At 59.8% G+C, this 53,607-nt stretch carries 44 protein-coding genes and 1 riboswitch (1 of these 45 only partly in view); of the genes, 21 read left to right on the top strand and 23 right to left on the bottom strand.

The window, feature by feature from the left end; translation table 11 throughout:
* Window positions 1–3 precede the first annotated feature (3 nt).
* The 3 genes from arcA (I2G40_RS03460) to arcA (I2G40_RS03450) form a co-directional block, all read right to left on the bottom strand.
* On the bottom strand, window positions 4–1,245 hold the full coding sequence (gene arcA / locus I2G40_RS03460) for an arginine deiminase (protein ID WP_117848985.1): 1,242 nt from the start codon (window positions 1,243–1,245) through the stop codon (window positions 4–6).
* A 573-nt stretch (window positions 1,246–1,818) separates the two neighbouring features.
* Window positions 1,819–2,943, bottom strand: coding sequence for an aminotransferase (locus tag I2G40_RS03455; protein ID WP_195544181.1), 1,125 nt, complete (start codon window positions 2,941–2,943; stop codon window positions 1,819–1,821).
* 149 nt (window positions 2,944–3,092) lie between these two features.
* Window positions 3,093–4,334, bottom strand: a complete 1,242-nt coding sequence (gene arcA, locus I2G40_RS03450; protein WP_117848985.1) for an arginine deiminase — start codon at window positions 4,332–4,334, stop codon at window positions 3,093–3,095.
* 557 nt (window positions 4,335–4,891) lie between these two features.
* Between arcA (I2G40_RS03450) and ppk1 the strand changes: the two genes are divergently transcribed.
* From ppk1 to I2G40_RS03425, 5 genes are all read left to right on the top strand, one after another.
* A complete protein-coding gene (gene ppk1, locus I2G40_RS03445) occupies window positions 4,892–7,294 on the top strand; it encodes a polyphosphate kinase 1 (RefSeq protein WP_229090628.1) in 2,403 nt (800 codons plus the stop codon).
* Between the two features lie 98 nt (window positions 7,295–7,392).
* Entirely contained in the window at window positions 7,393–8,721 is a 1,329-nt protein-coding gene (rlmD, locus tag I2G40_RS03440) for a 23S rRNA (uracil(1939)-C(5))-methyltransferase RlmD (protein ID WP_117745918.1), read from the top strand.
* A gap of 105 nt (window positions 8,722–8,826) precedes the next feature.
* On the top strand, window positions 8,827–9,369 hold the full coding sequence (locus I2G40_RS03435; protein ID WP_055287259.1) for a DJ-1 family glyoxalase III: 543 nt from the start codon (window positions 8,827–8,829) through the stop codon (window positions 9,367–9,369).
* Entirely contained in the window at window positions 9,366–9,947 is a 582-nt protein-coding gene (locus I2G40_RS03430; protein WP_195544179.1) for a Maf family protein, read from the top strand. Before I2G40_RS03435 ends, I2G40_RS03430 begins: the two co-directional genes overlap by 4 nt.
* A 101-nt stretch (window positions 9,948–10,048) precedes the next feature.
* Window positions 10,049–11,050, top strand: coding sequence for a P1 family peptidase (locus I2G40_RS03425; protein ID WP_055309801.1), 1,002 nt, complete (start codon window positions 10,049–10,051; stop codon window positions 11,048–11,050).
* A gap of 376 nt (window positions 11,051–11,426) precedes the next feature.
* Here the strand turns inward: I2G40_RS03425 and I2G40_RS03420 are convergent, their stop codons facing one another.
* On the bottom strand, window positions 11,427–12,458 hold the full coding sequence (locus I2G40_RS03420; RefSeq protein WP_006234294.1) for a glycosyltransferase family 2 protein: 1,032 nt from the start codon (window positions 12,456–12,458) through the stop codon (window positions 11,427–11,429).
* A complete protein-coding gene (gene glf / locus I2G40_RS03415; RefSeq protein ID WP_195544178.1) occupies window positions 12,451–13,653 on the bottom strand; it encodes a UDP-galactopyranose mutase in 1,203 nt (400 codons plus the stop codon). Before glf ends, I2G40_RS03420 begins: the two co-directional genes overlap by 8 nt.
* 231 nt (window positions 13,654–13,884) lie before the next feature.
* Here glf and pta point away from each other — a divergent pair, with 231 nt between their 5' ends.
* The gene (gene pta, locus I2G40_RS03410; protein WP_006234296.1) at window positions 13,885–14,865 is read left to right on the top strand and encodes a phosphate acetyltransferase; all 981 of its coding nucleotides are present in this window, start codon (window positions 13,885–13,887) and stop codon (window positions 14,863–14,865) included.
* Between the two features lie 97 nt (window positions 14,866–14,962).
* Here pta and I2G40_RS03405 read toward each other — a convergent pair whose 3' ends face one another.
* The 7 genes from I2G40_RS03405 to rnd all read right to left on the bottom strand — a co-directional run bounded on the left by I2G40_RS03405 (window position 14,963) and on the right by rnd (window position 21,795).
* Window positions 14,963–16,141 carry an acetate/propionate family kinase gene (locus I2G40_RS03405; RefSeq protein WP_195544177.1) on the bottom strand — a complete coding sequence of 393 codons (1,179 nt, stop codon included), beginning with the start codon at window positions 16,139–16,141 and terminating at the stop codon, window positions 14,963–14,965.
* A 164-nt stretch (window positions 16,142–16,305) separates the two neighbouring features.
* Complete coding sequence (locus I2G40_RS03400) at window positions 16,306–17,484, bottom strand: acetate/propionate family kinase (protein ID WP_006234305.1); 1,179 nt, start codon at window positions 17,482–17,484, stop codon at window positions 16,306–16,308.
* A gap of 147 nt (window positions 17,485–17,631) precedes the next feature.
* Window positions 17,632–17,967 (bottom strand): histidine triad nucleotide-binding protein, encoded by a 336-nt coding sequence (locus I2G40_RS03395; RefSeq protein ID WP_195544176.1) that lies wholly within the window; start codon window positions 17,965–17,967, stop codon window positions 17,632–17,634.
* Window positions 17,968–18,016: 49 nt separating this feature from the next.
* Entirely contained in the window at window positions 18,017–18,283 is a 267-nt protein-coding gene (gene xseB, locus I2G40_RS03390; protein ID WP_006234311.1) for an exodeoxyribonuclease VII small subunit, read from the bottom strand.
* 42 nt (window positions 18,284–18,325) lie between these two features.
* Window positions 18,326–19,777, bottom strand: coding sequence for an exodeoxyribonuclease VII large subunit (gene xseA / locus I2G40_RS03385; RefSeq protein ID WP_324252563.1), 1,452 nt, complete (start codon window positions 19,775–19,777; stop codon window positions 18,326–18,328).
* Between the two features lie 115 nt (window positions 19,778–19,892).
* Window positions 19,893–20,597, bottom strand: coding sequence for a zinc metallopeptidase (locus I2G40_RS03380; protein WP_195544175.1), 705 nt, complete (start codon window positions 20,595–20,597; stop codon window positions 19,893–19,895).
* A 64-nt stretch (window positions 20,598–20,661) separates the two neighbouring features.
* On the bottom strand, window positions 20,662–21,795 hold the full coding sequence (rnd, locus tag I2G40_RS03375) for a ribonuclease D (RefSeq protein ID WP_195544174.1): 1,134 nt from the start codon (window positions 21,793–21,795) through the stop codon (window positions 20,662–20,664).
* Between the two features lie 98 nt (window positions 21,796–21,893).
* Here rnd and I2G40_RS03370 point away from each other — a divergent pair, with 98 nt between their 5' ends.
* The 5 genes from I2G40_RS03370 (at window position 21,894) to I2G40_RS03350 (ending at window position 28,863) form a co-directional block, all read left to right on the top strand.
* Window positions 21,894–22,808, top strand: coding sequence for a diacylglycerol/lipid kinase family protein (locus I2G40_RS03370; RefSeq protein ID WP_195544173.1), 915 nt, complete (start codon window positions 21,894–21,896; stop codon window positions 22,806–22,808).
* A gap of 411 nt (window positions 22,809–23,219) precedes the next feature.
* Window positions 23,220–25,187 (top strand): C69 family dipeptidase, encoded by a 1,968-nt coding sequence (locus I2G40_RS03365; RefSeq protein ID WP_195544172.1) that lies wholly within the window; start codon window positions 23,220–23,222, stop codon window positions 25,185–25,187.
* Window positions 25,188–25,587: 400 nt separating this feature from the next.
* Window positions 25,588–26,160 (top strand): hypothetical protein, encoded by a 573-nt coding sequence (locus I2G40_RS03360; protein WP_195544171.1) that lies wholly within the window; start codon window positions 25,588–25,590, stop codon window positions 26,158–26,160.
* A 212-nt stretch (window positions 26,161–26,372) separates the two neighbouring features.
* Window positions 26,373–28,124, top strand: coding sequence for an ABC transporter ATP-binding protein (locus tag I2G40_RS03355; protein ID WP_195544170.1), 1,752 nt, complete (start codon window positions 26,373–26,375; stop codon window positions 28,122–28,124).
* Window positions 28,117–28,863: an energy-coupling factor transporter transmembrane component T family protein gene (locus tag I2G40_RS03350; protein ID WP_195544169.1), complete on the top strand. Its 747-nt coding sequence runs from the start codon at window positions 28,117–28,119 to the stop codon at window positions 28,861–28,863. Before I2G40_RS03355 ends, I2G40_RS03350 begins: the two co-directional genes overlap by 8 nt.
* 125 nt (window positions 28,864–28,988) lie before the next feature.
* On the opposite strand, the gene I2G40_RS03345 is transcribed toward I2G40_RS03350, so the two are convergent.
* Both I2G40_RS03345 and I2G40_RS03340 read right to left on the bottom strand, forming a co-directional pair.
* Window positions 28,989–29,735 (bottom strand): aspartate/glutamate racemase family protein, encoded by a 747-nt coding sequence (locus I2G40_RS03345; protein WP_229090627.1) that lies wholly within the window; start codon window positions 29,733–29,735, stop codon window positions 28,989–28,991.
* Window positions 29,736–29,819: 84 nt separating this feature from the next.
* Complete coding sequence (locus I2G40_RS03340; protein ID WP_035137907.1) at window positions 29,820–31,076, bottom strand: carboxylate--amine ligase; 1,257 nt, start codon at window positions 31,074–31,076, stop codon at window positions 29,820–29,822.
* A 222-nt stretch (window positions 31,077–31,298) separates the two neighbouring features.
* On the opposite strand from I2G40_RS03340, the gene I2G40_RS03335 reads away from it, so the two are divergent.
* Entirely contained in the window at window positions 31,299–31,931 is a 633-nt protein-coding gene (locus I2G40_RS03335; protein WP_226812443.1) for an MOSC domain-containing protein, read from the top strand.
* A 234-nt stretch (window positions 31,932–32,165) separates the two neighbouring features.
* Window positions 32,166–33,299 (top strand): coiled-coil domain-containing protein, encoded by a 1,134-nt coding sequence (locus I2G40_RS03330; protein ID WP_195544167.1) that lies wholly within the window; start codon window positions 32,166–32,168, stop codon window positions 33,297–33,299.
* Between the two features lie 39 nt (window positions 33,300–33,338).
* On the opposite strand, the gene I2G40_RS03325 is transcribed toward I2G40_RS03330, so the two are convergent.
* From I2G40_RS03325 to I2G40_RS03315, 3 genes are all read right to left on the bottom strand, one after another.
* Entirely contained in the window at window positions 33,339–34,712 is a 1,374-nt protein-coding gene (locus I2G40_RS03325; RefSeq protein WP_229090626.1) for a serine/threonine protein kinase, read from the bottom strand.
* A gap of 95 nt (window positions 34,713–34,807) precedes the next feature.
* The gene (locus I2G40_RS03320; RefSeq protein ID WP_118081799.1) at window positions 34,808–35,230 is read right to left on the bottom strand and encodes an XRE family transcriptional regulator; all 423 of its coding nucleotides are present in this window, start codon (window positions 35,228–35,230) and stop codon (window positions 34,808–34,810) included.
* 47 nt (window positions 35,231–35,277) lie between these two features.
* Window positions 35,278–35,721 (bottom strand): FxLYD domain-containing protein, encoded by a 444-nt coding sequence (locus I2G40_RS03315; protein WP_195544165.1) that lies wholly within the window; start codon window positions 35,719–35,721, stop codon window positions 35,278–35,280.
* Window positions 35,722–35,943: 222 nt separating this feature from the next.
* On the opposite strand from I2G40_RS03315, the gene I2G40_RS03310 reads away from it, so the two are divergent.
* The 5 genes from I2G40_RS03310 to I2G40_RS03290 all read left to right on the top strand — a co-directional run bounded on the left by I2G40_RS03310 (window position 35,944) and on the right by I2G40_RS03290 (window position 42,925).
* A complete protein-coding gene (locus I2G40_RS03310) occupies window positions 35,944–38,265 on the top strand; it encodes an NAD(P)/FAD-dependent oxidoreductase (RefSeq protein WP_229090625.1) in 2,322 nt (773 codons plus the stop codon).
* A gap of 21 nt (window positions 38,266–38,286) precedes the next feature.
* The gene (locus I2G40_RS03305) at window positions 38,287–39,564 is read left to right on the top strand and encodes an aconitase X (protein WP_195544164.1); all 1,278 of its coding nucleotides are present in this window, start codon (window positions 38,287–38,289) and stop codon (window positions 39,562–39,564) included.
* 14 nt (window positions 39,565–39,578) lie between these two features.
* Window positions 39,579–40,022: an aconitase X swivel domain-containing protein gene (locus I2G40_RS03300; protein WP_195544163.1), complete on the top strand. Its 444-nt coding sequence runs from the start codon at window positions 39,579–39,581 to the stop codon at window positions 40,020–40,022.
* A 110-nt stretch (window positions 40,023–40,132) separates the two neighbouring features.
* The gene (locus tag I2G40_RS03295; RefSeq protein ID WP_195544162.1) at window positions 40,133–41,554 is read left to right on the top strand and encodes a M20/M25/M40 family metallo-hydrolase; all 1,422 of its coding nucleotides are present in this window, start codon (window positions 40,133–40,135) and stop codon (window positions 41,552–41,554) included.
* Window positions 41,555–41,605: 51 nt separating this feature from the next.
* Window positions 41,606–42,925 (top strand): MFS transporter, encoded by a 1,320-nt coding sequence (locus tag I2G40_RS03290; protein ID WP_195544161.1) that lies wholly within the window; start codon window positions 41,606–41,608, stop codon window positions 42,923–42,925.
* A gap of 93 nt (window positions 42,926–43,018) precedes the next feature.
* On the opposite strand, the gene I2G40_RS03285 is transcribed toward I2G40_RS03290, so the two are convergent.
* Window positions 43,019–43,342, bottom strand: a complete 324-nt coding sequence (locus tag I2G40_RS03285) for a hypothetical protein (protein ID WP_195544160.1) — start codon at window positions 43,340–43,342, stop codon at window positions 43,019–43,021.
* A 2-nt stretch (window positions 43,343–43,344) separates the two neighbouring features.
* Window positions 43,345–44,532 (bottom strand): N-acetyldiaminopimelate deacetylase, encoded by a 1,188-nt coding sequence (locus I2G40_RS03280; protein WP_229090624.1) that lies wholly within the window; start codon window positions 44,530–44,532, stop codon window positions 43,345–43,347.
* 144 nt (window positions 44,533–44,676) lie between these two features.
* Window positions 44,677–44,845, top strand: a riboswitch (Lysine riboswitch).
* 65 nt (window positions 44,846–44,910) lie between these two features.
* On the opposite strand from I2G40_RS03280, the gene dapA reads away from it, so the two are divergent.
* Genes dapA through dapD form a run of 3 tightly spaced genes read left to right on the top strand, consistent with a single transcriptional unit; the run spans window position 44,911 to window position 48,712 of the window.
* A complete protein-coding gene (dapA, locus tag I2G40_RS03275; RefSeq protein ID WP_195544159.1) occupies window positions 44,911–47,220 on the top strand; it encodes a 4-hydroxy-tetrahydrodipicolinate synthase in 2,310 nt (769 codons plus the stop codon).
* A complete protein-coding gene (dapB, locus tag I2G40_RS03270; protein ID WP_216595137.1) occupies window positions 47,213–47,953 on the top strand; it encodes a 4-hydroxy-tetrahydrodipicolinate reductase in 741 nt (246 codons plus the stop codon). Before dapA ends, dapB begins: the two co-directional genes overlap by 8 nt.
* Window positions 47,954–47,992: 39 nt before the next feature.
* Window positions 47,993–48,712: a 2,3,4,5-tetrahydropyridine-2,6-dicarboxylate N-acetyltransferase gene (dapD, locus tag I2G40_RS03265; RefSeq protein ID WP_117564410.1), complete on the top strand. Its 720-nt coding sequence runs from the start codon at window positions 47,993–47,995 to the stop codon at window positions 48,710–48,712.
* Window positions 48,713–49,001: 289 nt separating this feature from the next.
* On the opposite strand, the gene I2G40_RS03260 is transcribed toward dapD, so the two are convergent.
* The 4 genes from I2G40_RS03260 to I2G40_RS03245 form a co-directional block, all read right to left on the bottom strand.
* A complete protein-coding gene (locus I2G40_RS03260; RefSeq protein WP_022094136.1) occupies window positions 49,002–50,006 on the bottom strand; it encodes a nucleoid-associated protein in 1,005 nt (334 codons plus the stop codon).
* Between the two features lie 111 nt (window positions 50,007–50,117).
* The gene (locus I2G40_RS03255; RefSeq protein ID WP_195544158.1) at window positions 50,118–51,278 is read right to left on the bottom strand and encodes a DUF2974 domain-containing protein; all 1,161 of its coding nucleotides are present in this window, start codon (window positions 51,276–51,278) and stop codon (window positions 50,118–50,120) included.
* A gap of 114 nt (window positions 51,279–51,392) precedes the next feature.
* Complete coding sequence (locus tag I2G40_RS03250; RefSeq protein WP_195544157.1) at window positions 51,393–52,343, bottom strand: L-lactate dehydrogenase; 951 nt, start codon at window positions 52,341–52,343, stop codon at window positions 51,393–51,395.
* 201 nt (window positions 52,344–52,544) lie between these two features.
* Window positions 52,545–53,607: the 3' portion of a pyridoxal phosphate-dependent aminotransferase gene (locus I2G40_RS03245; RefSeq protein ID WP_195544156.1), read on the bottom strand. It continues 101 nt past the right edge of the window; 1,063 of the gene's 1,164 nt are visible here — the last part of the coding sequence; the start codon falls outside the window, past its right edge; its stop codon occupies window positions 52,545–52,547.

Below are 53,607 nucleotides of genomic sequence, written 5' to 3'. Positions count from 1 at the left end.
GACTTAGAGGTCCTCGCGCCAGAAGGGCATGCTCATGCAGCGCGGGCCGCCGCGGCCGCGGGAGAGCTCTGCGGAGGGCACGACGAGAAGGTCCAGGCCCTCCTTGTACAGCACGTCGTTGGTGACGGTGTTGCGGGCGTAGACGCAGATCTTGCCGGGCTCGACGCACAGGGTGTTGGAGCCGTCGTTCCACTGCTCGCGGGAGGCCGCGATCGGGTCGCCGCCGCCGCAGGGGATCAGCTTGACCTGGTCGACGCCGGTGGCGTCCTCCAGGACGTGCTCGAGGGTGTCCTCGATCAGGCGGATGTTCACGTCGCCCGGGTTCTTGCCGGCGGTCAGCTCGTAGACGCGCAGGGTGCCCATGATGGCGGGGTGGATCGTGAACTTATCGACGTCGATCTGGGTGAAGACCGTGTCGAGGTGCATGAAGGCGCGCGAGACCGGGATGTCGAAGGCCAGGATGCGCTCGACCTTGGAGTCGGAGTTCCAGAAGATGTTCTGGGCCATGACGTCGATCGCGGCGGCCTGGGTGCGCTGGGAGATGCCGACGGCGAGGGTCTTCTCGTTGATGTTCAGCACGTCGCCGCCCTCGGTGTGGAACTGGCAGTCGCGGCGGAAGTACAGCGAGACGTCCTTGTAGTCGGGGTGGTACTTGAAGATGTACTTGCCGTACAGGGTCTCGCGGTTGCGGGTGACCGAGTACATGCGGTTGAGGTTGACGCCCTCGCCGACGACCGCGAACGGGTCGCGGGTGAAGTAGAGGTTGGGCATCGGGTCGATGATCAGGTCGGACTCGGACTCGGAGTTGACCAGGGAGTCGAGGGTCGTGGACGCCGTGAGGGGCATGTCGATCTCGGACTTGGTCATGCCGGCCATGGTCTTCTTGACGAACTCGAGGTTGTCCTCGATGGAGTCCAGCTTCTCGCGGACGATCTGCGGCATGTGCTGGCCGCGGATGCCGGCCTCGGCGATGTACTGGTCGGTGAACTCGGCGCGGGCGCCGGGGACCTGGTCGAACACCTCGGCGACGAGGTTCTCGAGATAGAGGACCTCCACGCCCTGGTCCCTCAGGATCTGGGCGAAGGTGTCGTGCTCCTGCTGCGCGACCTCCAGGAACGGGACGTCGTCGAACAGGAGTCGCTCGAGCTCGTCGGGCGGCAGGTTGAGGAGCTCGTCGCCGGGACGGTGCAGGCAGACCTTCCTGAGCTTGCCGATCTCGGAAGGCACGTGCAGACCTTTCGTCATGGCCTCCTACCTTTCTTTCGGGCCTTACTGGCCGAATGTATCAGCGCCCCTCCGTATGGGACGCTGCTTGCTGACAGCTCTAGTTATATCCAAAATCAGCTCATACTTCCACCTTGCCCCCGAACGGTTTTTTATAGGGGGTGAACGGCATACACATATACTTCACGCATGGCACACTTCATCTTAATAAAGCGTATTTACGTGCTTAAACGCGTTTTAATCCTAAAATCAAATGGAACTAAACTTTGTTAAACCATCCTCAAATTGCATATTTCTAATAAAGCTATGAATAGAATTAGCGGTTCACACCGCGTCTCAACCATTTTCATTTTTATTCAGAAAAAAGTTTGTCCTATTCATTTCTGGTAAATAAATTACCGTTTACCAGACGCTTGATACCGTTCACCGGAAACTCAGTATAAAGCCCAGCGGATACCGGCTCGCTTTACGGCCCCATTTGTAACAACTTGACTTCTCGGTATAGAAAAACGGACCCGCTTCCCCTAGGGAAACGGGTCCGTTTTCGATAATCTTCGGCTAATTTGGATAAGGCCCCCGAAGACCATCGGAATCCTAGCGATCGAACTCCGCCAGTGCCTCGCCCAAAAGCCTCAGGCCCTCGCGCAGAACGTCCTCGCTCGCGCAGTAGCCCAGGCGTGCGCCGCAGGGAAGCTCAAAACGGCTACCGGGGACCAGCAGCACTCCCCTCTCGGACAGCAGGCGCCTGCAGAACTCCTCGTCATCCTCGGGAATATCCAGCTGGATAAACGAGGTGGACACGCCCTGCGGGGCCGTCCAGGAAACGCGATGCTGCGTATCGATCCAAGCCTGCGCGATATCGCGGTTGCCAAACACGATCTTGCGATTGCGCTCGAGAATCTTATCCTTGTGCTCAAGCACATAGGTCGCCAGGGCATCGTTGAACACGCCGCCGCAGATCAGGGTGTAATCGCGATAGGTACGGATGCGGTTGGACACCTCTTCGTCGGCCAGGACCCAGCCCACGCGGGCCGCAGGCGTCGAATAGGTCTTCGACAACGAGTTGGTGACAATGGCCCTCTCGTACACGTCGACCATCGACATAAAGGACTCAGTGCTTTCGAGCGGCAGATACACCTCGTCGCACAGCACGTAGGCGCCCACCGAACGGGCGATCTCGGCAATCTGGCCGAGCATATCGGCATCGAGCACCGTACCGATGGGGTTCGATGCGTTGTTTATGCAGATAAGCTTGGTGTTGGGGCGCACCAAGCGCTTGAGTTCCTCGATATCGGGCTTCCAGCCGAGTTCCTCGCGAAGCTCCCAATACTCGACCTCGGCGCCCAGCGTGCGCGGAATCTCGTAGAGCGGCGCGTAGGTGGGCCACTCGGCGATAACATGGTCGCTGGGCTCGACCACAGCCATGATGGCGTTGAGGTTAGCGCCCGTGCAGCCATTGGTCTGCAGAATGTGATCGGGATTGACCTCCCGACGATACAGCTTGGCAACCTCGGCCTTAAACTCCGGCGAGCCCTCGATCCAGCCGTAGTTCATCTTCTCGCGGTCCAGGCGCTCGTAGAACGTGGCGCCGTCCTGTTCATCGAGCGCGCGCAGCTCGCCCATGGTGAGCGACGAGATCGTCGACTGGGCGATGTCCCACGTGGCGCTCTTCTCCCAAACGTTGAGCCATTCCTCAACGCCAATCGTCTTGATGTCCATGGCCAAGCTCCTTACAAAAGCAGTCGTCCAATCGTGTTGACGTTCCTCATACAAGATTGGGGCGGTGCGAAAACCCGCACCGCCCCAATGGGAGACATCTAATGGCAGCTAGATGTATGTATTATGACCCGTACGAGTCCTTGAAGACCTTAGAGGTCCTCGCGCCAGAAGGGCATGCTCATGCAGCGCGGGCCGCCGCGGCCGCGGGAGAGCTCTGCGGAGGGCACGACGAGAAGGTCCAGGCCCTCCTTGTACAGCACGTCGTTGGTGACGGTGTTGCGGGCGTAGACGCAGATCTTGCCGGGCTCGACGCACAGGGTGTTGGAGCCGTCGTTCCACTGCTCGCGGGAGGCCGCGATCGGGTCGCCGCCGCCGCAGGGGATCAGCTTGACCTGGTCGACGCCGGTGGCGTCCTCCAGGACGTGCTCGAGGGTGTCCTCGATCAGGCGGATGTTCACGTCGCCCGGGTTCTTGCCGGCGGTCAGCTCGTAGACGCGCAGGGTGCCCATGATGGCGGGGTGGATCGTGAACTTATCGACGTCGATCTGGGTGAAGACCGTGTCGAGGTGCATGAAGGCGCGCGAGACCGGGATGTCGAAGGCCAGGATGCGCTCGACCTTGGAGTCGGAGTTCCAGAAGATGTTCTGGGCCATGACGTCGATCGCGGCGGCCTGGGTGCGCTGGGAGATGCCGACGGCGAGGGTCTTCTCGTTGATGTTCAGCACGTCGCCGCCCTCGGTGTGGAACTGGCAGTCGCGGCGGAAGTACAGCGAGACGTCCTTGTAGTCGGGGTGGTACTTGAAGATGTACTTGCCGTACAGGGTCTCGCGGTTGCGGGTGACCGAGTACATGCGGTTGAGGTTGACGCCCTCGCCGACGACCGCGAACGGGTCGCGGGTGAAGTAGAGGTTGGGCATCGGGTCGATGATCAGGTCGGACTCGGACTCGGAGTTGACCAGGGAGTCGAGGGTCGTGGACGCCGTGAGGGGCATGTCGATCTCGGACTTGGTCATGCCGGCCATGGTCTTCTTGACGAACTCGAGGTTGTCCTCGATGGAGTCCAGCTTCTCGCGGACGATCTGCGGCATGTGCTGGCCGCGGATGCCGGCCTCGGCGATGTACTGGTCGGTGAACTCGGCGCGGGCGCCGGGGACCTGGTCGAACACCTCGGCGACGAGGTTCTCGAGATAGAGGACCTCCACGCCCTGGTCCCTCAGGATCTGGGCGAAGGTGTCGTGCTCCTGCTGCGCGACCTCCAGGAACGGGACGTCGTCGAACAGGAGTCGCTCGAGCTCGTCGGGCGGCAGGTTGAGGAGCTCGTCGCCGGGACGGTGCAGGCAGACCTTCCTGAGCTTGCCGATCTCGGAAGGCACGTGCAGACCTTTCGTCATGGCCTCCTACCTTTCTTTCGGGCCTTACTGGCCGAATGTATCAGCGCCCCTCCGTATGGGACGCTGCTTGCTGACAGCTCTAGTTATATCCAAAAACCACCTGCAATTCCACCTCGCCCCCGAACGGTCAGCAAAGTGCGATGAACGGTATATCTCATATGATTCCCCCATGATGCACTTCGGTTCTCTAAAGCAGGTTTTCAAAGGTAAATGTTATTTTTTCTAAGGAATTAAGCTAGATTGCACAAATATTTTCATGTTTAGGAATTGCATAGCTAAAACGGTTTTCTGCATATATATGTCGTTTGTTCATGATTCAATTTGGATTCGATTATATTCAGCTCGCAATCATTCTTATTCATACATCCTCACCAATTGAGCATGGATATAGATTGTTTCTAAACGAGTTGGGCAGTTAGTTGCATGCCTTGGCAGCGTAAGAAGTAGGTAAAGATACCGTTCACGCAATACGTCCGTGCCACAGGTCGACTAAATTGAGACAATAGTGAATAGTGTTAGGCTACCGTCCCCTGTGGGGACTGAACGGACAGATGCATATGCCGAGCAAAATCGAAAAGAAGCAAGCCGCCGCAAAGCTGCGCAAACCGCCGCGCGACTTCTCATACACGCAAAACCGAGAGCTCAGCTGGCTACGCTTTGACAACCGCGTGCTCGACGAAGCCTTCGACGAAACCGTTCCGTTATTCGAGCGACTAAAGTTCGTCTCGATCTTCGAGTCCAACCTCGACGAGTTCCTTATGGTGCGCGTGGGCGGCCTGTCCGATCTGGCGGAGCTCAAAAAACAACCTGTCGACAACAAGAGCAATATGACCGCCTCCGAACAGGTCGATGCTGTCATGGCCGAAATGCCCGGGCTCCTTACCCGTTGGGAGTCCATCTTTAAGAGCATCGAGGGCAAGCTCGACACCTTGGGCGTTCACCGCGCCCACATCGATTCGCTTACGCCCGAGGAGCGCACCTTTGTAACCCGCTACTTCCAGGCCTACGTGTCGCCGGTCATCTCGCCGCTGGTCATCGATCCTCGCCACCCCTTCCCCAACCTGCGCAACGGCGCGCTCTATCTGGCCTGTGGTCTGGACGGCGCCACCGACGAGGAGAGCCTACTGGGCCTTATCGAGATTCCCGCCTCGATGAACCGCGTGGTCGAGATCCCCTCGCCCACCGGCACCTACTCCTACATCTTGCTCGAGGACGTCATCCTCGCCTGCCTGGACAGCTGCTTTGGCTCCTATAAGCCGCTGGATCGTGCGCTGATCCGCGTCACCCGCAACGCCGACATCGATCCGGACGGCGAGGGCGTCGAAGAGGAAGAGGACTACCGCCAGCACATGAAGCGCATTCTCAAGAAGCGCCTGCGCCTGCAGCCGGTAGTGCTCGCGGTCTCGGGGTCGCTCGAGAAGGCGACGCTCAAGACTATCCGCAAGGCGCTCGAGCTTTCGCGCCGCTCTGTCTTTACCTGCGATATCCCGCTCAACCTGGGCTACGTCTTTGGCATTGAGGGCAAGATTCCCGAGCACCTGCGCAACGAGCTCCTCTTTACGCCGTTTAAGCCACAGCCCAACCCCACCATCGACATGACCCGCTCCATCCGCGAGCAGGTGCTGCAGCACGACAAGCTGCTCTTCTACCCTTACGAGGCCATGAATCCGTTCCTGGATCTGGTACACGAGGCAGCCTACGATCCCGAGTGCATCTCGTTGCGCATCACGCTCTACCGCGTGGCCAAGCAGAGCCGCCTATGCGAGTCGCTGATCGATGCCGCCGAGAACGGCAAAGAGGTCACGGTGCTCATGGAGCTCCGCGCCCGCTTTGACGAGCAGAACAACATCGAGTGGGCCGAGCGTCTGGAAGAGGCAGGCTGCACCGTCATCTACGGCTCCGAAGGCTTTAAGTGCCACTCCAAGATCTGCCAGCTCACCTATCGCGAGGGCATGGCGCTCACCCGCCTCACGCTTTTGGGCACCGGCAACTTTAACGAGAAGACGGCCAAACTCTACAGCGACTTTATGCTCATGACAGCCCATCCCGGCATCGGTGAAGACGCCAACCTGTTCTTCCGCAATCTGTCGCTGGGCAACCTGCGCGGCGACTACCGCTTCCTGGGTGTGGCGCCCGTCGGACTGAAACCGCTCATCATGCGCGGGCTTGACCGCGAGATCCAGCGCGCCCTTGCCGGCGAGCCCGCCCGCGTGTTCTTTAAGCTCAACTCACTGACCGACCGCGAGGTTATCGACAAGATCGCCGAGGCATCGTGTGCCGGCGTGCGCGTAGACATGATCATCCGCGGCATCTCATGCCTCAAGCCCGGTGTTCCGGGCAAGACCGAGAACGTGCATGTCCGCTCCATCGTCGGACGCTTTTTGGAGCACGCGCGCGTCTATGCTTTCGGCGTGGACTCGGACATGATTTACCTGAGCTCGGCAGACATGATGACGCGCAACACCGAGCACCGCGTGGAGATTGCCTTCCCCGTGCTCGACCCCACCTGCTGCGCTCTGGTGCACGAGTACATGGGCATGCAGCTGCGCGACAACGTGAAGGCCCGCAGCCTCACGAGCGACGGCACCTGGGTCCCCGTGGAGCGTGCAGAGGGTGAGAAACCCTTCAACTCACAGGAAGCCCTGCTGGAGCGCGCCTATCGCAACGCCGAGGCCGCGCCCGAGCCCGTCATTGAGGCGGAACCTGCCTCCGAGGCCGAGCCGCAGCCAGTAGCACCCAAGGTCCAAGAGGTCCAGGCGACCGTCATTGAGCCCGAGCCTGCACCTGCACCTCAGCCCGATCCGCAGGTCACCAAGCCCGCACCCGAGACGAGCGCCCGTCGCGATAAGCCCGCTGGCAAGACCAAGGCCATCGAGCGCCATCGCCCCGGCCGCGTGCGCATGGGCCTGGGTCTGATCGGCCTGGGTCTTAAGACGCTCATTACCGGCAAGACGAAATAGTCGTTTGTAGAAGCAGTTTGTAGAAGCGCCCCGCATTTGAGGAAAGCCTCGGATACGGGGCGCTTTTCCCTGCTACCATGGTGCGAACAACAACGCGAATGACAGGCAGGAATATGAAGCTCACTATAGAATCGATGACCTACGGCGCCGACGGGCTGGCGCACGCCGACAACGGCAAGGCCGTCTTTGTGCAGGGTGCCGTGGCAGGCGACACCGTCGAGGCCGAGGTCGTACAGGACGGCAAGTCATTCATGCGCGCCCGCACCACCGAGATTCTGGAGCCAAGCCCCAATCGCATTCAGCCTCCCTGCCCCTTCGTGGGCATCTGCGGCGGCTGCTCGTGGGGCAATCTCTCACGCACGGCACAGCTCGCCGCCAAGGAGCAAAACCTGCGCTCCACGCTCGAGCGCATCGGCAAGTTCGCTCCTGAGCTGGCAGATGAGTTGGTACAGCCCATCTGCCACACCAAGGACGACTGGGGCTACCGCAATAAAATCGAGCTCGAACCGACCGTCGTCAACGGTCGCGTGCGCCTTGGCATGCACGGTGTCGACCCCAGCAAAATCGTGACCGTCGATATGTGTCCGCTGTTCGATAAGCGCTTCCCGAAGGCACTCAAATCGGTCGTCGGCGCACTCAACTATCTAAGCGGCAGCCATGACTTGGGGCTCGAACGCGTGGGCATTCGCGCATCGCGCCGCACCAAGGCACTCGAGGTCGCACTCTGGACGCCCACAGGCTCTTTTCCGCGCTCGCAGGTCTCCCGCGTGCTGGCGGACGCCGCTCATCCTACGAGCATCGTACGCGTGATGAGCAAGGGCGAAAAGAAGGCCCGCCGTGTCTCCAAGGTCGAAATGCTCGCCGGAGAGGGCTCATGGACCGAGAATATCGCCGAGGATCAGATGCGCTTGTCTGCCCCGTCTTTTTTCCAGGTCAACACCAAGGGTGCCGAGATTTTGATCGATCTTGTCATGGAAGCGCTCGACCCGCAGGAAGACGAGCTTGCCGTGGACCTGTACTGCGGTGCCGGCACCTTTACCCTGCCGCTCGCCCGCCGCTGCGACTTTGTCGCTGCCGTCGAGGCCTACGGCCCCGCCGTGCGCGATCTACGCCGTAACCTGGAAATCAACAAGCTTGATAACGTCGACGTCATTGGCGGAGACGCGGTGCGCGAGTTCCCCGACCAGGATGCCGACATCTTGGTGGTCGACCCGCCGCGCGCAGGCCTCGCCCCCGAGGCGATCGGCCTTATCGCCAGCACGAGTGCCCGCGATGTCGCCTACGTGAGCTGCGACCCGGCCACCCTGGCGCGCGATCTCAAACGCTTTGTCGAAGAAGGCACCTTCTCCCCCGTAAAGATCACGCCAGTCGACCTGTTCCCACAAACCTTCCACTGCGAGACCGTCGTCCACCTTAGGCGCAACTAGCCGCTTAATCATTGCTCAGATAATCATTGGGAAATCGAGCGTGGCAAGCGGAGGTCTTCGGGGTATAAGACGGCTAATTGTATGCCGCCTATGAAAGGAACCCTCATGCCCAGCGTTGCCGTTCTCGCCGCCGATGGCTTTGAAACTATTGAATGCTTGACCATGGTCGATGTCATGCGTCGCGGCGGCGTGCGTGCCACGCTCGTCTCGATCATGCCCACGCGCGAGGTCGTAAGCTCGCTGCAGATCCCCGTGACCTGCGATGCGCTCTTTGATGAGATCAACTTTGACGAGTACGACTGCGTCGTGCTGCCCGGCGGCCTGCCCGGTGCCACCAACCTGCGCGCAGATCAGCGCGTCTGCGACGTGGTCTGCGAGTTCGCCGCAACCAAGCACGTCGCCGCCATCTGCGCCGCCCCGTTTATCCTGGGCGAGCTCGACCTGCTCGAGGGGCGCCATGCCACGTGCTTCCCTGGCTTTGAGAAAAGCTTCCCCGAAGGCGCCTATACCGGCGAGAAGGTCACGCAAGACGGCAACATCATCACTGCCAGCGGCATGGCACAGTCCCTCCCCTTTGCATTGGAGCTGCTGCGCACGCTCGCCGGCGACAAGGCCGTCGAGAAGGTCGCCGAGGGCATCCAACTATGATTTTGGCTTCGCAATCGCCGCGCCGCATAGAGCTGATGCGCGAGGCAGGCTACAACATTCGCGTGATTCCCGCGGATATCGACGAAACGCCCTTTGATGGCGAGGCCCCGCTCACGCTTGTCGAGCGCTTGGCACGCGCCAAGGCGGCTGCCGTTGCTGCCGAGTATGCCGAGCCCAATGAGCTGACGGTCGCGGCCGACACCATCGTCACCTTTGACGGCAAGATTCTGGGCAAGCCGGCAACCGAGGACGAGGCGCGCACTATGCTCCGTGAGCTTTCGGGCCGCACGCACCAGGTCGCAACCGGCGTCTGCATCGTTAAGGCAGGCGATACGACCGCCCCGCATGCCGCCGAAAGCCTGTCCTTTGTCGATGTGACCGACGTGACGTTCTACGAGCTCACCGACGAGCAGATCGAGCACTACGTCGCCTCGGGTGAGCCCATGGACAAGGCCGGCGCCTACGGCATTCAGGGCACAGGAGGACGCATGCTCGTGCACGATATTTCGGGCGACTTCTATAACGTGGTGGGCCTACCCATCGCCCGCGTCGCGCGCGCGATTCAAAAACTCTCGTAATTGCATCTGGCGCTGGGTATCCCCCGGCGCCTACAATTTTGGCGTACCGTACGGATCCCGACCGGGCACAAGGCGCGGCGGAAAACCGATAGGAGTTAAACATGGATACACTGCTCGAGGCCATTGACGTCTGCGATGTCGATGGCTTTTGCTATGGCAACTATACGGACGAGGAGGCCGGCACCGGTTGCACCGTAATCGTGGCACCCGAGGGCGCCACCGGCGGCGTTGACGTTCGCGGCGGTGCTCCAGCATCGCGCGAAACCGACCTGCTGCGACCCGAGAACACCGTCGACAAGGTCCACGCCGTCTGCCTTTCGGGTGGATCGGCCTTTGGCCTCGAGGCTGCAAGCGGCGTCGCTCGCGAGCTTGAGAGCCGCGGCATCGGCCTTCCCGTCGGCCCCACGCAGGTGCCTATCGTGTGCTCCAGCTGTATCTTCGACCTCGCCTTTGGTAACCCCACCGTGCGCCCCGACATTGAGGCCGGCATCGCCGCCGTGCGCGAAGCACTCGACCACACCCCCACCAAGCTCGAACAGGGCAACGTAGGCGCCGGCACGGGCGCTACCGTGGGTAAGCTCATGGGGCCTGCCACCTGCATGAAGGCCGGCCTTGGAGCTGCCGCCGTGGCACTCGGCCCCATCAAGGTGGGCGCCGTGGTCTCGGTCAACGCCTGCGGCAACGTTGTCGACCCCTTCACCGGCGAGTGGGTCGCCGGCATGCGCGCCGCAGCCGATAGCGACCAGATCGTCGACATGGAACTCGCAGCCTTTGCCGCCGCCGGATCCATGCAGATGCCGCTCGACCGCACCAACACCACCATCAGCTGCATCGTCACCAACGTGGAACTCACTAAGGCACAAGCCACCAAGGTCTCCCAGATGGCCGCAGACGCCTACGCACACGCCATCCGCCCCACACACACCACCAACGACGGCGACACCATCTACACCCTCGCCAGCGGCAAACTGGGCGCCCAGGCAAGCGCCGCCGTTCCCCTAGACCTGCTGGGCATGCTCGCCGTAAGGGCCCTGGAAACCGCCATCGTAAACGGAGCCAAAACCGCCAAAACCTCCCACGGAATCCCAGGTGCTGCGAAGTAATCTCACTCGACCGTCGGTCGGAGGCGGGCGGGCATTACGTTTGCTGCTCTACAGTCCTATGCAAGACGAAGGCCACATTAAGTGGCCTTCTTTGCATGCGGAACTCGCGACAAACGTAATGCCCGCCCGCCTCCGACCGACTACCAACTAATATTTTTTCAGCCCAGGCCCCTGTGTACCGCGCGTCGAAGATCTTCAAATTCAAATAACCTGACAATCGATTCTTATAGCAGAGGCCCCTTGGCCTTTAGTTTGATACAAGTTCCGCACGAGCCGGAAAGCACTTAATGTGCTTTCCGTGCGAGCAGGACTGTTCGCAGTAGCAAACTAAAGGCCAAGGGGCCCAGTCAACCTATCAGCAGCGATTACTCGGCAGCTAGTTGAATTTGAAGATCTTTGAGGCAAGACGGTATAGGCCGAGTGTGGTTTTGTCTCCGGCCCGTCCGCGCAGATTGGTGAAGAACCCGACCACGCCGTAGCGGGCACGACGATACATGCGCTCGTCGTAGGCCTTCAAATCATTCCACAGCGTCTTTAGGCGCTCGTCGGCGCAATCTTCCTCGGAAAGCTTGGTGAGCACCGAGCAGATCGCCATCATCATGGTGAAATAGCCCATCATGTACGAGCGCAGACGCGACGACTCAACATCGCTGTACAGGTGGTACGACTCCATCATGATGCGCGTCACACGGAACTGCTGGTCCAGACGCTTGACCATCGTGGCCTCGTTGACACTCTGGCCCTCGCGACCGATAAAGTAGCGATAGAGGTCGATGTCGGCGTAGTACATGGTCTTGCAACGCGGCAGCGGCACGTAGGCGTAGATGTTGTCCACATAGAACGTGTGCGGCGGCATGGGAAGGTTGGACTCGCGCAGCACATCCGTGCGATAGCACAGGCTGTGCATGAGTAGGTTCTGGTCCAGGCGGAAATGACCGATCTGATCCCAGGAAAAGATCTTTTTGCGCGGCAGGGCAAATTTGTAGCCAATAGCGGTATGCGTGCCCTCGTAAACCTTCTCGTACACGTAGTTCGAGATAAACAGGTCAACGCGCTGGTCACGCTCCTCAAAGCCACGCAGAATCGACAGCATAGTCGAAAGAGCCGCAGCATCGAGCCAGTCATCCGAGTCGACGACCTTGTAGTAGGTGCCCTGTGCCTCGCGCAGACCCGAAAGGACGGCAATACCGTGGCCGCCGTTCTCCTGGTGCACCGCGCGAATGATACCGGGATAACGTGCCTCCCACTCGTCGGCCTTATCGGCCGTCTCGTCCTTGGAGCCGTCGTCCACTACGATAATCTCGATATCGGTGGCGTAATTGCTCCCCTCCAAGATGGAGGTGATGCAATGGTCCATGTCCTTGGCGGCGTTATACGAGGGAATACCGAATGTTATGACTTTATGCATGGCAGGCGATAATCTCATCCGAAAGATCGAGGGCGGAATTGGTCACAGCGTCCATATCGTAGTAACGATACTCGGCCAGACGACCCACCGGGTGGAAGTTCGTCAGGTTCTGGACGCGCTCAAGATAGCGCTCATAGAGCTCACGGTTCTCGGGCTCAAGAATGGCGTAGTACGGCGTCTCGCCCGAGCCGGGCGTATAGGCCTTGGAATACTCCTTCATGATGGTGGTCTTGCCGGGCAGGATCTGACCGGTCATGTTCTTGAACTCGGTAATGCGCGTGTAGTCCTCGCTCGTGGTGTAGTTGACGGTGCCCACGGGCTGGAACTGGTCCATATCGAGCGTCTCGAACTTCATGTCGAGCGTGCGGTACGGTAGCGCGCCCAGATCGAGATTGAACAGCTCATCGAGCGGACCGGTGTAGACGATCTCGCCACCATAGACCTTGCCGTCGATCTTGACGGTAGTCTCGTCGATTTCAAAGAGGTCACGGGCGTCCACGTCGCAGAACACGTCGATCAGGTCGTGGTCGAGCATGTGCTCAAAGAGCGCCGTGTAGCCCTCCTGCGGCATGCCCTGGAAGGGAGCTTGCGGGAAGTAGCGGTCATCATCGCCCACAAAGACGGGAACGCGGCCGGTGATCGAGGGATCGATCTGATCGGGCGTCTGGCCCCACTGCTTCATGGTGTAATGCAAAAAGACGTTCTCGTAGACGGAATCGGCGACCTCGGCAAGATCCGGGTCGTTCTTCTTACGCAGCTCCATAATGGGCACCTTGACATCCTTGCCAAAGGTCTCCACGAGCTTCTGATACAGCTCCTCGCCGCGCTCGTCACCAAAGGCGAGCTTGAGACTCGCATGGTTGAAGGGCACGGGCATAAGGGTACCGTTGATGTTGGCGAGCACCTTGTGCTGATAATCCGTCCACTTGGTAAAGCGCGACAGGAAATTGTGCACGCGCTCGTTAAAAGTGTGATAGATATGCGGACCGTACTCGTGGATCAGGATTCCGGCCTCGTCAGTGCAGTCATAGGCATTGCCCGCAATGTGGCTACGGCGCTCCAAAACGGCAACACGATAGCCGATGGTCTCGGCAAGACGGCGGGCGCAAACGGCACCGGCATATCCAGCACCGACGACAATCATGTCGTACGCGCCGGCGTTAAAGCCTTCAGGCAGGCCTGAGGTAATCTGCATCGATACTCCTTGTCAAAAGCCACGGGCTCGTTAGCTGGGCTTTTCTCGAACATTCTTCGAGACATATTTATCAGAGCGATTATAGCGCTAATGCGTCCTATAATGAGCTTGCCACACAAGGAAAGCTCAAGCACCGCGGCGTACATAATTGAAAGGTAAACCCGCTAGCAGCGGGTTTATTCGTGAACAGCCGGGTGCCTGGAGCTTAGCGAAACGCTTGTAAGGAGTAACATGAGCGATTTCCTAAACCGTATGAAGTCTGCCGCCAAGGCCGACCTTAAGACGATCGTCCTGCCCGAGGGCGAGGATCCGCGCACTATCGTCGCGGCCACCAAAATCATCGAGGAGGGCCTGGCAAAGATCGTCATCCTGGGCAACCCCGACGAGATCAACGTTCCCGGCGCTACCGTCATCGACCCGCGCAATGCCGAGAAGCACGAGGAGTACGCGCAGAAGTTTGCCGAGCTCCGCGCCAAGAAGGGCGTTACCATCGAGCAGGCTCGCGCCCAGGTGATGGACGCCACCTACTTTGGCACCATGATGGTCAAGATGGGCGATGCCGACGGCCTGGTCTCCGGCGCCTGCCACTCCACCGCCGACACCCTGCGCCCCGCGCTTCAGATCCTCAAGACCGCCCCGGGCACCAAGCTGGTCTCGGCCTTCTTCGTGATGTGCACCGACACCCCGCAGTTCGGCACTGACGGCACGCTGATCTTCGCCGACTGCGGCCTCAACATCAACCCGTCCTCCGACGAGCTCTCCGAGATCGCCATCGCCTCCGCTCACTCCTGGTCCACCTTCATGGGCAACGTTGAGCCGCACGTGGCCATGCTCTCCTACTCCACCATGGGCTCCGCTGGCGGCGAGGTCGCCAAGAAGGTCCAGGAGGCTGTGAAGTTCTGCAAGGAGAAGGCTCCCGAGCTCGCCATCGACGGCGACCTGCAGCTCGATGCCGCTATTGTCCCCACCGTCGCCCAGCTCAAGGCTCCCGGCTCCTCCGTTGCCGGCAAGGCCAACGTGCTCGTGTTCCCCGACCTCGAGGCCGGCAACATCGGCTACAAGCTGGTCCAGCGCTTCGCCGGCGCCGACGCCTACGGCCCCATCCTGCAGGGCATCGCCAAGCCGGTCAACGATCTGTCGCGCGGCTGCTCTGCCGACGACATCGTGGGTGTCGTGGCCATCACCGCCGTCCAGGCTCAGATGGCTGAGTAGCGTACATATCCCCTCGGGACAGGAATTTCCGCCCGCTAGCAAAAGGCCTCCGGAGCTGTTGCTCTGGAGGCCTTTCGTTTACCTGCAAATGCGCGCGTTAGTTGTTCTTGGTCAGGCGCTCGACGTCGTGGGCGATCATGTATTCCTCGTCGGTGGGGATGACCATGACCGTGACGGAGGAACCGGCGGCGCTGATGACCTGCGGGCCGTTGCCCACGGCCTCGCGGTTCTTGTTGTTGTCGATGCGCACGCCCAGCCACTCAAAGCAGTCGCAGAAGGCCTTGCGGATCGACCAGTCGTTCTCGCCAATGCCGGCGGTAAAGGTGATGGTGTCCACGCCCGCCATGGAAGCGATCATGGAACCGGCCTGCTGCATAGCCTTGTAGGCGAACATATCGAAGGCGAGCAGACAGCGCTCGTCACCCTCGGAGGCGCGTGTGCGGATGTCGCGGGCGTCATTGGAGATACCCGAGATGGCAAGCAGACCGGACTGCTTGTTCATCATGTCGTCGACTTCCTGATAGCTGTAGCCGCCCTCGCGCTGGAGGTAGCACACGGTGGCCGGGTCAATGGAACCACAACGGGTACCCATCATCAGGCCGTCGAGCGGCGTGAGGCCCATCGTGGTATCGCGGCACACGCCGTCCTCAATGGCGGCAAGCGAAGCACCGTTGCCCAGATGGCACGAAAGCAGACGGTGACAGCGCGAGCCCAGGATCTCCTTGGCCATCATCCACTCATAGCGGTGGCTCGTGCCGTGGGCACCGTACTTGCGCACGTGGTACTTGTCGCACACGTCCTTGGGCAACGCGTAGGTGTAGGCGACCTCGGGCATGGTCATGTGGAACGAGGTATCGAAGACGGCCACGTTGGGCAGCTCCGGATACTTCTCGCGGCAATACTCGATTGCTGCGGCCTCGCCATAATTGTGCAGCGGGGCGAGCGGGGCTACCTCGAGAATCTTAGCCATGACCTCGTCGTCGACGACCGCGGAATCCTTAAAGTGCCAACCGCCTTGAACAATGCGATGGCCAATGCCATCGATCGTAAAGTCGGTCTTCTCGAGTTTCTCGAGCACACGTGCGATAGCCGAACGGTGATCCGGGAAGGGAGCCTCCTCGGTTTGCTTGGCGCCACCGTTCTCGGAGTGGCCAAAGATGCCCGTGTCCGAACCGATACGCTCGCAGTTGCCCTTGGCGAAAACCTCGCGGGTATCGGTATCCAAAAGCTGATATTTAAGGCTTGAGCTACCGGCGTTGACAACAAGTACGTTCATGAGACTCCTTTGCAGTGCGATACGGTCGGCGCAGACCCCTTAAAGCGGCCGCATTTTAATAAGAAGTTATCACACTTTGATAAATAGCTATCAGGCATATCGCCCAACGAGCACAAAAGAGGGGCCGAACGGCGCTCGGTCGTCCAGCCCCTCCCCTCTTGCAATTACTTGCCGTTGACGATGCGCTCGACGTCGGAAGCGATCATGAACTCTTCGTCCGTGGGGATGACGAAAATCTTGACCTTGGAATCCTTGGCGGACAGGCACCAAGCGCCGTCGCCACGCAGGGCGTTGCGGGCGTGATCCATCTTGACACCCATAAAGGCCAGGCGGTCGGCCACGCCGGCGCGGACGGCCGGAGCGTGCTCGCCGATGCCGGCGGTAAAGACCAGGGTGTCCATGCCGCACATGGAGGTGGCCATCTCGGCGGCCTTGGCGGCAATCTTGTAGACGAACATATCGAAGGCGAGCTGGGCCTCGGGGTCGCCAGCAGCGGCGAGCTCCTCGACGTTGCGGCAGTCGTTGGTCTTGCCTCCGGTCACAGCCAAAAGGCCGGACTTCTTGTTCATCATCTCGTCGACCTCATCGAAGGTGTAGCCGCCCTCGCGCTGCAGGTAGCACACGGTAGCCGGGTCGATGGAGCCGCAGCGGGTGCCCATCATGACGCCGTCGAGCGGGGTGAGGCCCATGGTGGTGTCCATGCACTTGCCGTCCTCGATGGCGCACAGGGAAGCGCCGGAACCGATGTGGCACACGACGACCTTGCGAGCCTCTCCGTTGGTCATCTCAGCAACCTTCTTGGAAATGTAGCGGTAGCTGGTGCCGTGGGCGCCGTACTTACGGATGTGCAGCTTGTCGCAGACGTCCTTGGGCAGGGCGTAGGTCTTGGCGACCTCGGGCATATTGAAGTGGAAAGCGGTGTCGTAGACCGTGACGTTGGGCAGATCGGGATACTGCTCCAGGCAGTACTCGATAACGTTGGCCTCGGGGTTATTGTGCAGCGGGGCGAGCGGAGCGACCTCGCGGATCTTGGCGAGGACGTCCTCGTCGACGAGGGAGGAATCGCCAAAGTACCAACCGCCCTGAACGATACGATGGCCGATGCCCTCGATCTTGACGCCGTTGGCCTCGAGGTCCTTCAGGACGACCTCGATGGCGACCTTGTGGTCGGGGAACTCGATGTTCTCGGTCACCTTCTTGGAACCGTTGGCAGCGTGGGTGAAGGTACCGCCGGTAAAGCAGACGCGCTCGCAGGAGCCCTTTGCGGACACCTTATGGGACTTGGTGTCGATGACCTGATACTTAAGGGTCGAAGATCCCGCGTTGACGACCAGAACGTTCATGTGTCTCCCTACTAACAGGCGGTGTGGCGCCGCCAGGTTACATACGCTTCAATAATAAACCCAAACGCCCTCGCGCTCGGGTTTATTGCGTTGATATATAAGTTATCGGTGCTTGAGCTTCCGTTTCATTGCAAGGAAGAAGCGCCCTCAGATGAGGTTCTCGCCCAGGCTCTTGCCGCCGAGAACGTGCATGTGGAAGTGCATGACGGTCTGGCCGGCGTTGACGCCCTTGTTGGAGATGACGCGGAAACCGTCCTCCAAGCCCTTGACCTTGGCGACCTCCTGGATGGCGTGAGCCATGGCGCCCATGGTCTCGGCAGGCACGTTGTCGGCGATGTCGTTGTAGTGCTTCTTGGGGATCACGAGGGTATGGACCGGCGCCTGGGGGTTGAGGTCGTCGAATGCGATGACCTGGTCGTCCTCATAGACAACGGTCGAGGGGATCTCGTGGTTGGCAATTTTGCAGAAGATGCAATCACACATGGTTGATTCCTTTCTCACAGACCAAGGTAATTATATTTGGTCGAGATGGTTAGAACGAGAGGTTGTCGTCCGTGTTGGCGGCTTCGCCGTCGGCGAGCACGTCGTTGCCGTCAACATCCTTCAGAAGCACCGAGACCTTCTGCTCGGCATCGGACAGGCGGGTGCGCAGGCTCTTGAGGAGCTCGACGCCGCGGGTATAGCTCTCGAGCGACTCCTCGAGCTCCATATCGCCCGACTCCAAGCTGCGAATGATGAGCTCCAGCTCCTGCGAGGCCTGCTTGTACGTAAGCTGCTCGACCGGGGTCTTCTCTGCCATATCTGTTTCCTTTCCTAAAGGTTTATCGCTATGAAACGCGGCCTACTCGACCGTATCGACCGTTGCCGCAACGTTACCGTCTGCCATGCGCACGCGGATGGCGTCGCCCGGCTTAAAGGTCTTGGCGCTCGTAGCCACCCCATCATCGCTGTACGCGATGGAATAGCCGCGGGCAAGCACCTTGAGCGGCGACAGGGCATCGAGTGAGGCCGCCGCACGGCCCAAGTCGGACGCGGGTTTGCTGAGCATCGTGCGCCCCTGATGCTCCAGGCGGGAGCTTGCGAGCGTGAGCGAATGGCGCTTGCCATCGAGTCCTGAGGTGCTTGCGATCAAGCGCTCGGGCAGACGCTCGAAGTTGGAACGGAAGGCCCCAACCGAACGCGCTATGGCGCCGGACAGACGATCGGCAGTCAGGGCAAGCTCAGACTCGCGACGCTCGACCATAAAAGTTGGGTCGTTGAGGCACGGGCGGCACGCAGCCGCATCGAGCGCATCGCCCAAGCGAGCCGTATAGGTGTCCCAGGCACGACGACCGCGCTGGTTGAGCATCTCCAGGTCGACCTGGGCCGACCCAATCATCGATGCCATCGCGGCACCCAGACGCTGATGGCGCGCCTCGAGCACGTCGGCCAACTCCGTCATAGCCGGCGCTACCGATTCTGCCGCCGCCGTTGGCGTGGAGGCGCGACGGTCGCTCACCATATCGCAGATCGAGGTATCGGGCTCATGCCCAATGCCCGTCACCACAGGCACGGGACAGGCTGCCACCGCACGGGCAAGCTCCTCGTCGTTAAAGGTCATGAGGTCCTCGAAGGAACCGCCGCCACGCACGAGCAAAATGCAATCGGGCGCCGGCGTAATGGCAGCGGCGCGGCGCAAGCCTTCAATAAGCTCTGCCGGCGCACCCTCGCCCTGGACCTTTGCGCCCACGCAGACGAGCTCGACGAGCGGGTTGCGTCGGCGCAGCGTACGCTTGACGTCGTCGATTACCGCACCGGAAAGCGAGGTGACAACCGCCACGCGTGAGCAGAACACCGGGATGCGGCGTTTGCGCGCTTCGTCCATCAGGCCCTCGCGGCGTAGCTTTTCGGCCAGTTGCGCCACTTGTTGACGCAGCAGACCCTCCCCCGCCAGCGAAAACGAGCGAGCGACAAAGCTCATACGACCCGTGGGCTTATAGAGGTTGAAGCTGCCCTTAAAGCTCACCTGCATGCCGTCACGCAGATCGAAGGTACGCTTGAGATAGGCGCCCTTCCAGATGATGCAGTCGACGGCGGCCGAGTCGTCTTTAATCTGGAAGTAGCAGTGGCCGCTTCGGGCGTTGGGACCACGGAAACCCGTGACCTCGCCCAGGACACTCAGCTGCGGAATGGCATCGAGCGCACCAGCGGCGATCTCCACCGCCTGGCTCACGCTGAGCTCCTTGCGCTCCTGCTCATCCGAACCGTCAAACTCGGCGGAAACGGCATTGCCGGTTAGATTCCAGCCCGCCACGCAGCCTCCTTTCGTCATCGTGCACATGGGCTCCGGCCCTGCGCAAATTTAAGTCCAACACATAGTACAGCGCCGCGGGGACACGAATCCCCGCGGCGCCCAGCGATCCAATTTGTTATCGGTTGGAGTTTCTGTTGTAGCGAGCCATAAGGTAGAGCAGCTGAATGATCGAAGTCAGCGCTGCGGCCACATAGGTAAGCGCGGCGGCCGTCAGCACCTTCTTGGCGCCGTTGACCTGCTTGGAACTCATACCCGACTGCTCGATGTACGCCACGGCACGTCGGCTAGCGTCAATCTCGACCGGCAACGTAACGAGTTGGAACAGCACGCTAAACGAGAAGAAGATCAACGCGAGGGTCGTGAGCCCGGCAATGTTCATAAACAGGCCCAAGAGCAACACGATGGTCCAGGTGTTCTGGGTAAAGTTAACGACCGGAACCAGGGCGGTGCGCACTTTCATCATGGCGTAACCGCTTTGACGCTGGGCGGCATGGCCCGCCTCGTGGCAGGCGACGGCAACGCTAGCGACCGACCCGCCCGAACGGTTGGCATCCGAGAGATACAGGTTATTGTCCTGCGGGTTGTAATGGTCGGTGAGCTCGCCGGCGACACCCTTGATACCCACGGCGTTGCAGCCGTTGGCGTCGAGCATGCGGCGAGCGACCGTGGCACCCGTATCGCCGTCCGAGCGAACCTTGGACCAGGTTTTGTACGTCGAGTTGATATATTTCTGTGCGGCAAGGCCAAGCACCGTGCAGACAAGAACAACCAGCAGGTACAGCGGGTCAATGCCAAAGCCGTATCCATAGTAATAGGGCATGCGAATTCCTCCGAATCGAGTTACACGTTGGAGGCATTTTACCCACTCAAACGGCTAGGCTTCCTTACAGCAATTCGATTTTTCCGTCCTTCACCGTCAACCCCATATTGCCGGAAAGCAGATCGTCCAGGCGCGAGCCCACAAGCTCAAAGCGCCAGCCTTCGCGCAGGGGGCTTTGCTCGGGATGCTCGATATAGTCGGCCAGGTCATCGCGCGAGGCAATGACCGAGGTCGCCACGCCTGAGCGCTCGGCAACCAGGCGGATAAGCGCATACATAAGGTCAGTCACGCTCTCCAGCTCCGGCGAAATCTGACGATGTCCGCGCACCAAGAGCGGCAGGCGATCGTGCGGACAGCTCGCACCGCGCTTGATGGCCATGAGCGCACCGTCCACGTCGCGCTCCCCCAACTGATCGGTACCGCGAATGCTACGGAACTCCTCAACGCGCACGGGATTGCGCTTAACGAGCGCAAGCAGCGTGTCGTCGGACATGACCCACTTGCGCGGGATGTTACGGCGCTCGGCGCGGTCCTCGCGCCAGGCGGCGAGCTCGCGCGCGATACCCAGCTGGTGACGGCTGCACGAGTTGATGCGTTTGACCTTGCGGAACGCCTCGTGGCGATCGGCGCGATAGTGCGACTCATCAGCCAGAGGACGCAGCTCGTCGAGCACCCAGTCCACACGGCCCAGCTCGCGCAGGCGGCTCATCATCTCGGTATAGGCGACGATCAGGTACTTGACGTCATCGATCGCATACTCAATCTGCTTATCGGTCAGCGGGCGGCGCGACCAGTCGGTCAGCGACTCGGTCTTGGGCAGCGATACGCCGCAGAACGTCTGAACAAGCGCGCCATACGAAATCTGCTGGCGCTCGCCCAAAAAGGCGGCGGCGACCTGCGTATCGAAAATCGGTCGTGGCAGCACGCCCACGGTATGGAGCATGACCTCCATATCCTGCGAGCACGCGTGGAAGACCTTGGTCACGCTCTCGTCGGCCATAAGCTCGGCCAGCGGCGATAGGTCGTCGATCACCAGGGGATCGACCGCGACGCTCTCGGCAGGGGTGGCAATCTGAACCAAGCACAGGCGCGGATGGAACGTGCGCTCGCGCAAAAACTCGGTATCGACGGCAATCGCGTCAAACTCACGAGCGCGCTGGCAAAAGTCGAGTAGAGCCTGATGTGTGGAAATGTACATATCAACCCATCGAATAAGGTTAGGCCCGAAAAACACGGGTAGGATATCGGCATTGCCTTACAACTATACTCGGTTAGTCACAGAACGGGAACGTAAGTATGCGCTGCCTTATCATCCACAACCCGGCATCGGGCCCCAGCTCAGATGAAATCTTCGCATTCACGCACGCCCTTGCACAGGGCGGCGACGAGGTCGTGATGCGCTTTATCGGCGATGGCATGGAACCCGAGGACGCCGTGGCAGACGTGCGCGAGTTTGACCGCGTGGTCGTTTCGGGCGGCGACGGCACCGTCTCCAACGTGCTCGACCAGATGCGCGGGTGCGGTGTCCCCACGCTCGTCTTCCCCTCCGGTACGGCCTGCCTGTTCTTCAACAACATCGGCAATGCCCCTGAGGCGGCGGCGCTCGCCAAGGCCTGCCGTGCCGGTCGCACGGTCAAAGTCGACATGGGCGAGCTCTTTTGGCTCGACGAGGACGGCAACGAGAAGCGCCACGGCTTTATCATCATCGCCGGCTCGGGCTTCGACGCCGAGATCATGATGAAGGCCGCCCCCACCAAAAACGACATCGGCGAGATCGCTTACGTCCTCTCCGCGCTCGCCACGCCCAATCCCACGGTGGCGCACTTTACGATTGAGCATGACGGCATTGTCGAGGAGCTCGACGGCATCTGCTGCATGGCCGGCAACACCTCGGTCATCCAAAACGACATCAACCTGTTCCCCGACTGCCGTATGAACGATGGCATGGTCGACATTGCGGTCATCGAACCCGTAAAAACTGTGCAGCTTCTACCGACTGCGATCACCGCCGCACTCGACCCCGCCGGCAAGGTACTCGGCCGCCCGCAGTTCAAAATCATCCAGACCAAGGAAGCCAAGATCACCTGCACCCCGTCGCTGGGCATGCAGTTCGATGGCGAGATTATCTCCAGCAATTCGGGCGTCTTTGGAGCCCGCGCACTTCCGCAATGCCTCGACCTCATCGTCGACGAATTCTCCCCGCTCGGATAATAGGAGGACCCTATGAACGACAATCCCCTGCTCGGCTTTATCATCATCGTTTTGGCCATGCTCGTCGGCTATGCGATCAACGTGATCCACCGCCGGAAGAAGTAATTCCACATTGGTATGATATTCATCCAATTATCGTCTCCCCTGCTGTTTATGCATTTGCCAAACAGCGGGGGATTTTCTTTGCGCCCCGTGCAAGGCGCTTTATTCAGGTAATGTAATTGCAGGACGTCTTTATTAAAGTAAAGCTACAAACCGAGTATAATTAACCACTCATCGCATATTTCATTACGCTTATCGAGTAAGTTTCTTTCATAGATGAATATTGTTTCCAGTTCGTTACGCTAATGGGGTGTCTTTATTGGCTGAAGCTCTCTGGCAACGGAGAGCTTTCGCACGCTGGGAGGGAAAATGAGGAAAACTCACCCCGTCAACGCGCTCAAAAAGCTTGGCATAGGCCTCGCCTTTGGAGCTGCAACCATCATGTCCATGCCGACGTCTGCGCTCGCCTGCACGCAGATCTACATGGGCGGCAAGCTCACGGCGGACGGCAACACGTACTACGGCCGCGCCGAGGACTTTGGCAAGCGCTATCTTAAGCACTACGGCATCGAACCTGCCCACGAACCTGGCTTTAAGTACAGCTCGATTGAATCTGCTTTTGAATACACTTCGAACAAGCCTACCTATCGCTACAGCTATGTACGCGACCACCCCTCCAACTGGATGGGTCGCACCGACGCCTACTCCGAGGCCGGCATCAACGAGAAGGGCGTCTCCTGCTCCGCCACGCTAAGCACCTCCTATAACGAGGAGGCCGCTGCAGCAGACCTCATCGATGAGGAAGTGGGTCTGGGCGAGTACAGTTACGGCAGCATCATCCTGGGCGAGAGCGCCACGGCCCGCGAGGGCGTCGAGCTTCTCGGCAGCCTGATCGATGATCAAGGCGTCTGCACCAACGACCAGATCATCATCGCCGACAACAACGAGACCTGGCTGTTCGCCACACTTTCCGCCCATCAGTGGATCGCCATGAAGCTCGCTGACGACGTCGCGTCGCTCAACCCTAATATCGGGAGCCTCAACTACGATGTCGACCTCAATGACACCGAGAATTGCCTCCACTCTGAAAAGATCCAATCCATGCCCGAAGAAAAGGGTTTCGCCAAATACTCCGCTGACGGCAAATTCGATGTCGCCCAAACGTATGGCGAAAGCCTCGCCGATTCCGGCGTAAACCAGTGGTCCCGCTATGTGCAAGGCCGCGATTATTTTGGTAGTCAGCTGACCGAAGGCACAGATTACGACATTATCACAGTAAAGGAGAAAGGAAAACCTGACCAAAAGGGAGCCATGGTCAGCGAAATCCAGCCCCTGTTCTTCAAGCCTGGCAAGTCTGGTTGGAGCACTTTCGAGTTGATTCGCGCCTTCGGCAACCGCGGCGAGAACGTCCCTGGCCTCAACGCGAACACTGATGGTGTTTATTGCATCGGCAGCGAGCGCAACACCGAGATCAACCTCTTCCAGATTCGTCGCGGGTATGACCCCGAAGTCGCTACCATCCAGTGGGAAATGCTCTCCCGCGCCGCGTACTCCGTCGCCATCCCGTTGTACTCCGCTCTGATAACTGAGGTCAGCCCGTACTTCAGCGATCAGACCGTCTCCTTCGATCACTGCAAACAGACTGACGTCGTGTACAACGAGGAGCCCGAGAACTCAATCAACTACGTCCTCATGGACATCAGCTCGCTCTGCTTTGAGAACCCTGACACCCTTGGTATCAGCGTCCGTGCCTACCTCGATGCGCTCCAGAACGAGCTCATCGAGCAGAACAAGGAAGTTGACGCCGCCATGCTAGCCGAGACGACCACCGAGGGCCGCACTGCCCTGGCCAACAAGGCCGGCAAGGCTGCTACCGAGAACACCTACAAGAAGTGCAAGGCCCTGCTCCAGGAGATGCGCGCCTATCAGAAGGCCGAAAACTTCGACCAGCCCTTCACCCCGAGCGACCTGAACACCGAGATCAACGGCCTCAAGGTGTCCATCACCTACGCCAAGGACGCTCTTGCCACCGACCCGGTAACCCCGGATCAGCCTGGTACTCCTGAGCAGCCCGGTACTCCTGAGCAGCCCGGTACTCCTGAGCAGCCCGGTACCCCCGAGCAGCCCGCTAAGCCCGAGCAGCCCACCACCAAGCCCGAGAAGCCTGGCAAGTCGGACACCACGACCACGGTAACCACCAACAAGACGAACACCAAGGGCGGCCTGCCCACCACCGGTGATCGTTTTGATGGCCGCATGGTGGCCGCATTCGCCATCGCTGGCGTTGCCGTCATCTCCGCGGGCGGTTACTTCCTCTACCGTCGCAATAAGGAGTAACGTCTTAGCTGAGCGGACAAGGCAGCAATGGCAGCCTCGCCCGCTCAGCCCGCTCTTTTGACCGGCGGGAAACCCGCCTGAAATCTTTTCAAAAAAGATTTCCCCGCACACACTTCGCTGTGCTATAGTGCAGCGCAACAGCAACTAGGTGCGACCGCGCCACGGCATCACGAAAGGAGCCACCAACATGAAGAACACGATGAAGTCTCTCAACAACTGGTGGTGGCGTGATGCGAATACGATCGGTCGACAGTGAGTCCCTCACGCCTGTTTTTGCGCTCTAGGTGATTGGAAGGCCTCCGGTTTCGACCGGGGGCCTTTTTCTATCTCGAGCCCGATCGCATTCGCATCACGCGCCTCCGCTTTTCTCTTGCACTCCCATTCCGAAAGGATTTTCACCATGTCTCAGAACACCACCGCCACCCAGCCCCGCACCGTCCAGACCGCCGACCGTGGCAAACTCGATGTCCGCGCCCTCGTCCTGCTTGCCATCCTGCTCGCCGCCGGCTTCATCCTCAACTTCACCGTCGGCAAGGCCATCTCGGGCATCTCGGGCGGCATGATCAGCCCCGAGTTCATCATCTCGGCCTTCTGCCTCACCATCCTGGTCGTTCGTCCCAACATCGGCCAGGCGCTCGTCATTGGCCTCATCTCGGCTGCCGTGATCCAGATCACCACCACTTCGCCGTTCGTCGATTTTGCCGCCGAGGGCATCGCCGCCATGCTCATGGCCGGCATCGTCAACGCCGCCGGCAAGAACGGTCAGGTCAAGCCCGCCATCGCCATTGTCGCAACCTTCCTGACCACCTTTGTCTCCGGCGTCATCTTCATGATCATCAAGATGGCCATGCTCGGCGTGGTCGGCGAGCTCGCCGCCGCCATGCTGCCCGTCGTTGCCATGACCGCCGTCTTTAACGCCATTCTGGTCGGCGCCCTCTATCTGCCCATCCAGAAGGCCCTGAAGCTCAACTAACCCGCTCGGCTTTACGAGCCACCCCATCTTGGCGTTCATTCGTCGCTCGCGTACCCAAGTACGCTTCGCTCCTCTTTCACGCCAACCTGAGGCCCCTCGTAAAGCCGTCTCCGTGCTTCACCACCAAAGACTGTCCCAAACGGCTAGCTTTTGGGGACGTTCTTAAACGACTGGTCATTTAAGAACGTCCCCAATGACTATGAAAGGTATCCATGGAAACGATCATCAACGTCGACGATGTCTCGTTCTCCTATGGCACGCAGACCGAGCAGGCGCTCAGCCACATCTCGCTCAGCGTGAACAAGGGAGATTTCATCGGCATCATCGGGCCCTCGGGCGCCGGCAAGTCCACGCTTGCCGCCTGTCTGTCGGGCGCCGTGCCCCACCACTACACCGGCACGTTCTTTGGGTCCGTCATGGTCGACGGCCACGACACCTGCGAAGTCTCGCTCACCGATGTGTCGCAGATCGTCGGCAGTGTGCTGCAGGATATCGACACGCAGATGGTCGCTTCGGTCGTCGAGGACGAGATGCTCTTTGGCCTCGAGAACTTTGGCGTTCCCCACGACCAGATCGAGCGGCGCGTGAGCGAAACGCTCGAGACCGTCGGCATCAGCGACCTGCGCGACCGCGAGATCGCAACCCTCTCGGGCGGACAGAAGCAAAAGGTAGCCATCGCCGCCATCCTCGCCATGCGCCCGCGCGTCTTGGTTCTCGACGAGCCCACCGCGGCACTCGACCCCGCCAGCTCCACGCTGGTCTTCGAGACCCTGCGCGAGGCAAACCGCGCACTTGGAATCACCATCGTCGTCGTTGAGCAAAAAGTCGCCCTGCTCTCGGAGTATTGCAACCGCGTGCTCGTGCTCAACCATGGCGAAATCGCGCTGCAGGGCGAGCCGCACGAGGTATTCGCGCATACCGATGAACTGCGCACCATTGGCGTCGATTGCCCCCGCGTCACGCGTATCTTCAACAGTCTCGAGGCCGATGGCTTGGTAAGCGGCGCCCCTTGCTTGGATGTCGATGAGGCCGAGCGTCTGATTTCGGGCATCGTCGACCCCGCGCACGCGGCCAGCGAAGCCCAGGCTCCCGCGGACTCCCCACATGCCCCGTCGTTGCGCCCTCATGCCAAGGACGCCGAACCCGTGCTCACCTTCGATCACGTTGAGTTTGCCTACCCCAACGGCGGCGCTGCCGTCCACGACCTTAGCCTTACGCTCTATCCTGGCGAGCTCGTGGGCATCGTCGGCCAAAACGGCGCCGGCAAGACCACGCTCACCAAACTGCTCACGGGCCTGCTTAAGCCTGCCTCGGGCAGCGTGCGCGTTACGGGCCTGGACACCGCCGCGGTCCCCACAAGTCGCATCGCCCGCGAGGTCGCAACGCTCTTCCAAAACCCCGACCGCCAGATCTGCAAGGATACCGTGCTCGACGAGGTCGCTTTTGGACTGGAGCTTGCCGGCATCGACCGCGCCGAGGCCCTGCGTCGTGCTCAGCTCGTCATCGACCGCTTTGGCCTGCCCGCCGACGAGGCGCCCTTCTCGCTTTCGCGCGGCCAGCGACAAATGGTGGCGCTCGCCTCCGTCGTGGTCGTAGAGCCCAAGATCGTAGTACTCGACGAACCCACGAGCGGCCTTGACTACCGTGAGTGCATGACCGTCATGGAAACGGTACGCACCATGGCCGAGCGCGGCTGCGCCGTAATCATGGTCTGCCACGATATGGAAGTCGTTTCCGACTTTGCCGAACGTATTGTTGTGATGGCCGACGGCCGTATCCTCGACCGCGGACGCACGCACGAGCTGTTCTCGAATATTGAGCTCATGCAGCGTGCCTACGTGGAGCCGCCCCAGGTCATTGAACTCTCGCGCCGCTTGGCATCCTCCGTCTCCCCCGCTTTTGCGCAGGTGAGCGAGGTCACCGATATCGTTCGCATTACCAAGGAGATGGTCCGCCGTGGTTAACGTCATCGACTATATGCCGGGCGATACGCTGCTGCATCGCCTGAACCCGGTCGTCAAACTGGGCCTTGCCGCCGCCATCATCATCGGCATCTTTTTGTCCGACACCTATGTTGCGCTGTTGGGCTTTTTGGCACTCACCCTTGCGCTGGGCGCCTACGCCGGCGTCGTCGACCGCCTGTTCTCGTTGCTCAAGCTGCTGATTCCGCTCGCGCTCATCATGCTGGTGCTGCAGTTGGCATTTATGCGCGATGGCAATGTGGTGTGGGGTTTCGTTACCGATACCGGCCTCATCACCGGATCTAAGGCCTGCCTGCGCCTGCTGGGCGTAGCGTTGCCACTCATACTCATGCTCATGGTGACCAAGCTCAACGACCTTGCCAACGCCTGCGTCGAGGTGCTGCACGTACCGTATCGCTACGCCTTCACCTTTACCACGGCACTGCGTTTTGTGCCGGTGTTTGGCCAAGAGATGAATGCCATCATGGAGGCGCAGACCGCGCGCGGCGTCGAGTACGACACCAAGAATCCCATCAAGAAGCTCAAACTCATGCTGCCACTGTGCGTGCCACTGCTCATCTCGAGCGTGGGCAAGACCGATGCCACAGCCTTGGCGGCAGAACAGCGCGGCTTCGCTCTGCGTACGCGCGCCAGCTCGTACAAGCGCTACCCCATCAAGGGCCTGGACATCGCCGTGCTCATCGTCAGCATCGCCCTCATCGCCATCGGCTTCCTGTTCTAGTTCACCACCGACAGCAACCGCCCAACGCAAAAGGCCTCGGCTCGCACCAAACGAGCCGAGGCCTTTACTGTTTCACCAGATAAAACCTACCAAAATAAACCTGTTCCTTTTTGGCAGGTCGGAAGCTAGAGGCGGTAGGGGGCGCCGCTGCGGATGACGGATTCGCGCACCAGGACGTCCATGGCGTCGAGGGTGATCTCGGGCATCTCTCGGTACTTTTGCAGCACCGAGAGCTCGGTGCAGGCCAGAATGACGCGGTCGCAGCCGCTACGGGCGAACTCCCACATCACGCGGTCGAACTTATCCATATCGGGCTCACGTCCGGCCTTCACATCATCGTAGATAAGCGACATCACATCGTTCTGACGTTTCTCGCTGGGATAGACGACCTCAACACCCGCAGCCTTACATTCGCGGCCGTAGACGCCCGCGCCCACGGTTCCGTCGGTGCCCATGATGCCAATCTTGTGCACCGGCTCGGCCGGCATACTCAGGTTGGGATCGAACTCGCACTCCCCCATCACCGCACCGGCCAGAGCATAGCGCACCGACTCACGCGGCATGTGGATAATCGGCACTGTGGTAAACGACTGGATCTGGTCGTAGAAGTAGTGCGACGTGTTGCAGGGAATGGCAATGTGCGCACAGCCCAGCGACTCGAGTGCCTGGGCACACTCTTTCATGGTCGCCAGCAGCTTGGCATGCTCGCCGGTCTTAATGGCCAACGTGCGGTCGGGCATGGTCGACTTGGAGAGCACCACCATGTCGATATGTTCCTGATCGCAGGCAGCAGCCGTATGACGCACCACCTGGTCGTAGTAATACGACGTGGCCTCGGCGCCCATGCCGCCGATAACTCCCAGCTTTTCCATCGCCGCCTCCTTGGTGACGCTTGCGCAATTGCGCGTATCATACCCGCGCCCGCCCGATGCAAACCGGACGGGCGCCGCGCTCATCTACTTGTAATACGTCTTGAACAGCTTAAAGTGGCGCAGCTTGGTGTGCCACATGCGCAGCCAGCGGTTAAAGACAAAGTCGCCCTTCATAAACGAAGGGTCGGCGCCCTTGCCTTCCTTGTCCAGGCGATGCACCTTAGCGCGCAGCTCGGGATCCTTGACGTACTTGTCGACGACGCCCATGGGGACGACCATCCACAGGGCCTCGTCCTGAGCCGTCACAAACTCCGGCTCAAACGGACGGTTGAACACATACTCGTCCACCACATACTTGGCAACGTTAAAGCCGCTGTTGGTAACGTAGTAGTTGCTGCGGCCCTGGCGCGTGTTGAAATCGAAGAACTTAAACGAGCCGTCGCGCTCGTCGTACTTAACGTCAAAGTTGGAATAGCCCACAAAGTGAAGGTCCTCGAGCAACTTGCGCACGCCGCCCATGAGCTCGTCGTTGGGCTCGGTAATGATACAGGCATGGTTGCCGACACCGTGGGGCTGATGCTCCTCGAGCAGCACATGGCCCAGGCACATCATGCGCACCTTGCCGTTGCGGTCGGAATAGCTAGTGAGCACGCGCATGTACTCGTCGTTGCCGGGCACGCGATCCTGCAAGATCAGATCGTCGGTGTAGCCGCTGGCATACGAATCGCGAATGACCTGTTCCAGCTCGGCGCGGTCGGCAATCTCATAGGCCTTCTTCTGGCCCTCGAACTCATGCTGCCACCACATGATGCCGTCGGAAGGCTTCAGAATCATCGGGTAAGGAAAATCGATCTGGTCGAGCACTTCGGCAGGCGCCTCACCCTGGGCATTGAGCATCGCCTTGGTAAAGGTAAACGTGTGCGGATAGGGCACGCCATGCTTCTCGCACAGCTCGTAGAAGATCTCCTTCTTCTGACACTGTTCAAGCATGCTATAGGGAGCGTAAGGCGCGACGATGTTATCCGCCAACTCATGGGCATCCTTGGCCTGAGCCACGAGGGCAACATAGTTATCGCCACAGCCCACAAGGACAATCGTCTTATCGGCATGCGCTTGGGCAATGCCGTTGACGGTTTTGAGCATCACGGGCATGGTATCGATATCCACGTTGGGCGTGTAGTCGATAATCTGGCTGCGGTACGCGGGACCCGTCTGGTACTTGCCAAAGACCAGACTCTTGACCTGGTACTCCTCGTAGAAGGCGCGCGCCACCGAGTAGGCGTTGATGTCGCCACCGAGCAGCACGGGAATGAACTCGCGCTCTGTAAACTGCAATGCCATGGAAACTTCCTATCATGAACTGCCCATACAACGGGCGGTCTTTGCGCAACTGATTTATTCTAGCGTGCCAAGCCGCCGGCGCCCAAAGCTCCACCGTATCTATGGCAATCGACGTAATCGTCCAGCACGAAGACGGCGCTCACCGTTGTATGACAACGGGCAATGAACCTACCATTGTTGTAGGATTCAGTGTATTGACATCTTCGAGCGAAAGGCGCACACGTGCCCCAAGACCATCCGACCGATAATCCCATCCTCAATGCCGCGAGGCGCGAGCTGGCAGAACGTGCGAAAGCGACCGCTCCCCTGTGCACGGCAAACGACGCCTACAACGGACCCGCCCGCATTGTCTCGATCAACACGTCGGCACACAAGGGCACGCGCAAGTCGCCCGTCGCCGACGGGCACGACACCGTTATAGAGCAATTTGGCCTCGCCTCTGATGCGCACGCCGGGCATTGGCACCGCCAGGTTTCCTTTTTAGCTGCAGAGTCTATCCAGACGGCGCAGGCGCGCGGGCTCGATGTGCACGAGGGCGACTTTGGCGAGAACTTCACAACCCGGGGCATCAACCTGCTCTCGCTCCCCTTGGGCACACAGCTCAAGCTTGGCAGCGAGGTGCTTGTCGAAATCAGCCAAATCGGCAAGGTCTGCCACACACGCTGTGCCATCTACTATCTCGCCGGCGACTGCATCTTTCCCCACGAGGGCGTTTTTGGCGTGGTACTAAAGGGCGGAGAGGTCTACGCCGGCGACGATATCCAGGTAATCAAACTCGGCGACGGCACCTGTTCGTTCACCCCCGCCGAGGCCCTCGAAGAGATTGAGCAGGCTCGCCAGAAGGGCACGCTGTAGTTATAAAACCCCACGTTGAGATGGCTTTTACAGCCCAAAACTCCTCTCAAACAGAGCTCTGTAACGTTAAAGTTGAACTCTATGGTTTCTCAACAATTCATCATAACTGCAGGTCAAAGCCAAAGCCTCAAGTTCAACTTGACCCTTTGGAACCTTTAAGGTTCAAGTTGAGGTCGAAAGCAGTAGTAGAATACCGTTCGAACCATAACCTACGATTGATTGCAGAGGGACTGGATGCAGCATTCGAACCATCGCACCGCAGCGCTCATCGCGTCGAAGCCGGCTCGTATCATCACGAGCGCCGCGCTTGCCGTTACACTGACGGCCGCGCCGATGCTCTCCCCCGTCGCAGCCTATGCCGCCTCGCAGGCAACGCAGGATCAGCTTTCCGCTGCCCAGCAGAAAATCGAAACCGCCACGAGTGCCTACAACGAAGCCCGCACCAAGCTCGAGGATCTGCAGAAGCAAATCGACACTAACGAGGCAAGCATCGAGAAGATCGAAGCCGAACTTCCCGATCAACAGGCCAAGGCGAGCTCCGCCATGCGCGATCTGTATAAGTACCAGAAGGGCACCAACCCCATCGTGAGCTTCCTGGTCAACGCGCAGAGCCTGGGCGAGTTCATCACCACCTGCAAGTACACCAACCAGATCACGAGCTCGAGCGTCGACGAGATCGAAGAGCTCAACAAGATGCAGACCGAACTCGAGCAGAACAAGACCGAGCTCGAGCAGGCCAAGTCCCAACTCGAGACCGAGCAGAAAACCGCCGAGGACGCACTGGCACAGGCCCAGCAGCTTCGCAGCGAAGCCCAGGCAAAGGCCGAGCAGGAGAATGCCGCCGAGCTGGCCAAGCTCGAGGCCGACAAGGCCGCTGCCGCCGAGAAGCTCTCGGGCGAGGGCGTGAGCGGCAACAACTCCAACAGCCAGGCCAATAACGCCAACACCACTATCGACACCACGGTGAACAACTCCAATACCGGCAACTCCGATTACGACTCGTTTATCAACGAGTGGACGAGTCGCATCGACAACTACCTCGCCGGCTCCCCCATGGCAGGCCAGGGTTACAACTTTGCCGTGGCAGCCTGGAACACCGGTGTTGACCCTCGCTGGTCTCCCGCCATCGCCTGCATCGAGAGCAGCAAGGGCCTCTATTGTGCCGGCTCCTATAACGCCTGGGGCTGGAGCGCCCGCGGCGGCGGCTGGCGGAGCTTTGGTAGCTGGAGCGAGGGCGTCTCTGCCCACGTTGCCTACCTGGGCGCCAACTATGACTCCACGCTTACCCCGGCAGCCGCCAAAAAGTACTGCCCACCCACGTGGCAGGACTGGTACAACAAGGTTGCAACCCAGATGAACCGCATCTAAGATCAACGTCAAAGGGCCCCAATTGGGGCCCTTTTTCTTTTACGCGACGGAGGTATCGACGACGCCAGTCGCGTTTGCAATGGCAACAATGATAATCATTGCCAACAAGAGCACACCCATAGCCTTGAGCCAAAGCTTTGCAAGCTTTTTACCGCGGTATCTATCGAGTAGCTCAAACCGCCGGCGAAGGCGGCGTTTGTCGAGCATCACAAAATGGATGAGCACTACGAGACCGTCGACGAAGATAAAATACTCAATCGCGAGAAACCACATCGGGTAGTTTTGGTTGGCGCCCGTAGGATGAAAAACGGCAAAATGGCTTCCGGCAAAGAAAACAAGTAGCGAAAGATAGACGAATGCGTTCCAAATGCGCCCAACGGTGTCGGGAATGCGGGAGAGTAAATTCGGGCGCTCAGGCACCAACGGCAATCCACCCTGAGACTGATCCGTGGGGAGCACGGGCGCAGGGCACACGGCTCGCCGCTCCGGAGGCTCTTGAAAGGAAGCAGCATTCGGCGCGGACGACGCATACGATGCGCGTGCAGCGTGCCCTAGCGCCTTCGCGCTTGCAAAGCGCTTGTCCGGATCGAGCGCCATCGCCATGCAAATAACATCGGCAAGCGAGGCGGGGACGTCACGTGCCTCGCATTGCTCGCGTATGTTCCGACCTGGCTTGGGATCGGCCCCCGTCAGACAAAAGAACAGCAGGGCACCGAGCGCATAGACATCGCTGCGCACGCTCGTCTGGCCAAAACCATACTGCTCGGGCGGCGCATAGGGACGCGTGCCAAACTTAACGGTATCGGCATCGGCTCCCTCGCGCCACACGCGAGCGATTCCCAAATCGATAATCACCAGCGATGAAAACGTCATGCCTGTATCGGGCGTATAGTTTGCGCCCGACACGATGATATTCGAGGGCTTTAGGTCGCGATGGATCACCGGAGCGGCCATCTCCCCCGCCGACGCAAAGCCGGCATGGAGCTCCGCAACTGCATCACAAAGGGCGCCAAACAGCTCACAAGCATAATCGGGCGTCGCACCCAAACGCCCCACCAGGGCCCCGAGCGTTTCGCCTTCGATGTATTCCATGACCACGCAAAGCTCGTCGCCCACGCGGCGGCAATCGACAATCCGAGGCAAGTGCTCGTAACGTCGCCCAGCATGCTGGGCCGCAAACAGGCGTTCATACGCCCCGCCAATCTGGGCCGACGCGTCGATGCGCTTGCGAACAAAGGGGCCAAGAGATCCTCCGCCGGAGCCCTCAAAGTACACGAGCTCGGTCGTCTCGACGTCGGAGTGCTTGAGCACACGGTCTACGCGATAACTGTCATCACGCTCAAGTGACGCCAGGTGTCCGGCGAGCGCAGCAGTCAGCTCATCATCGGAATATGTTGGGCTCTGAGTATCCATAGCGTCCATAATAACGCAGGGCACGGACGCCCCATGACGCCCGTGCCCTGCACGTTCTAAATATCGTGAACACCGCTTCCGCCGGCAGCTAGCTGTTAGCTCACCGTCTCTTCACCAAAGCGATACAGCTCCTCGTTCACCTTTTGCAGGCTGCAGCCACGATCGATACAGAAAATGATGATGGCGTCACGGCGGTCCTTGCAGTTGAGGACATTGACGCCCGCCGCCGTCAAGGCGCGGTTGGTCTCCTTGAGCGTCAGCGCCATGGCAAAGGCAATCTGCAGCACCTTATTGCGGCTCGGATGCCGCGCACCGGTAAAGATCTGATAGCCAAACGTCTCGTTGAGGTCGGCCATACGCACCACGCGCGAACGCTCCAGCCCCTTTTCTTCCAAAAGCTGTTTCAGATACCCCGAAAGCGACGGGGCGGTAAAGTCGTGCTCTTTGATATAGCCCTCGATACTCGGAGCATCGAGCAGCTCGTTGAGCAACTCTTCGGTTAGCTTCTTATCGGGCATATGGCCTCACCCCCCAGCTCGCATAGTAACCATGTTTTTAATTCTAGTTAAAAACCGCTCACGTCAGAACGTTCCCAGCTGGCAACCTGGTCGGGAGATACCGTGCTCATCGCTTCGAACTTCCAGGTGCCGCCCGCTTTGAGATGGTTGGTGTTCGCAAGAGCCGTTCCCACCTGATTGCCGTCTGCGTCATACAGAACATACTCAATCTGAATGTAGCTTTGCTCTTTATCCGTATTATTGGTCAATGTGCCAGTGATCTTATACGCGAACTGATTAGACGCATCCCCGGCCTCATCCGAAACCGTATAGGGTTCTTGTGCCTCTTTTTGCTCCTCGACTTGCTGAGTCTGTTCGGCAGGCTTTGCTGCATCACCCGTAGACGAATCAGACGAGTTACCGCCCATAGAACCTACGACGCCGGCAACAACAAGCACCACGATGACACCCAGAATGATCTTGCCGATCGGCTTCTTTCCCTCTTTTGCCATTATGCATCCTTCCCACGATCCGGCTACCGTGCCGGCACACAGCACATCGTAGGAGGCAGCGAGTTCAAATTCATTAGCTGGGAGCTAATGTCGCGACACAACTTGCCATCCGACGCTCATTGAGTCTTTTTTCCTTCACCGAACTCATACCTTTGTTGTTGACTATTAAACATTTAGACGTAAACTGCTTTGTTACCTTGTCAACATCTGAAAGGAACCTCATTGGGAAAAGACGTACTGGTGCAGCAACTCGTCGACTCATTCGACAGCTGGCCCGCCAAAAATTCCGGTTGCGGATCGTCCCGCATGACACAAGAGCTCTATCCTTTTGACAAGCTCTTCTCTCCCATCAAAATTAACAAGCTCACCGTCAAAAACCGCATTGTCATGGCACCGATGGGCAATATCGACATGTGCGAGGAAACTGGCCGCCCCAGTGGCATGATGCTGCAGTACTTTTTCGCCCGCGCCAAAGGCGGCTGCGGCCTCATCACAACAGGACTCGTGCCGGTAAGCCACGGCATCGATACCACGGTCACCGAGCTGGACAAGCTCACCTATTTCCCGCGCATCGATCGAAGCCGAACCGTTATGGCAGGCTGGCGCGACCTTGCCCAAGGTGTCCATGCCTTCGGATCGCGCATTTTTGTCCAGCTTACGGCCGGACTCGGCCGCGTGGGCAACCCGCAATGCCTCATCACGCAAAAGAAGTTTCCGGTCTCGGCGAGTTTCTTGCCTAACTACTACATCCCCGCCATTCCATGCATGCGCCTCTCGGACCAAAAGCTGCGCCGTATCGTAAACAATATCGGCCAAGCGGCGGCCGATGCTCATGCCATGGGCATCGATGGCGTCTATTTGCACGGGCACGAGGGTTATCTTATCGAGCAGCTCGGAAACCCCGCCTTTAACCATCGCAAGCTCGGACGTTATGCCGATTGGCGTCAGTTTGGCCTCGATATGATCAAAGAAATCCGTCGCCGCGTTGGGCCCGACTACCCCATCATGTACCGCATCGACCTTTCGCTTGCACTCGAGGAAACCTATGACGAGCAGGTCATGAATTCGACCTATCTGGGACGCATGCGCGGCGGCCGCACAGTCGAACAGACCCTGGGTTATATGGAAGAGCTCGTGGCGGCGGGAGTAGACATCTTTGACGTCGACCTTGGTTGCTATGACAACTGGTGGATGCCCCACCCGCCTGCGAGCATGCCCGCAGGCTGCTTCGTTCCCGTGGCGCGCGCCGTTCGAGAGCGCTTTGCCGCCGACAATATCCGCTCCAATGCCGGCCTTCCCGTACCCGTTGTCGCGGTGGGTAAGTTGGGCTACCCCGACATTGCCGAACGCGCCCTTCGCAATGGCGACGCCGATATGATCATGCTCGGACGCCCGCTGCTTGCGGATCCCGAGTGGCCTAACAAGGCGTACGCCGGTCGCGTGACAGATATTCGCCCCTGCATCGGATGCCAGGAAGGATGCCTCAACGAGTTTGTCGAAGGGGGCCATCCGCAGTGTGCCGTCAATCCACGCTGCAGCTTTGAATACCTCATGCCCCAGACACCCGCTCCCGCCAAAGAACCCAAACGCATAGCGGTGATAGGAGCCGGACCCGCTGGGATGGTCTGTGCGCTAATCGCCGCGCGTCGTGGCCACGACGTAAAGCTCATCGATGCCGAAGATGAACTTGGAGGAAAACTCCTCTCCGCCAGCGCCGCCCGGATCAAGTTCGACCTCGATAACTACCGATCATATCTTGTTCGACAGGTGCGCGAGCAGGCAGAAAAACCCAACGGGAACCTGACACTCGAACTTGGACGGGCAGCACGCGCCGAAGATCTTGCAAAAGCAGGCTTCGACGCAATCGTGTGCGCGACAGGCACTTCCAATGCAATACCGCCCATCCCCGGTCTTACGGAGCTTGCAGCATCGGGTCATGCCGTGCTGGCAACGCAGCTACTGCGCCAACCCGCGCTGCTTGGCAACGCCAAAACCGTCACCATCATTGGCGGAGGGGCCGTGGGCTGCGAGGTTGCCCAATGGCTCACCGTCGAACACGGCATACCACAGGTCAGCGTAATTGAAATGCTGCCTCACATGATGCAGGGCGCCTGCACGGCAAATCGCGGCCACCTACTCCATACGCTCAGGGGACGCAATGTGCGGCTCCTCAATATGACACGCGTCGAGCGCGCGGAAGTCGGCGGCAAACGCGAGTCTGGAGCCCCATCGAGGTGTGCGCGTCTCCACTTGAGTCGCAACTGCCACAAAAACGTTCCCGACCCCTACGTCTCGTGGTCACCGGTCTTGCCCGAGAACGTCGAAAACCCGCTTGCACCCAAAATCGGCAACGACTGGAAGTCACTCGAGCTAACCTGCGACTTGGTAATCATTGCCTGCGGCGGACACCCCGACGACGCGCTGTTCTACAAACTGCAGCAGACGCACGCCGCTGACGAGCTGCATAACATCGGCGATGGGTTTGCGCCCGGCCGTGTGCTCGAAGCGGTCCGTGCGGCATACCGACTCGGCACCAATATCTAACACGAAAGGATGGGCTCACAGATGAACCTGACCTCCCAACAACAAGCCCTGCTCGATGGAGCCAAGGGTCCCGCCATGGCCAAAGTGGTCAAGACCCTCGTTATGTACGGCGAATGCTTTGGCGCCGAGCGTATGGTTCCCGTGACCGGCGCAAACGGTCATCTTGTCACAAGTTTTGGCCTCTCCATGCTCGGTCCAGTCTATGACCTTATGGATGAGCTGCTGAAAGACGGCGCCCTGTCCGGTCAGTCATTCTCGGTCGACCCGAGGCCCCTCGACCCCGCCGTCCCGGCCAACCCGCTGCAAAAGCTGCTGTTCAAGATTATGTATTCCAAACAAGACGATTATGAGGCACAGCTGCGCAGCATGGGTCTATTGGACAACGATGCTTTCACCTGCACCTGCTACCAGCCCGAGGTTGGCAATCGACCTCGGCGTGGCGACATCCTAAGCTGGGCAGAAAGCAGCGCCGTGGTCTTTGCCAACTCCGTGCTGGGCGCTCGCTGCAATCGCAACTCCGGCATCATCGAGATGTTCGGCTCAATTGCCGGCTTTGTCCCGGAATTCGGCCTGCTCACCGATGAGGGCCGCAAGGCGACCTGGATCATCGAAGTCGACTGTAAGCGCAAGCCCGAAGCGCAAGTGCTTGGCAGCGCCATTGGCATGAAGGTGATGGAAGACGTCCCTTACATTAAAGGCCTCGACCGCTGGCTTGGCCGCGAACTCACACCCGGCACGCAGGACTACCTTAAGGACATGGGCGCCGCCAGCGCATCGAACGGCGCTGTCGGGCTCTACCACGTGGACGGCATCACGCCCGAGGCCGTCGAACAAGGCGAACACCTCATAGCACCAGACGCCCAAATCTATCGCATTGACGACGCCGAGCTGGAACGCATCCGCTCGAGCTACCCCGTTATGTGGAAGAACCCGGGCGCGCGCCCCAAGCTTGCCTTCATCGGCTGCCCCCACCTCTCGTCTGCACAACTCGCCCATTGGGCAGACGCCATCTGCGATGGGCTGAGCGCCTCCGGCAAGTGCCGCGTGCAAGTACCCACCGTACTGACCGCCGCCCCATCCGTGGCAGACGCCTTCCGCAAGACTGCGGCATACAGACGCCTCTCGACTACCGGTGCCGTCGTCTCGAGCATCTGCCCGCTTATGTACACCAACAACCCGCTGTGCGGCATCATGCCCATCATCACCAACTCCAACAAGTTGCGTACGTACTCGGCATCGCGCTACTACACCGACGACGAGGTGCTCGCCTACGTCACCACCGGAAAACCAATCAAATAGGAAGGCGACTCCTCATGGAAAAAATCTTTCACGGCCGCGTCGTTGTCCCCGGAACTGCCCACGCCAAGGCACTTGTCTCTCACGGAGGGCTCAACACACTCGCATCGTTTCAGAAGGCACTGATGTTTGGCGACAAAAAGGCCACGTGTTCCGACCAAAACAATCCCGACTTGTACGGCAAACCTTTGGCGGGATGTGCCTTGTGTCTTCCGCAGACTATCGGCTCCACCACAGGCGGCATGGTGCTCTTCTGCGCCACCAAAATGGGGCGCCAACCCGCATGCCTGCTGTTTTCCAAACCCATTGACAGCCTTGCCGCCGCTGGCGCGATCCTCTCGGGTGTATGGACCGACACCCCCATGCCCACCATTGACAACCTGGGCGATGAGTTTCTCGATGCTGTGTCGACGGGAGACGCCATCACCGTGACCGAAGACGGCACGGTCATCGTCGGCTAAGGCTATCCGACCCGCCGCCCGCAAATGAACAACGTGTTTCGCCATTTCCCACGCGCGGTGCGGGCGATAATCTTGACGTATTCGATATACAACACGAAAGGAGTCCCACCATGGGAGCATCGGTATCGGTCGCACAGGGCGCGCCTCTTGATGCAGGCACCTACAAGGCAGACGAGGCAGCCGTCGAGCGCTTTTGCGAATTGCTGCGCATCCCCACCGTTTCGCGTGAGAACATCGCCGAGCGCGATGATGAGCCCTTCAGCCAGTGGATTCCCACGCTTCAGCGACTTTATCCGCATTTCTTTAAAGTCGCCGAGCTCACACGCGTCGACGACTTTGGCATGCTCCTGCGTTGGCCTGGCGCCGATTCCGCCTTGGACCCCATCGTCATGATGGCGCATCAGGACGTCGTGCCCGTCGAGGGCCAAGACTGGAAGCACGATCCCTTTGGAGCCGAGATCTTCGACGGCGAGATCTGGGCCCGCGGATCACTCGACACCAAGTGCATCGTCTCGGCTTTCTTCGAGGCCGCCGAGCATTTGATTGCCCAGGGCTTCGTTCCCCCGCGCGATGTCTGGTTCTTCTCGAGCGATGGCGAGGAAATCGCCGCACCTACTGCAACCCATGCAGTGCAGTGGCTTCGCGAGCATAACATCCATCCCTACATGGTGCTCGATGAGGGTGGCGCCGTGGCAACCGACGCCCCGCTCGGCGTCACCGAACCCGTTGCCATGGTAGGCGTGTCCGAGAAGGGCCACGTCGACCTTACCGTCACGGCGCGCGCCGACGGCGGCCATGCCTCTACGCCTGCGGCAAACGATGCCTGCCGTCTTCTCTGCCGTGTATGCGAGACTATCTCGGCCAACCCCGGCAAGCCGCAGCTCACGCCCGCCGTCGAGGCCACACTGACCGAGTTGGGTGCCCGTAGCAGCGCGACGTATCAGGCAATCTTTGGCAACCTGTGGCTCACGCGCCCCGCGGTTACCAAGATTATGGCCGCCAGCCCCGAGACCTCGGCCATGCTGCGCACAACCTATGCGCTCACGCAGCTCGAAGGCTCCAATGCGCACAATGTGCTGCCACCAGTTGCTCGCGCCAACTTCAACGTGCGCATCGCTCCGTTCGAGACCATCGCCGATGCCGTTGAGCGCGCCCGCAAGCTCGCCGCCCAGCAGTGCCGCGCCTCGGGCGTAAGCCCCGACCATGTCACCGTCGAAATCAACGAGGCGATTCCCTACACCGAGCCCGCGCCCATCTCGACTTACGAAGACGATGCCGCCTTCAACTACATCCATCGCTGCGTGTCGGGTGTCTATCCCGAGGCCGGCTTTGCTCCCTACGTGCAGAACTCCTGTACCGACTCGCGCGAGTTCAACGAGATCTGCGGTCGCGTCTACCGCTTCTGCGGCTTTATCTACTCGGGCGAGGCGCGCAAGCTCATCCATGCCGCCAACGAACGCATCGGCGTCGACGTCTACAAGCGCGGCATCGAATTCTATGTGGCGTTTCTCGCCAACCTTGAACAACTGTAGAACGGGGGCCGATAGCACCCCTCCCCGCTTTTACCGACCAGGAGAACCAGCATGACCCAACCAAATCTTAAGCGGGCGGCCCGGCTCGACACCAAGGCCGTCGCCCTCGCCTCCCTACCCTTTATGGGCATGATCAGCTTTTGGCAGGTCTACGACGGCATCGTTCCCAAGATGCTCACAGGGACCTTTGGCCTATCCAACTCGCTCACCGGCGCGATCATGGCCATCGATAATGTCTTTGGCCTGTTCCTGCTTCCGCTCTTTGGCATCCTCTCGGACCGCTGCGCAAGCAAACTCGGGCGTCGAACGCCCTTTATCTTGGGCGGCTCCGCGGTGGCAATGCTCTCCGTCCCGCTCATCGCGATCGCCAACAACATGGGCAGCCTACCTCTGCTCATTGGCGCGATTATCCTCACGCTTTTTGCAATATGCGCCTACCGCACCATGACGGTTGCCATTGTGGCCGATATTACGCCTCGCCCACTTCGAACCAAGGCGGACTCAATCGAAAAGATCGTCGGCTATGCGGGAACGGGCCTTATGCTCGTCGCCATCTCGGTCATGGTTCCCAAGGCCGACAAACCCGATTATCTCCCGCTCTTTATCTTGCAGGCCGTCTTTATCCTCGTGTCGGCCGTTGTCTACGGCGTCTTTGTCCGTGAGCCCGCCCTCGTCGAAAAGATGCGCGAGAAATCGCTGTCCATGGGCATCGACGAGGATCAGATTGACAAAGATGACTCCCCCGAGGCCGGCGGTAAAAATCGCATTGCAGACGCCGGCGTACGCCGCTCCATCATCATGCTGCTCGCCGCAACGTTTTTCTATTACATGAGCTATAACGCCATGACCACCAATATCAGCCGTTATGCCGATATGTTCTACGGCATGGAGGGCGGTTCCTATGCCATCATCAATATCGTGACGATTGCAGGCGCGCTGCTAAGCTACGTACCCCTGGCAAATCTTTCGCTCAAAATCGGCCGTAAAAAGGTCGCCCTGGGCACCGCCGTCATCATGGTTTTATGCCCCGCGCTTCTTTGGCTGGCACCCGGTTTCTCGCCCGTGCTGTACGGCGTCTTTTTGTTGATGGGCGTTGCGCTGGGCGGCGTGGACCTGTGCGTGTACACGATGATTCTGGAGTGCTGCAGCTCCCAAAGCGTGGGTCGCTACTCCGGTTACTACTACACCGTGAGCATGGCGGCTCAGGTGGCGACACCGATTCTCTCCGGCATCGTTATGGACGTGGCGCCGTCGATGCTCTTCGCCTACATCACGGCAATGGGCATGTTTATGGCCGCGAGCATTGACGCCGCCAAGCACGGCGATGCCATCTTGATCGACGAGGTCGCTCGCCGCGAGGCAGCAAAGTAGGAGACCGAATTAACTACCGTGCGAAAGGGGTCGGATGGGCAAAGCGCCCATCCGACCCCTTTTTCGTTTCATCCTCAAGAAGCTTGTCGAAGCCTACCCCACCGTGATAGATTCCCCAGTAAAGGTGCTGATGAGCAGCAGGATAAAGAACGCCAAGTAACTGATGCTCAGCGGGTACGCAATAATCAGGAAGACGACCCAGCCGACATTGGTGTTACCGTCGGCACGGCGTTGCTCGCGATTGCGGCAGAGCCAAATCGTCACGCCAATGGCCACAATCAACAGCACAAGTGCCGCTGCCGCCAGTCCAGCAAGCGCAAACATCACGCCAATGCTCACAGCAATAACCGGGAGCAGCAGCAAGCCGCACCCGCACCCACCCGGACTATACACGGCAGACTGTCGACGTCGTTCCATCGTCACTCCAAGTCAAGCAATCGTTTGTAGACATCGAGTCCTTTGAGCAGGACTTCCTCGTCAAAGAGCATGGTATCGGTGTGAAGGGCACTCATCGCATAGGCTGGGCAGCCATCAGCGTCAATCGGGTTTTCTTGCCCCTCTGGCACACCCGTGCCCAGCAAGAAGAACACACCCGGCAGATGGCGCTGATAGAAAGCGAAGTCCTCGGCAATCAGCAAAGGCTCATCCACGAGCTGCAGCTCGGGCAAAGCAGGCGCGACATTGGCAAATAGCTCGGGGTCGTTGTCAACCGGCGGATAGCCCTCGGCAAAGTCGAGATCGTACGTGCAGCCCGTTGCAGCGCATGCCTCATCAAGCACGCGGTGCACGCCCTCGCGTGCACGGTCGAACATGTCGTCTGTAAACACACGCAGGCTGCCGGCAACATGGGCCTCCCCCGCCACCGCGTTGCAGACGGTGCCGGCCTGCAGCAGGCCGAACTTACCAATGCAGGGCTCGTCGGCACCCAACTCGTCCATCAATTCGCGCTCGGCGACCAAGAACTTGGCAGCCGCCAGCGCCGCATCGTGTGATTCGTTTACGGGAACGCCGTAAGTCTTGGCGATATGGATACTTGTCCCGTGAATGCGCACGTGCGTCTCACTCGAGCGCGCCAGCAATGGACCGGAGCAGCTCACCAAAGTGTTTGCAGGCAGGTCGGGCCATACGTGGAACCCGAAGATGCGATCTGCCCCGTAGCGCTCGAACACGCCGCTCTCGCACACCGTCTTGGCGCCACCGGTCGTTTCCTCGGCCGGCTGGAACACAAAGAGCACGTTGCGCCTCATGGCGCCCGGCTGCTCGCGAATCGTACGGTCGACATACGTCGCGGCGGCAAGTGCCATGGCCATGTGTCCATCATGTCCGCAAGCGTGCATCTTGCCGGGATGGATCGAGGCAAAGGCCGCTCCCGTCGCCTCCGCGATGGGCAGCGCATCCATATCGGCGCGAATCGCCGTGGCACGCGCGGCACCAACGCCAGCGTCGAAGAAAGCGCAGACGCAGCTGGGACACGGATGGGTCACCTCGCAAGCGAGCGGCGCCAACACGCCCTCGATATAGGCGATAGTCTGCGGAAGATCGAAATCGAGCTCCGGAATGCGATGGAGATCGCGGCGATAGCGACGGAGTTCTTGGAGCTCGGTCATAGAGAATCCCTTCGTGAGGCACATCTGTTGCAACATATTGTGATACAGGATTGTGGCACACATGTTTCCAGCATATTGCTGCATTTTTTAAACGTTATATACGAATACTCTTGTTTGGTAAAGTGCAACGTGATAGGGTCGTTACCACTTGATAGAGGCGCGGGCACGAAGAGCCGCGGGCGAGCCGGCAGGCTTTGACCCCGTGGGGAGGCGAAACCCGCCGAACTGGGTTTTTCGGGCACGAACAACCTGGTGGGCCTGCGGGAAACACCCACAGGACTGTCTGCAGCAATGCGGGAGCGCTATCCGGACATTGGGTCCACGCTATGCGGATTCGATGCGCAGATGGCGCCGTCTGGATAGCGAGGTTTACGGGACATGGCATTGACCCCCAACGAGGCATATGCGGCCAAGCAGCCGTTTGTGGACAAGGAGACACTCGAGCATATCGTCGAGCAGTTCCCCACGCCGTTTCATCTATACGACGAGGCGGGCATCCGCCGCAACATGCAAGAAGTGCGCGACGCCTTTGCATGGAACCCGGGCTTTAAGGAATACTTTGCCGTCAAGGCCAACCCCAACCCGGCGCTCATCTCCATTCTCAACGAATACGGCTGCGGCTGCGATTGCTCGAGCTATACCGAGCTCATGATCGCCCGCTCGCTGGGCATCACGGGACACGACATCATGTTCTCGTCCAACGACACGCCAGCTGCCGACTTTGAGCTCGCCGACAAGCTGGGCGCCATCGTCAACTTTGACGACATCAGCCACATCGAGTTCTTTGAGCGTGTTGCGGGGCCCATCCCCAAAACGGTCAGCTGCCGCTTTAATCCGGGCGGCCTGTTCCAGCTCTCCAATGGCATCATGGATAACCCCGGCGATTCCAAGTACGGCATGACCACCGAGCAACTCTTCGAGGCCTTCCGCACGCTCAAGGCCAAGGGCGCCGAAAACTTTGGCATCCACGCATTCCTTGCCAGCAATACCGTCACCAACGACTACTACCCCAAGCTCGCGCGCATCCTCTTTGAGCTTGCCGCGCGCCTGGAGCGCGAGACCGGCGCACATGTCGCCTTCATTAATCTGTCCGGCGGCGTCGGCATCCCCTATCTGCCCGAGCAGCAGGCCAACGACATCCACACCATCGGCGAGGGGGTACACGCGGCATACGACGAGATCCTGGTTCCCGCCGGTATGGGCGATGTGGCCATCTGCACCGAGATGGGCCGCTATATGATAGGCCCCTACGGCTGCCTGGTCACCAAGGCCATCCACGAGAAGCAGATCTACAAGGACTATATCGGTGTCGACGCAAGCGCCGTCGATCTGATCCGCCCTGCCATGTATGGCGCCTACCACCACATTACGGTGATGGGCCAGCCGGGTGGCGCCGACAAGACCACAGTACCCGTTACGGACACCTACGACATCACGGGCAACCTATGCGAGAACAACGACAAGTTCGCCATCGATCGCGAGTTACCGCATATCGACATGGGCGACCTGCTTGTGATCCACGATACCGGTGCGCATGGCTACTCCATGGGCTACAACTACAACGGACGTCTGCGCTCCGCCGAGGTTCTGCTGCGCCCCGATGGCTCAGCCGACCTCATCCGCCGTGCCGAGCGCCCGGGCGATTACTTTGCCACGCTCGACGTGCTGCCGAGCGGCCGAGAGCTGCTGGCCAAGTCGCGCGCCGAAAGTGCCCGCCGTCGCGCCCAAGACGAGCGCTTGGCCGTCGCCGCCCAATGGAATAAGCGCATCCAGATCGCGGAAGCGAAGGAGAAGAACATGGATATCCGCAACCTCGAGGGCTCAATCGTCGCCCTCGTCACGCCGTTTAAAAAGGACGGCAGCGTCGACTTTGACGCACTCGAGCGCCTTATCGATTTCCACCTGCAAAACGGCACCGACGCCATCCTCACCCTGGGCACCACCGGCGAGAGCGCCACGATGACCGATGACGAGGACAACTCCGTCGTCGCCGCCGTGGTCAAGCATGTTGCAGGACGCGTCCCCGTCATCGCCGGCTCGGGCTCCAACTCCACGCAAACCATGCTCACCAAGTCGCTCACTTACCAGGGCTTGGGAGCCGACGGCCTGCTGCTCATTACCCCCTACTACAACAAGTCCAACGAAGAGGGTATCTATCAGCACTTTAAGACCGTCGCCGATGCTGTGGACATCCCCTGCATCCTGTACAACATCCCCGGCCGTTGCGGCTGCGGCATCAGCGAGCGCAACGTAGAGCGCCTGGCCGCACATCCCAACATCATGGGTATTAAGGAAGCCTCTGGCAACGTCGCTTACGCGGCCAAGATCGCCCACCTGCTGTCCGACGACTTCCGCATGTACTCGGGCGAGGACGCCCTCACCGTGCCGCTCATGAGCCTGGGCGCTTCGGGCACCATCAGCGTGTGGGCCGACGTTCAGCCGCAGCTCGTGCACGACATGTGCCGCGCCTATCTGGACGGCGACGTGGAGCGCGCCCGCGATATCCAGATTGCCGGCCAGCCGCTCATCAATGCCCTCTTTAGCGAGGTCAACCCCATCCCCGTCAAGGAAGCACTCGCCCAGATGGGTATGATCGAGGCAAACTACCGCATGCCGCTGTGCCCCATGGCAGACGACACGCGCTCCGCACTTACCGATGCTCTGAAAGGAGCTGGTCTGCTTGATTAAGACCGTCATTATGGGAACGGGCCGCATGGGCTCGCTCATCCGCACCACCGCCGAGGGCATTGTCAACACCGCTGGAGAGCCCGTTTTTGATATCGTCGCCCAGATCGGCTTCGACTTGTCCGAGCTCGAGAGCGCACCGGCCGCCGATGTAATCATCGACTTCTCGAACGTCGTGACCTTCGATGCCGTTGTCGCCTATGTCGAGCGCACGGGTGCCGCACTCGTTTCCGGCACCACGGGCTATACGCCCGAGCAGGTGGATCGCCTGCGCGAGCTGGGTCAGAACGCCCGTGTTATGCACTCGGGCAACTACTCTATCGGTATCGCCGCCCTGCGCCATCTGGTTGCCCAGGCCACGCGCGAGCTGCCCGGCTTTGACTGCGAAATCGTCGAGACGCACCATAATCAAAAGGTCGACGCCCCCAGCGGCACTGCCAAGTTGTTGCTCGACGCCGTCGTCGAAGCCGAGCCCGAGGCAGGCTACCACCCCGTCTATGGCCGCGAGGGCATGTGCGGCGCGCGCGACCCCAAGGAGATCGGCATGCACTCGCTGCGCGGCGGCACCGTCGCCGGCGTGCACGAGGTAAGCTTTTTCGGCCAGGACGAGGAGGTCACGCTCACGCACCGCGCCACGAGCCGTCAGATCTTCGTCAACGGCGCCCTGGCAGCCGCGCAGAAGCTCGTCACCCGCGAGCCTGGCTTCTATACGTTCGACCAGGTCATGTTTGCCTAACCAGGTATCAACCGGATCCACTCAAAGGAGAGACAGCAAATGAGTAATGCAGCCGAGATGGACGCACAGGAGATTATCAACTACATCGCAACCGCGCCCAAGAAAACGCCCGTCAAACTGTACGTGCGCGAAAAGCCGGGCATGAAGGTCCAGTGGGGCAATGCGCACGTCTACGGCGGTCGTCGTGGCAAGACCGTCTTTGGTGACTGGGATGAGCTCAAGGCAATCCTCGACGCCAACGCCGACTCCATCGACTACTACGACGTAGAGAACGACTGCCGCAACTCCGCCGTGCCCATGCTCGACCTCAAGGGTATCAACGCCCGCATCGAGCCGGGCGCGATCATCCGCGACCGTGTCGAGATTGGCGATCGCGCCGTCATCATGATGGGCGCCATCATCAACATCGGCTCCGTCATTGGCGAAGGCTCCATGATCGACATGGGCGCTGTGCTGGGCGGCCGCGCCACCGTGGGCAAGAACTGCCACATCGGCGCCGGCACCGTGCTGGCAGGCGTCGTGGAGCCCGCCAGTGCCACGCCCGTCATCATCGAGGACGACGTTATGATCGGCGCCAATGCCGTGGTCCTGGAGGGCGTGCACGTAGGCAAGGGCGCTGTCGTTGCCGCCGGCGCCGTGTGCGTCGAGGACGTCCCCGCCGGTGCCGTCGTGGCCGGTGTCCCCGCCCGCGTCATCAAGATGCGCGACGAGAAGACCGACAGCAAGACCGGCCTGGAAGAGGGCTTACGTCAACTCTAGGGCTGCGCAGTTTTACCAAACCGCGTAACTAGTCGACGCTGCACCTTTGGTTCCGTCGTTCTAACGAACGACGGATCTCTCGACGCTGCAAACGCCCCTAAGCGGCAATCTGACGTTCAATCGTCGGTCGCGTACCGGAGTACGCTTCCCTCCTCTTTCACGTCACCTTGCTCGCCTAGGGGCGTTTTCGCTGACTTATGCTCAGTCTGCAACTCAATTCAGCTCCAAGCAAAAAGGCCGAAGTCCCGAAGGGTTTCGGCCTTTGCTTTGTCTGAAGTTCAAGCGCAGTTTATCGATTCTCAATTGACCCGATATTTTTGAGCTCGATGGAAATGAGGCCGTTGGGCTCGTTGACGAACTCAATGTACTCGGAGTTCGAACCCATCTCGGCCGGGAAGCTGATCTCGATACCCGTGTCGGTACGGATCTTGTGATTGCGCACGGCCGCGCGTTCGACCTGCTTGCGCTCCACGGGCACACGCTCAGGCACCTTCTCCTCGGTCAGTGCCGCGCGCACGCTCTCCTTGATGACCGGCTCGTCCTCAAAGACCTCGTCGACGATATCCCAAGGCGGCAGTTCCTCGTCATCCTCGACCTTCTCGGCAACAGCAGCCTTAACCTTGGCGAGCGCTACGGCCGTATTGGCACCGTGCTCCTCGGCGACTTCCTCGACCACACGCGTCACGGTGTCGATGACCTCCTTGCCCGATACGCCCGTGTCGCACTGCAGCAGGCCATCGGGGATAAGCATACGGTCCTCGCCGGCGATCTTGCGTTTCTTGTCCACATAGCCGATCTCCATGGTACTCGCGCGCACGATGGCATAGCTCGGCACCTTTTGCGAGGGGTTCGGCAGAATGGCGTAGTGGCGCGCGATGTCGTTGCGTACCTCCCCCTCCTCGCGGCCCACTTCGTGCATAAAAGCCTGCTTGGAGCCCAGCAGCATCACGGCAAACCAGCGGGCATCCTCATCGTCGTCAAAATCGGCCACGAGCACGTCGGTGGACTCGGCTTTCTCGGCTTTGGTGAGCTCGGAAGAGATGAACTCCGCAATCTGCTGCGACAGGTCCACGAACTCGCGCTCGCCAAAGAAATAGCCCTTGAGCTCGCCGCCAAACGCAGAGTTCTCGGCAAACGTGGCACGTTTATTGTCGGCCGAGGTTCGTGCGCGGCGCAGATGCGTGGTCACGAAGTTGCGCACGGTACGGCTTTCGATATCGAGCTCGCGCTGGCTCATAACGTTAACGGCAGAGTCAAAGTCCAGGATATGCAGAATCGCGTGATTGATTTTCATATACGGCATTCCGTTCTAGATCGATTTCGGCACGAACCAGTATAGCGGTCGAGCCCGCCCCAAGCGCATCGAAGATTGCTGCATTGGGGCCAGGTTTCTCTGCACCAATGGTTAACGCAGGAGCTCGGACTGCCAGGCCTCGAGTTGTTCTGCCAGACTCTTACCGGCAGCGGACATGTCGATCTGAGGGCGTTTGGGCAGCAATGCACATCTAAGGATTGCCGCGATGGTCTGCGAAACAAAATGGCGCGTATCCTTGTCAAAGCCTTGGGCGGCCCGGAGCATCACAGGCAGGTTCTCGCGCATGTTCCCGGCGATATCCGCAAAACGTTCGGCGCCCGTAGCCTCAAACACGGAGAACAACGCTTCTACAAAACGCTCGCGCTCGCCAGGTGACACTGCAAGCAGCATCTCGCGAATAGAGCCATCAACATATCGCGCGCCAGCAGACAGGCGTTCGCAATACACAAAATCGCAGCCGTCGACCACCCAGCTAAAGGGATTGTGTTGCAGCAGGCTAAACTCGGTGCTTTCGACGATAGCGTAGTCCTCTTGCGTCTCGAACATCATGCCGAAGATCGAAGACTGGGGCAGGGTTTTATCGATACGACCAGAAAGGCTCGCAAAGGCGTCTCCGTTCAGAAACTCCTCGACAAAGCCAGGGCCATCGTGGGAGAAGACCCGCTCAATCCGGTTACGAGCACCGCTTGAGCACATCGCTGCACCATACACAGCCAGATTTCCGCCCTTGGAATGGCCTCCGCACAAGAGCGGCCCGTCAATCGCATCCGCCGCCTCGTCCACATAACGCGCCGCGGATTCCTGGGCCGGCACAGGACACCGGAACGCCATGTTAAAGTCCTCTTTCCAGCCCACAATCGTGCTGTCGGTCCCCCGGAAGGAAAGATAGCTAAACCCCGCCGGAAACCGGAACGCCATGGCTGCAAACTGCTCTGTCGCCACCACATCGCTCACGGCACGATAGCCGCAAACGTGCACGCCACGGTAGCGAGGGCTTGCTGCCACGGCCTCCAACAAGGCCCTGCTCCCCTCTGGATCCCACAAGTCGTCAATCATGTCCCGGTAGCACTCGGCACGCAGCAGCTCGCGTACGTCTAGGCCCTGCCAGTTCGTCAGCTCCGCCATATCGCCCGGCAAACGCAAATAGGACAACCACGCAAAGACGAGGCTATCCACCGCGCAGAACGGCCTCTCCTCAAACGGATCAAACGCCGTCTGGGCATAGGTTAAAAAATTAGGCGAATCCGACATGACCCTCCCATCAACTATGGTGCATTGGGGTCAGGTTACCTTGCACCAAAAAGGCGCCCGGGTCACATGGATCCGGGCGCCTTCATTGTAGCCTGTTGCTCAAACGAGCCGCATTTAGCAGGAGAAGTCGACGCTGTCGATGATGTCCTTGAGGGCCTTTGCAGAGGCGGTGAGCTCATGCTGCTCGCCATCGTTCAGCGGCACGGGGACGCGGCAGACGACGCCGTCGCGGCCAACGACCGTCGGCATGGAAATGGCAAGATCGGACAGGCCATACTCGCCCACCATGAGCGAGGAAACGGGCAGAACGGTCTGCTCATCGCGCATGACGGCAGTGCAGATGCGCTTAACGGCCATGGCGACGCCGTAGTAGGTGGCGTGCTTCTTCTCGATGATGGTGTAGGCGGAGTTCTTGACGTCCTCGGCGATGCGCTTCTCGGCAGCCTCATGCTCCAGATGACCGTGAAGCTCGCAGAAGGTGTTCAGCGGCACGCCGGCAACCTGGGCGCTGGACCAAGCGACAAACTCGGAGTCGCCGTGCTCACCCATGACATAAGCCTGAACGTCGCGCGGGTCAACCTCGACGTGAGCGCCGAGCATCTGCTGCAGACGGCCGGTGTCGAGCACGGTACCGGAGCCGATGACATGGCCCTCGGGCAGGCCGGACATCTTGATGGCGGCGTAGGTCAGAACGTCGACCGGGTTGGAGACGATGAGCAGAATGCCGTCGAAGCCGGACTTCTTAATCTCGGGGATAATGGACTTAAAGATGTTAACGTTCTTGTTGACCAGGTCCAGGCGGGTCTCGCCGGGCTTCTGGGCAGCGCCAGCGGTGACGACGATCATGGCGGCGTCGGCGACATCGGAATAATCGCCAGCGTAGATCTTCATCGGCTCGGCAAACGTCATGCCGTGCGCAATATCCAGAGCCTCACCCTCAGCGCGGTTCTTGTCCACGTCGATGAGAACCATCTCGGAGAACAGACCACTCTGCATCAGCGCGAACGCCGAAGACGAACCGACGAAACCGCAGCCGACAATAGCGACCTTCTTCTCGTTAACCATTAGAAACTCCCATCTCTCTCCACAAACAAGCCGCCCGGGAACGACCCGAGCGGCTTGCCGTAATCCCAATACATCCAATCGGGACTTTGATTATGCTCCTATTCGCAGCCAAATATCGACCGTTTGCCGAAATTATTTGCAGAATTCGTAAAATAACTGCACGAAATCGGTTTCGAGCTATTGACGAGCCGAAATAGCTTTCTAATACAGGCCCGCTTCGCGGATGGCCTCGACAGCCAAAGCGATCTGGTCGGGCGGCAAAACCAGCGCCATACGCACGTGTCCCTCGCCCGAAGGACCAAAGCTCGCGCCCGGCGTCACCACAACACCGGCCTTCTCCATGAGCTCCTCGCAAAACGTCATGGAATCGGTGCGACCACCGGGAAGCTTGGCCCACACAAACATGGAGCCATGCGCGTTGGGACGCTCCCAGCCCAGGCCCTCAAGACCGTCGCACAGGGCATCGCGACGCTCCTGGTACTTCAAACGCTGCGCCTCGACCTCATCACGCGGACCGTTCAGGCAGGCGATAGCAGCCTTCTGGATCGGGAAGAACATACCGAAGTCGATCTGGCTGCGTAGCTTGGCAAAGGCAGAGACCACGTCCTCGCGGCCGACCAAAAAGCCGATGCGAGCACCGGTGACGTTAAACGACTTGGAGAGCGAGAAGAACTCAACGCCCACCTCGAGCGCACCGGGATACTGCAAGAAGCTGCCGCCCGGCTCGCCGTCGAACACGATGTCGGAGTACGCGTTGTCATGGACGATGAGCAGGTCGTGCTCGCGGGCAAAAGCGATGATCTCCTCGTAGATCTCGGGCGTGCCCACCGAGCCCACCGGGTTGGCGGGCAGCGACACGATCATATACTTGGCGCGATCGGCCACTTCGGGATCGATGCCCGCCACATAGGGCAGGTAATTGTGCTCGGCAACCAGCGGATAGTACTCGAGCTTGGCATCGGCGATCTTGGCACCCGCCTCAAAGACCGGGTAGCACGGATCGGGAACCAAAATAGTGTCGCCCGGATCGAGCAGGGCCAGGCCCAAATGGCCCACGCCCTCCTGCGTGCCGTTGCACGACTGCACCATGGACGGCGTAATGCCGGAGACACCAAAGCGACGCTCATAGTAATCGCACACGGCTTGCTTGAGTTCGGGCAGGTCGCGCAGGGCGTACTTCCACATCTCGGGATCCTGGGCGGCTTGTGTGAGCGCCTCCACCACGTGGCCGTACGGCTTAAAGTCGGGCGTGCCCACGCTCATG

The organism is Collinsella aerofaciens (assembly GCF_015558785.1).
GTDB lineage: Bacteria > Actinomycetota > Coriobacteriia > Coriobacteriales > Coriobacteriaceae > Collinsella > Collinsella aerofaciens_P.
This window is presented reverse-complemented; position numbering and strand designations above follow the sequence as displayed.

Excerpts from the sequence above, each read along its gene's own strand:
- arcA (WP_117848985.1), bottom strand. The coding sequence starts at position 1,245 with ATGACGAAAGGTCTGCACGTGCCTTCCGAGATCGGCAAGCTCAGGAAG.
- I2G40_RS03455 (WP_195544181.1), bottom strand. The coding sequence starts at position 2,943 with ATGGACATCAAGACGATTGGCGTTGAGGAATGGCTCAACGTTTGGGAG.
- arcA (WP_117848985.1), bottom strand. The coding sequence starts at position 4,334 with ATGACGAAAGGTCTGCACGTGCCTTCCGAGATCGGCAAGCTCAGGAAG.
- ppk1 (WP_229090628.1), top strand. The coding sequence starts at position 4,892 with ATGCCGAGCAAAATCGAAAAGAAGCAAGCCGCCGCAAAGCTGCGCAAA.
- rlmD (WP_117745918.1), top strand. The coding sequence starts at position 7,393 with ATGACAGGCAGGAATATGAAGCTCACTATAGAATCGATGACCTACGGC.
- I2G40_RS03435 (WP_055287259.1), top strand. The coding sequence starts at position 8,827 with ATGCCCAGCGTTGCCGTTCTCGCCGCCGATGGCTTTGAAACTATTGAA.
- I2G40_RS03430 (WP_195544179.1), top strand. The coding sequence starts at position 9,366 with ATGATTTTGGCTTCGCAATCGCCGCGCCGCATAGAGCTGATGCGCGAG.
- I2G40_RS03425 (WP_055309801.1), top strand. The coding sequence starts at position 10,049 with ATGGATACACTGCTCGAGGCCATTGACGTCTGCGATGTCGATGGCTTT.
- I2G40_RS03420 (WP_006234294.1), bottom strand. The coding sequence starts at position 12,458 with ATGCATAAAGTCATAACATTCGGTATTCCCTCGTATAACGCCGCCAAG.
- glf (WP_195544178.1), bottom strand. The coding sequence starts at position 13,653 with ATGCAGATTACCTCAGGCCTGCCTGAAGGCTTTAACGCCGGCGCGTAC.
- pta (WP_006234296.1), top strand. The coding sequence starts at position 13,885 with ATGAGCGATTTCCTAAACCGTATGAAGTCTGCCGCCAAGGCCGACCTT.
- I2G40_RS03405 (WP_195544177.1), bottom strand. The coding sequence starts at position 16,141 with ATGAACGTACTTGTTGTCAACGCCGGTAGCTCAAGCCTTAAATATCAG.
- I2G40_RS03400 (WP_006234305.1), bottom strand. The coding sequence starts at position 17,484 with ATGAACGTTCTGGTCGTCAACGCGGGATCTTCGACCCTTAAGTATCAG.
- I2G40_RS03395 (WP_195544176.1), bottom strand. The coding sequence starts at position 17,967 with ATGTGTGATTGCATCTTCTGCAAAATTGCCAACCACGAGATCCCCTCG.
- xseB (WP_006234311.1), bottom strand. The coding sequence starts at position 18,283 with ATGGCAGAGAAGACCCCGGTCGAGCAGCTTACGTACAAGCAGGCCTCG.
- I2G40_RS03380 (WP_195544175.1), bottom strand. The coding sequence starts at position 20,597 with ATGCCCTATTACTATGGATACGGCTTTGGCATTGACCCGCTGTACCTG.
- rnd (WP_195544174.1), bottom strand. The coding sequence starts at position 21,795 with ATGTACATTTCCACACATCAGGCTCTACTCGACTTTTGCCAGCGCGCT.
- I2G40_RS03370 (WP_195544173.1), top strand. The coding sequence starts at position 21,894 with ATGCGCTGCCTTATCATCCACAACCCGGCATCGGGCCCCAGCTCAGAT.
- I2G40_RS03365 (WP_195544172.1), top strand. The coding sequence starts at position 23,220 with ATGAGGAAAACTCACCCCGTCAACGCGCTCAAAAAGCTTGGCATAGGC.
- I2G40_RS03360 (WP_195544171.1), top strand. The coding sequence starts at position 25,588 with ATGTCTCAGAACACCACCGCCACCCAGCCCCGCACCGTCCAGACCGCC.
- I2G40_RS03355 (WP_195544170.1), top strand. The coding sequence starts at position 26,373 with ATGGAAACGATCATCAACGTCGACGATGTCTCGTTCTCCTATGGCACG.
- I2G40_RS03345 (WP_229090627.1), bottom strand. The coding sequence starts at position 29,735 with ATGGAAAAGCTGGGAGTTATCGGCGGCATGGGCGCCGAGGCCACGTCG.
- I2G40_RS03340 (WP_035137907.1), bottom strand. The coding sequence starts at position 31,076 with ATGGCATTGCAGTTTACAGAGCGCGAGTTCATTCCCGTGCTGCTCGGT.
- I2G40_RS03330 (WP_195544167.1), top strand. The coding sequence starts at position 32,166 with ATGCAGCATTCGAACCATCGCACCGCAGCGCTCATCGCGTCGAAGCCG.
- I2G40_RS03325 (WP_229090626.1), bottom strand. The coding sequence starts at position 34,712 with ATGGATACTCAGAGCCCAACATATTCCGATGATGAGCTGACTGCTGCG.
- I2G40_RS03320 (WP_118081799.1), bottom strand. The coding sequence starts at position 35,230 with ATGCCCGATAAGAAGCTAACCGAAGAGTTGCTCAACGAGCTGCTCGAT.
- I2G40_RS03315 (WP_195544165.1), bottom strand. The coding sequence starts at position 35,721 with ATGGCAAAAGAGGGAAAGAAGCCGATCGGCAAGATCATTCTGGGTGTC.
- I2G40_RS03305 (WP_195544164.1), top strand. The coding sequence starts at position 38,287 with ATGAACCTGACCTCCCAACAACAAGCCCTGCTCGATGGAGCCAAGGGT.
- I2G40_RS03300 (WP_195544163.1), top strand. The coding sequence starts at position 39,579 with ATGGAAAAAATCTTTCACGGCCGCGTCGTTGTCCCCGGAACTGCCCAC.
- I2G40_RS03295 (WP_195544162.1), top strand. The coding sequence starts at position 40,133 with ATGGGAGCATCGGTATCGGTCGCACAGGGCGCGCCTCTTGATGCAGGC.
- I2G40_RS03290 (WP_195544161.1), top strand. The coding sequence starts at position 41,606 with ATGACCCAACCAAATCTTAAGCGGGCGGCCCGGCTCGACACCAAGGCC.
- I2G40_RS03285 (WP_195544160.1), bottom strand. The coding sequence starts at position 43,342 with ATGGAACGACGTCGACAGTCTGCCGTGTATAGTCCGGGTGGGTGCGGG.
- I2G40_RS03280 (WP_229090624.1), bottom strand. The coding sequence starts at position 44,532 with ATGACCGAGCTCCAAGAACTCCGTCGCTATCGCCGCGATCTCCATCGC.
- dapA (WP_195544159.1), top strand. The coding sequence starts at position 44,911 with ATGGCATTGACCCCCAACGAGGCATATGCGGCCAAGCAGCCGTTTGTG.
- dapD (WP_117564410.1), top strand. The coding sequence starts at position 47,993 with ATGAGTAATGCAGCCGAGATGGACGCACAGGAGATTATCAACTACATC.
- I2G40_RS03260 (WP_022094136.1), bottom strand. The coding sequence starts at position 50,006 with ATGAAAATCAATCACGCGATTCTGCATATCCTGGACTTTGACTCTGCC.
- I2G40_RS03255 (WP_195544158.1), bottom strand. The coding sequence starts at position 51,278 with ATGTCGGATTCGCCTAATTTTTTAACCTATGCCCAGACGGCGTTTGAT.
- I2G40_RS03250 (WP_195544157.1), bottom strand. The coding sequence starts at position 52,343 with ATGGTTAACGAGAAGAAGGTCGCTATTGTCGGCTGCGGTTTCGTCGGT.